Origin of the sequence: Mucilaginibacter sp. L3T2-6 (genome assembly GCF_030519355.1) — a bacterium.
Lineage (GTDB): Bacteria > Bacteroidota > Bacteroidia > Sphingobacteriales > Sphingobacteriaceae > Mucilaginibacter.
In genome coordinates this window covers 343,823-401,493 of sequence record NZ_JAUMKC010000001.1, presented here as the reverse complement: position 1 = coordinate 401,493, position 57,671 = coordinate 343,823, and the positions used below count along the sequence as shown (strand labels likewise).

Below are 57,671 nucleotides of genomic sequence, written 5' to 3'. Positions count from 1 at the left end.
TATGAAAAAGGTAAGCAACAGGAAAGCCACATCACACATGGCTGTCATATCTATCGCCGTACTTTTCCTGGCAACTTTTACTCTGGGCATAATTTTTTATTTTTAATGTAAGTGTATAAATGGATTATACTATCCCTGGTTATGTAAACTATGTCAATTTACATAACCAGGGCAAAAACTAAGCAACAGCGTATTGACTATTTATCTTTGTGTGATGCTGCAAACGATTGTACAATGCTGAAACCGGTTTCGTCAATTGCATAAGTTAATTTATCAATTTTCGAAGTGAATACGTTGTACATGATGATCGATAAAGCTGAAGTACTGATACCCAATGCAGTGTTTACAAGTGCCTCAGAGATTGATGCAGACAGTGCAGTCTGGTTAGTTGCACCTGCGGCAGCAAGCTCGCCGAACGCCTTGATCATACCGAATACTGTACCTAACAGACCGGTTAATGTACCGATAGATACCAGTGTAGCGATGATGGTCAGGTTTTGCTCGAGCATCGGCATTTCCAACGCAGTAGCTTCTTCAATATCTTTCTGGATAGCCAGTGATTTTTGGTCGATAGTCAGGTTATCATCAACCTCCATTTCGCGGTATTTTTTTAAACCTGATTTTACCACGTTTGCAACAGAACCTTTTTGTTTGTCGCATTCAACATTAGCAGCATCGATGTTATTGGCGTTAAGCGCTTTTTGAACCCTGGTAACAAATGCGTCAACGTTACCAGTTCCTGAAGCTTTTCCGATAACCACAAACCGCTCGATAGAGAACACAATTACCATTAACAGGTACGACATAATTACAGGTACCAGTTTACCGCCTCTGTGAAACTGACCGAATATGTCATTTGTTGTTCCTTTTTCAATGTCGCCATCAGCAAAGTGGCTTGGATCGCCCAGGATAAAGATGTAAATTAAAATTGCCACCACAATACAGATTGGGATGGTTAACGTTGCAAACAAGCCCGACGATGTAGAACTTTCTTTTTTTACTGGGCTAGCTGGTTTTGTTGGTGCGTTTGCCATTACTTTTAGTTTTTAGTTTTAGTTTTTAGTTTATGAATATAAGTTTGTTAAATGCAAAATCTGAAAGCGAATAACAAAAATAGAATTTCTACGAAATAAAAAAATATTTTGTGTTATTCTTTAACAAAATTTAATTTATGCTTTATCTGGTTGCAATACTTGGTTCGCGAGCAAGGATAATCTTAATAAATTGTATTTTGAACAAATAATATTCTGCAATAAAACCTATTTTTTTTAATAATAGCAAGCGATAATGTATAAAAATTATGTTACCGACTGTTATACCTTAAATATTCCGGTAAATATACAAGGCAAAATTTAAAGCATTTCATGATACTCTGGATGCTTTGAACTAAAATTTACGTTATAATAACGCGCGCTTCAAACCTTTAGTGTCTCGTCAGCAAAATAAATCACAGCCGGCGGTTTCACCTATCGGCCAGATCGTTAAGCCGTCCATCACAGGCCCATTAAGTAGTTACTACGATGCCTGGCGCAGCATTGATGACAAGCTGCCCGCAATATGGCGCGTATTGTTCAAAATTCCTGTTAAACAATAACGCCAGGTCGTTTGCCTTTTCATCGTAAGCATCAGCGTTGTCCCAGGTATCTCTCGGGTTCAGCAGTTTCTCCGGCACATTGGGGCAACTTGTTGGCATCCGGAGGTTAAATACCGGGTGTTCCCTGTATTCAACCTTGTCCAGGTCGCCATTTAAAGCGGCTGATATCATAGCCCGGGTATATCTGAGCTTCATCCTTGTCCCGGTGCCAAAAGCTCCGCCCGTCCAGCCTGTATTTATCAGCCATACTTTAACGTTATGCTCCTTAATTTTATTGCCGAGGAGCTCAGCATATTTTACAGGGTTCAGCGGGAGGAACGCTTCGCCAAAACAAGCCGAAAAAGTGGCCTTCGGCTCAGTCACCCCGGCCTCGGTACCAGCCACCTTAGCGGTATAACCAGATATAAAGTGATACATTGCCTGTTCGGGAGTTAATTTAGATACCGGCGGCAAAATACCGAAGGCGTCGGCAGTTAAAAAGAATATGTTTTTAGGCGCGTCGCCGACTGAGGGAATAACTGCGTTATTGATATTGCAAACGGGATAAGCAACGCGTGTGTTTTCTGTTTTCCTGATGTCTGCAAAATCTACAGTTCGTGTCCCGTCAATAAAATTGATGTTTTCCAGCAGTGCGCCAAACTTAATCGCGTTAAATATCTGCGGCTCATTTTCGGCGGTAAGATCAATACATTTGGCATAACAACCGCCTTCAAAGTTAAATACGGAGTCATCGGCCCAGCCGTGCTCGTCATCCCCGATCAGACGGCGCTCCGGGTCGGCGGAAAGGGTTGTTTTACCTGTGCCTGACAGTCCGAAGAATATTGCAGTATCGCCTTTATTGCCAATATTAGCTGAACAATGCATGGATAGCACCTTATTGTAATGCGGCAAAATAAAGTTCAGCACCGAAAATATTCCTTTTTTTATCTCGCCGGTATAGCCCGTCCCCCCTATCAGTATCATTTTCCTGGTGAAATTGATAATGGAAAAATTATGCTGCCGGGTGCCGTCCGTTGCCGGGTCGGCCCTAAAACCAGGAGCGGCAATTATAGTCCATTCAGGTTTTATCGCCGCATTTGCAACATCCGGCCGTAAAAACAGGTGATAAGCAAACAGGTTCTGGTAAGCTGTTTCGCTAATTACACGAATAGCTATGCTGTATTTTTCGCTGGCGCATGCGCTGCCGTCGCGTACGAAAATATCCTTATTCGCCAGGTAGCAAGTTACCTTATATAATAAAGCGTCAAACTTTTCAGCATCAAATTTCAGGTTTACCTTTCCCCACCAAACGTTATCGCGTGTAATATCGTCTTCAACAATAAAGCGGTCTTTAGGCGAGCGGCCGGTAAATTCGCCGGTATCCACGGCAAGCGCGCCCGTATGGGCTAAAACACCCTCATTTCTCAACAAGGCCGCCTCAATCAATTCGGCTGGTGTAAGCTGGTAAAAAACGTTCGCGGCGCCATCAAGCTGCAGATAGCTCAGATCAGGCAATGTGGCAGTACTTTTTATCATGAAAAATAGAAAAAATGGTTTGCTGCAAAATTACCGGTTTAACCAATGCAGGCGAAGCCACCAACTGCCCTATTTTACATAACGTAAATAGTACACATTATATAACGCGTTGATTATTAAATAATTATTTATGAATAAATTTTTTGATCTGATACACTAAGTGTAAGACTTACAATGGTACGAAGGGATATTTTCAGGTTAAATTTACAATCATCGCAGGGCGTAGTTATAACATATCCGATAACCTATTGAGATTAATGACAAATTAACATATAATATAAAGAATGTAGCATTCCCGGGCCGGAACAAATAAAGGTGAGTAAGAGCCAGGAACCATATACTTTGAGGGCGCCTCAATTAAACGGCGAACCCCTCATGATATCTTGAGCTGCGATAATAACCACACAGGCTTTTCAAGCCCCCTCTTCCCTTGGAGAAAGGTTTAGGGTGAGGCGAGACTCCAGCTTAGTGTGTCCTTTTTTTCCTTAGGTTAACAGACATTGTATCGCATACGCCCCCGCAATGATGCTAAAGAACATAAACCTCCAAAGGTTCAAATAACCACAGGCTTCGGGCGTGTTCGATACGCCCTGCATCAAATTACCCTTCCGCTTTCTTTGCTTTAAAGCCATCAGATACCAGCATTCCCAATACCTTATCTCTAAAATCGCCCTGGATGAGTATCTCGCCATCTTTTACAGAGCCACCTACCCCACATTTAGATTTGAGCTTTTTGCCTATAGCTTCCAGATCGGCATCCGGACCAACAAAGCCGGATACCCGGGTAACCATCTTTCCTCCTCCTTTACGGTCGAGGTAAATTTTAAGATTTTGTTGCTGGGGTGGTAAAGCTTGTGTCTCTCCCTGATCGTCCCGCTGAAATTGAAAATCAGGGTCGGTGGAGTACATTATACCGGTAAATTTATGTTTTGCCATTGTTTATCAGTCTTGAGTAGTGCGTCTGAAATCGTAAGTCAGGCGCGCAAATTCAAAGTTTCGCCGAAACCGGCTAAAGACCACCGGCTTCAGCCTTAGCGCTAAACGAAATCGTTACCCGCAATAATCTTCAGCGAGCCTGGCAGCAGTTCAATCTTTGCTTCTGTGCCGCCCATATGGGGTTCGCCATCCAGGTGATACGGGCCAGGTAAAGCGCGTTTTACGTGTACCTGCCTGCCTCTTATTATCTCAACGTATCGCGACTTATCAGCTGTTTTTGCCATCATTCTCATGGCCAATTCTAAAAAGCGCCAAAGCGGGAACGGTTTTATAATGCAAACATCCAGCAAACCATCCTGTACCGAGGCATGCGGAGATACGTGGGCATCGTTACCGTATTGCGACGAGTTCGCAAAACTTAGCATAAACGCCTCCCGTTCATAATGCTTGCCATCAATTTCCAGCTGGTAAACCTGAGGTTTGTAATTGATCACCTCTTTTAGCGACATTTTGATATAAGAGATGAATCCGCGTTTTTTATTATGCGAAAATACCTCGGCAATGTGCGCATCAAACCCCATACCGGCCATATTAAAAAAAGCTTTTCCGTTTAATGTAGCCGAATCGATAGAGATCGTTTTGCCCTTTGTAAGGTTCTCGATTGCCTTAACGGTATCCATCGGGATATGCAGAAAACGCGACAACCCATTACCAGAGCCGAAGGGTACTATGCCCAGTGCCGTATCGCTCCCCACAATTGCCGACGCAATTTCGTTTACCGTGCCATCGCCGCCTACAGCTACCACCGTGCCGAACTTGCCAGCCGCTTCCTTAGCTATTTGCGTGGCATGGGCAACGCCATCGCTGAAAACTATCACAGGCTTCAGCAATTTGGCGTCCAGGTGTTTTTCGATGAGCTCCGGAACGCCGTCCTTTTTCTTCCCGCCTGATATTGGGTTTATTATAAATAACGCTTTCCGTTCCAACTATATAAATGATTAATCGGCAAAAGTAAATCTATTTTCTGCTTTGTAAAAATTGTTTTAATTTCGCCCTGGAAAGTGGACTGATTTAATTGCTTGTCCCCCTCATATTCCGCCGGTTGTTCCGGCGTCGGATACCGACCGGGACCATCGGATTGCAACCACGTAAAAAAGTGCTAATACCGTGCTCATTTTTACCTCAATCCTTTAAATCTTCTAATCTATTTCTTGGAAACAGGGTGCGCAAAACATCGCGTATCAGCTTAATATTAATCGATTAATAAAAAAATCTATGTCGTATTTATTTACTTCCGAGTCTGTATCAGAAGGACATCCGGACAAAGTTGCAGACCAGATATCGGATGCATTGATTGACCATTTCCTGGCTTTCGACCCGGAATCAAAAGTTGCCTGCGAAACACTGGTTACTACAGGCCAGGTGATTTTAGCCGGCGAAGTAAAGTCAAAGGCCTATCTGGATGTTCAGAAAATCGCCCGCGAAGTGATCAACAAAATTGGCTACACCAAAGGCGAATACATGTTCGACGGCAGCTCATGCGGCGTTCTTTCGGCTATACATGAGCAATCGCCCGACATTAACCAGGGTGTTGACCGCAAAGCCAAGGAAGAACAAGGCGCAGGCGACCAGGGCATGATGTTTGGCTACGCAACCAAAGAGACTGACAACTATATGCCACTGGCTTTGGATATTGCCCACGCATTATTAATAGAGCTGGCAGCTATCCGCCGCGAAAATACTGACATCAAATACTTGCGCCCTGATGCAAAATCGCAGGTTACGCTTGAATATGATGACAATAACCAGCCTGTGCGTATAGATGCTATAGTAATCTCAACCCAGCATGACGACTTTGACGACGAAGCATCCATGTTGGTTAAGATCAGTGAAGACATCAAGAGCATCCTTATTCCGCGCGTTAAAGCGAAATATGAAAAATACGCTCATTTCTTTGGCGATGGTATCAAATATCACATTAACCCAACCGGCAAATTTGTTATCGGCGGCCCGCATGGCGATACCGGCTTAACCGGACGTAAGATCATTGTGGATACCTATGGTGGTAAAGGTGCTCACGGTGGCGGCGCCTTCTCTGGTAAAGATCCTTCGAAGGTAGACCGCTCAGCCGCTTATGCAACCCGCCACATCGCTAAAAACCTGGTAGCTGCGGGCGTTGCCGACGAAGTACTGGTGCAGGTGTCATACGCTATCGGTGTTGCCCAGCCAATGGGTATCTATATAAACACTTATGGCACCGGCAAAGTTGGACTACACGATGGCGAGATTGCCAAAAAGGTAGAGTCTATTTTCAACATGACCCCTTATGCTATCGAGACCCGTTTGAAGCTGCGTAACCCGATATATAGCGAAACCGCTGCTTACGGTCACTTTGGCCGCACAAATGAGACGGTTACCAAAATATTCACCGGCCATGATGGTAATGAGCTAAAACGCGAAGTCGAGCTGTTTACCTGGGAAAAGCTGGATTACGTGGATAAAGTGAAAGCTGCGTTTGGCTTGTAGATTCCGGATTGACCAATTTTAAGATATGCTGATTTGAAGATTTGAGTCTTTGGATCAGCATATTTTGTTTTTAGATATATCGAAAACGCTCCCGGACCGTTGCCTGATATCCGGGCATAAGCAAAGGTTTACAGGTACTTTACAGATTTTTACTAAAAAACAGGTGTAATTAGTTGACATTCAAACACCTATACGGTTGCATGTGCTTAAAACTGTAAAGGGTCGGTAACCGGTCTATTATTGCCTACTTATTTCGTCCTTTTCGTCCTCGCAGGTTCTCTCAAAGAGGAACCTGCGTTGCAAGCTATTATGCGAAATCAAAATGACCTCAGTTTTTAGCAAGTAGGACCTACTTCCATAACGTATCGTAATTCATATCTTTATCTATGATCAGAACCCGTCACAACCTGACTGAAAAACATGGTTTATTACCTTTACTTGCATAAACTGGATTCCACTGTTCGAAATAACCAATTCTTATCAACTCATTTATAACTGGCTAAAGCTGCTCGACGAGAAATATCAGATCAAAACTTTAGCATTCGTAATAATGCCTAATCATGTACATTTTATACTGCAGCTGCCGGATTCCGTTAAAAGCCTCAACACGATAGTAGCTAATGGAAAGCGATTTATGGCTTACAATTTAGTAAATGCATTGACAAACTTAGAGCGACCAGATCTATTAACCCAATTGTCTAAGGCGTGCACTGATAAAGAAAGGGCCAGAGGACAAAAGCACAAGTTATTCGAGCCGTCATTTGATGCCAAGCCTATTTATACGCTTGCCTTCCTTAATCAAAAGTTGGATTACATTCATCATAATCCTGTAAGCGGTAAATGGAATTTATGTGATGAATACACCGATTATACTCATAGCAGCGCCGGGTTTTATCATTTAGGAACGCAACATCAATTCGTTTCAATTACGAATTATCAGGATTTTTGGGTATAACTGACTTGTGCAGCGCAGGTTCCTCTTTGAGAGAACCTGCGGAGACGAATCTCGGAGACGAATCTTGCGGAGACGAATCTCAAAGAGGAACCTGCGGAGGCGAAAAGTGTTTACTCTCCCTCCTTCTTGTCTTTCACAATCACAAATACATCCTCGTTATCTTTCTTCATCAAATATTTTTCTCGGGCGAATTTTTCGAGCTGCTGAGGATTGGAGGTTAACTCGTCCAGGTCTTTAGCTACTTTGGCGGTTTCTTTCAGGTAAAAATCGCGCTCCTGTTTCAGCTTGTTCACTTCCTGGTGGTACTGGTATTGCGAGAATAAGTCATTCTTGTCGAAGAAGATCATCCACACTACGAACGCCGCTGAAACGAGAAAATATTTATTCCTGAACAGATTTATCAAACGAACGAAACCCATACCGCTAAAATTTGAGATAAAACTATTCATTCGGGAATTGTTTTGCAAATCCCGGTTGTTAACTTTTCAACATAAGATAATGAGCGGAGTTGATCGGGTGGTTAGTTAAAAATACACGAACGAAACTAACAACTCACTTAAACAACAGCTCACCATTCTCAATTAGTCTCTCCGCTTACCGCGGTTGCCGCCATGTTTTGCATTGCCGCTCATGGCGCTGCCGGTACTGCTTTTGCCGCTTGAGCCGCGGCCCCGGTCAGAACGGCCATAGCCCCGGCCGCGCTTTTTGCCACCACCCTGGCCGGGCTTTTTCTCCGGTGCCTCGGCAGCTTTTTTGGCGGCCGCACGCTCCACATTCATCGGATAAGGGTGCGCTTCCTCAACGGGTATTTGTTTGGCAATGAGCTTATGGATATCTTTTAAATATTCCAGCTCCTCGTGGTCGCAAAACGACAGGGCAATCCCGTCTGCTCCTGCACGACCCGTACGGCCGATACGGTGTACGTAAGTCTCAGGTACATTCGGTAATTCATAATTGATAACATGGGTAAGGTCATCTATATCTATACCCCGGGCAGCGATGTCTGTTGCGATCAGCACACGGGTGGTACGGCTTTTAAAGTTATTAAGCGCACGCTGCCGTGCATTCTGCGACTTATTGCCATGGATGGCTTCAGCAGTTATACCGGCGCGGGTTAAGTCTTTTACTACCTTATCGGCGCCATGCTTGGTACGGGTAAATACCAGCACAGTTTTTATTTCCTTATCCTTTAAAATATGCGCAAGCAACGCCTTTTTATCACTTTTCTCTACATAATAAACCGCCTGCTGTATGGTATCGGCGGTCGACGACACCGGAGTAACTTCAACTTTCTCGGGTTTATACAGTATGCTATCGGCCAGTTGCTGAATTTCTTTGGGCATAGTGGCAGAGAAAAATAGCGTCTGCCTTTTGGCGGGCACTTTAGCAATAACCTTTTTCACATCGTGAACGAAACCCATATCCAGCATGCGGTCGGCTTCGTCAAGCACCAGCATCCTGATGTGGTTAAGGTGCACATAGCCCTGGTTCATTAAGTCCAGCAAACGGCCGGGTGTGGCCACCAAAATATCTACCCCGCGTTTCAGCGCATCTACCTGCGGATTTTGCGACACACCGCCAAAAATTACTGTATGTTTTAACCCTGTATGTTTACCATAGGCGGCAAAGCTTTCGTCAATCTGTATCGCCAGCTCACGGGTGGGTGTCAATATCAGGGCTTTTATGGTCTTTTGCTCTTTATGCTGAAGTCTGTCCTGGTAAAGCAGCTGCAAAATGGGTATTGCAAATGCGGCCGTCTTTCCGGTGCCGGTTTGGGCACAACCAAGCAGGTCGCGTTGTTGCAGTACAATTGGTATAGCCTGTTGTTGTATAGGTGTGGGTGTAGTATATCCTTCGGTTTTTAAGGCCCTGAGGATGGGCTCAATTAATTTTAAATCTTGAAATAACATGTAAATATCTTAATATGTTGCTAACGCGATTGCATAAGCGGGTCTGAAGAGTCGTCTGAGAAATCAAAACCGTAAGCTAACGGGTAATGCCGCAAAGATACGTTATTTAAACAAGATTAGTTGAACCGGGAGATTATAAGGATTTTGGGGTGACGGAACAGTGATATTCAAACCAGTGGTTCTTCTGCCGGCGATTCTTCGATCTCTTCTTCGTCTGTCCTCTTAAAAAATGCATAAAACAGCAGCATGAGCATACCCGCCAATATCGTCACGTCAGCCACATTAAAGATCCCCGTCTGGAAAAAGCCAAAGTTGATATGCATAAAGTCGGTTACCGAACCGTATCGAATCCTGTCATAAATATTGCCGAAACCGCCACCTACGATCAGGATAATACTCGCCAGCGTTGTGCGGTTCAGCTGGCGCGTAAGCATGAATATCAGTCCGGCTATTACGGCCAGCAAGGGCAGCAGGTTCAATACGATAAAGCGGACCGGCCCCGCCAGGGTGTTGCCTACACTTAAAAAAGCGCCGGTATTTTCTACCCGCGTAAGCGTAAAACGATCATTAAAGTAATGCGTGTATTGGTAGTACATCACATTATGCCGTACCATGATCTTCGAAACCTGGTCCAGACCGATTACAACAGCTAACAATGCAAGAATGATTATAATTCGAACGAAGCCCCTGGCTTTCATGTTTACAATGGTTAATACGACATACTAACGCCGCAATGAAGATACTATTGTTAAATTTAGTAAACAGAAGGTATAAAAATGACAAAGCGGTCTATAAAAATAGCCTGCTTTTTTTAGAGTTCAAATTCAGTATGACGGACACAAACCGCTGCGTTCAAAAGTCATACTCCCGCAAATGCAGCATGACAAAATAAAAAGCCGCCCTTATTAAAAAGGCGGCCCTGGTATTTGAAGAGTTGAAATTCGGTCAACTATCTTTTCTTAAAATATTTAAAATCTTTACCGATAAACCTTGCGCTGTCGCCCAGTTCTTCTTCAATACGCAGCAATTGGTTGTATTTTGAAACCCTGTCTGAACGCGACAATGAGCCGGTTTTGATCTGCCCGCAGTTTAAAGCTACCGCCAGGTCGGCGATGGTTGAATCTTCGGTCTCGCCTGAACGGTGGCTCATTACAGAAGTATAGCCGTTGGTTTGCGCCAAAGTAACTGCGTTAATGGTTTCTGTTAAAGAACCGATCTGGTTTACTTTTACCAGGATAGAGTTTGCAATATCCTTATCAATGCCCTGCTGCAGGCGTTTTACGTTGGTAACAAACAGGTCATCGCCAACCAACTGCACCTTGCCGCCGATTTTCTCGGTTAAAAGCTTCCAGCCATCCCAATCGTCCTCGGCCATACCGTCTTCAATCGAGATTATCGGGTATTTTCCGGCCAATTCCGCCAGGTAATCAGCTTGCTCTGCGCTGGTACGCACAGCGCCTTTAGCGCCCTCAAATTTGGTATAATCGTATTTGCCGTCTTTGTAAAACTCAGATGAAGCACAGTCAAGCGCAAGGCAAACATCCACACCTGGTTTATATCCCGCTTTTTCAATGGCTTTCAGGATGGTTTCCGCAGCATCTTCGGTACCGTCGAAAGTTGGTGCGAAACCGCCTTCGTCGCCTACGGTAGTGGTCAGGCCACGGTCGTGCAAAATCTTTTTCAGGTTATGGAATACCTCGGTTCCCCAACGCAAAGCCTCAGAAAATGAAGATGCGCCAACCGGCATGATCATAAACTCCTGGAACGCAATAGGCGCATCAGAATGTGAGCCGCCATTAATGATGTTCATCATCGGTATTGGCAAAGTATTCGCATTAACGCCACCAACATACCGGTAAAGCGGCTGACGGCTTTCCTGCGCAGCGGCTTTGGCAACAGCCAGCGAAACACCAAGAATAGCATTTGCACCCAGCTTACCTTTATTTTCGGTGCCGTCCATTTCTATCATCAGTTGGTCAATAGAATTCTGCTCAAATACGTCTATGCCCTGCAGTTCCTTAGCAATAACGTCATTAACATTGGCAACCGCCTTTAAAACGCCTTTGCCCATATATACAGCTTTGTCGCCGTCGCGAAGCTCAACCGCCTCGTGTACACCTGTTGAGGCGCCAGACGGAACAGCAGCGCGGCCTAAAGCGCCATTTTCAGTTAAAACATCTACTTCAATTGTAGGATTACCGCGCGAGTCGAGGATCTGGCGGGCATGAACATCGATAATTAAGCTCATTTGATAGGTAATTAGTTAACAAACCACATAGTGTACATTGTACACAATTATGCATCAGCCTTCAAATATACACTTTCCAATAAATTTATTAAGGATTTCGCCGATTATTTAATGATTTCACCGATTGCTAATAATAATTTAACATGGATTGGAAATAAAAGTGTAGCGCTGATGGTGCAGGTGACGCTAATAATTAACGGCCGCCTTTACTAATAACCGCTGCACATCCGCCCTACTCCCATTTAAACGTCTTCACCGCAATAGCATAAATCACTATAAACCAAATCCCCAATATTAACAATTGATGACTTACATCAGCGATGCCCGCGCCTTCAAAAGCTACTTTACGCATAGCGTCATTCAGGTAGGTAAGCGGCAATATTTTACTGATGATCTGCAGCCAGGCCGGGAATGCCGTGGTTGAAAAAAATGTGCCCGATAACAGGAACTGGGGCAACGTAACAATATTAGACAACGGCGGTACGGTGCTCTCGTTTTTGGCTATACCCGAGATGGTAAAACCAAACCCCATAAAAATGATAAGCCCCAATGCCGACAGCACCAGCATATTAACTACCGTAGTCACCCCGTGAATCAGGGTAAAACCAAACACATAATGACCTATCAGTATCAGGATCAGTGCGCCCAGCAATGCAAAAGTTAAGCGGGCAAGCGCCTCGCCCAGCACAATGCTGTATTTTCTAACAGGTGTAGCAAAAAAGCGTTTAATAACCAATGTGAGCCTTAAGCTTAAAAAAACGAAGGCGGTACCAAACACCCCGCTGCCCATCAGCGAAAAGCCAAGCATGCCGGGCAATATAAAATCGATGTATTTGTATTCGCGGCCGGTAATGGTGGTTTCGCTTACCGTAACCAGGGACGGCTCGTTGCCATTCTTCATCACATTAATTTTATTGGTGATGTTATCAAGTACCGAGCGTAAAATTCCGCCTTTATTGGAGGCTTTGGTGTATTTCACATTAACGGTAGCCAGCGGTCCCTGCGAAGCGGCCGCCGGGTTAAACGTACCGTTGGCCTTTATATCGATAATCGCATCAACAGCGCCTTTTGACAGGTCTTTTTCCATATCCGCTGCCGATTTATCCTTAATCAGGTTAACCATCTTTATCGATTGCAACGCTTTATAGACAGGATTGATGGTATCGCAGCCCTTTGCAACTGCCACGTCTACCGTTACCGGGCTTCCGCCAAGGTTGGCAAACACAATAATAAATATCAGCGGAAAGGCCAATGTAAATACTACGGCCGAAGGGCTGCGTAATATCGAGCGAAAGCTGGCTTTAGCGATCGCCAGGGTTGCATTAAAATTGCTGTATTTCTTTTTGGGGTTCATTAGTTCAATAGTTCATTTGGTGCATTTTCCGTAAGGGCATTACTGTCAACTGCCTAACCGGCATTGCCAACTTTGTCTTAACCTTCCCGCCACTCCTTACCGGTCATGTCTATAAATACGTCTTCCAGGTTAGCCAGCTTTACTTGTTTTTTTCGTTCGAAGCCGGACGCTACCAGGTTATCAATAAAGTTATTGGGTGTATCTATGCCAATGATACGGCCGCCGTCCACAAAGGCTACGCGGTCGCACAATTCTTCGGCTTCGTCCATGTAATGTGTGGTAATCACTACGGTAGTGCCGCTGTCGCGTATCTCGCGGATTAAATCCCATAAATTGCGCCGGGCCTGCGGGTCGAGGCCGGTTGTCGGTTCGTCGAGAAATATAATGCGCGGGTTATTGATCAGGGTGGTAGCTATCGAAAAGCGTTGTTTTTGGCCGCCGGAAAGGTCCTTGTATTTGGCTTTGGCCTTTTCAGTAAGGGCTACTTTTTCCAGCATTTCAGCCGGCGACTTCTCTATCCCGTAAAGCCCTGAAAACAGGTTTATCAGTTCAGATAAATTCAAATTGGGGTAATAACCTGCAGCCTGCAGCTGAACACCGATGATCTGTTTAATACTGTCGGCATCGGTATCGATGTTAAAGCCGTCTACCGTTATTTCGCCGCTTGTTTTGTCGCGCAGGGTTTCTATTATTTCGAGAGTTGTAGTTTTACCGGCGCCGTTCGGACCAAGCAGTCCGAATATTTCGCCCTCGTAAACTTCAAAGCTTATGCCTTTTACCGCTTTAAAATCACCATAGTTCTTCACCAGGTTATTTACGGTAATGATGGGTTTTTCTGACATGGTTCAAAAATGCAACGGATTAATGAAATATCAATGAGTTTTTAAGTTTGTGGCTTAAATATTACAGCAAGCAACATAAATAATCAATTTCATCATTGAATTTCCAACCCGAACAGTAATGACGAGGTTGCTGTTTTAATTTACTTACCGCCCTTCTTCAGCTCACTTTCCGATTTCAGCACCTTATTGCCGTCCTTCTGTTCAATTTCAAAGGCTGGTTCTTCTTTGCTGGCATTGCGCTTAACTTTAGCGCGCTTTATGTTTTTGGCAACCGGCTCATCGTGCTTCTTAACGATTTTTCCTTCCGCCTTTGATGCGCCCCATTTCCAGTTTACCGTATCTCCCTTTTTCATAATGTTTTGTGCTGATGTGCTATAACAACAACAACACAAAACACTTATTGATTTTCAGAGATAATAATAACCGTTTGATGGTGTCCCTGACTTAGGTTGCAGGACTACCGGCTAACTTACCAGGTGCCCGATAGAATGAAGTACCGTACCGATGTGTTCGGCGGCTTTTACGGCCAGATGTAAAAGTTGAATTGCGAGAAGCGTTTTCATAAAAAGGATTGATTTGATGGACGCAAATTTGGTTACGGATTGAACTTTTGCCTACGGATATTAGGCGAATGGCATCAAAATGTCGGTGAATAGATTGCCCCCGTCGCCGAACAATATGGAAATTATCGGTGAGGTATTTCTGCGTTTCCGCACGGATTTATATCTTTAACTAATTGTCAACCCATAAAATTTAATCACAATTTAAAACCCGGATATGAAAGCTTTACTTATCCTTTCTGCAGCAGCGGTAATTTTATCGTCCTGCCATGTATCTGTTAAGAAAACAATCGGCGATGCCGGCTCGTCATCCACAAAAACTTATACCGTACCCGACGACAGCGCCATTACAAAAGCAGTTGCGGATGCTTATGCGGCCATCAGCTTTAAGGAAGGTGAAAAGCCGAGATATGACGGGATAAAAAATTATTTCATTCCCGAAACACAGTTTATAAACTTTCGTACAGATACGGCGCAGATCATCAGCCTGAACCAGTTTGCAGGGGTATTTAAGAACTTTATCGAAACCTCAAAAACGCACATGTTTTATGAGGAAGAATTATTCGGCCGCACGGAACAATTCGGTAAAATTGCGCACCGCATCAGTACCTATGTAACCTATTTAAATACCCGGGATAAACCCGCCGAGCGCGGCGTTAACAGTTTCCAGCTGATAAAAACACCTAAAGGCTGGCGGGTAACCAGTATTATATGGGATGTAGAAAAACCGTCGCTTAAAATACCGGATTACTATCTAAAGAAGTAAACCAGCGCCGCAGTGGCATGGCTGATCTTTCAACCTGGTAAACACCGGACGAAAATCAGCCGGATTTGACATGCCGTTTCAGCTTTCCGATTTCACTATTTTAGCTGATTCCTCAATTTGCAGATGGACAAAATCCTTTTAGCCCGTAACAAAAACATCCCTAAAAACGGGCATAATGCGTTTTGCCCGTAACATAAAAGTTGCTAAAAACGGGCAAAAGCCGTTTTGCCTGTCTACAAAAATATCCAAAAAACGGGCAAAACGCGTTTTGCCCGTTGCGTCATTTTTTGAGCTTTATCAGTTCAAAAACAGCCTTTACTTACTGTAAAAGCAATTTTTAAAATTGCAGATACGCAAACCATTAACCTTAGCATGTCAAAAAACACAAAATTGAGACTTAGTAAAAATTTGTGATGATAACCCGCCTGATCACTTATCGCAGAACACGGCCAAAAAGACGGGCTGAAACTATATACAAATATACGAAACATCGCTAATATTTTTAGCAACAGAATTAAAGATATTTAAAAGTCTTCTACCTGTGCTTGCCGGTGGCTATACCGTTAAACAAGGGAACAATGGCTCAAAAAAGATGCAAAAGGTTTACAGGGTGAGTAAGACAAATCCATGAAGGTATCAGCATACCATCGACATCATTTCAGCAACCCGCCGGATTATTAAAAACAAAGCCTGTTTGATTGAATAGATTTCAGTTTTGTTTTTGTGATTGCCAATATCGCAGCATAAAAAATTACAAACATGAAAATCAGGCTATTTATATGCGCAGCATTCTTGACATCAGTTGCAGTCAACCAGGCAGACTGTCAAACCCCAAAAACAAAACCGCTCAAAAAAAACACCGGTAAACAAATGTTCTTTACACCCAATCTTACCAAAGGCCAAAAACTGGCTAATATTTATTCCCGGGCTATTGCCTACAGTGGTGATGATTTTACAACCGTGGTGTTCAGGGTAAGCGGCTCAAGCACCTATGAGGTTATCGATAATAACCCCGCTAAACCCAGCTTTAAAGAAACTGACCTGTATGACGGCAGGCCGGCCAGCACAGGGGTCTCCATTATCGGCTTGGACGGTAAAGGCAGTTATGGCAAGCAGTCATTCACCAACACCAGTGCCAGCGGATTGTTATTCAGCAGCCTGATATGGGGTAATCCGCCGGCCAATTTGAAGGAGGGCGATACATGGCAAGCCGATATTGCTCAGCCATGGGAACTCGGCGGCGCGGGTAAACAAACAGTAAAGGTTATTGCTATCGATGCAAAACACAACACTATTACACTGCTTCGCGAAGGGATCAGCGAAAGCTTTTACGATGGCGACCGGAAACAGGTAGAGGTAATTACCAAAGACAATAAAAAGGTAAAGATGGACCTTACACCCGGTACTTCGCATTGGTCGGGATACACTACATTTAAAGATGGCGTAGTAATGGCAGATGAGTTGCTGGTAACACGCCCCATCAGCCTGGCGTCCGACAGCCTGCACTTCTCCGGCAATCAGCGGGAATATATCCTGTTGAATGCAATGCCGGCGGAGAAATAACAAATGTCCATCCGTCAGAATTTGAAATTTTTGAAATCAAAATCCCCCTAAGCCCTCAAAGGGTCCCACCCGGCAGCGATGGGCATCGCCCATCGCTATATAAAACGCTTCTTCCGTACAAAACCATTTTGTATTTTTCCCAACAAAATAACCTATTTTCAGTTCTTGAAACTGTAAATACCCCTTATGAAAATCAACATACCAAGAATTCGCTATAATTCACGCCGCAAGGTTGGAAACATTGGCGAAAGTCCCGGTTCGATCATCATCCCTGAAGGAGCGTTAAAACCGCTGATTTCCGTTTATTCTTATAATGAAAAAGAGCTGGTAGCCAGCGAAGGCACTAAAATTAAAGTTATACTTGACCAGTTTAAAAAATGCGACGAGCATACCCATTGGATACAGGTCCGGGGGTTGGACGATGTCCGTTTGATAGAAGAAATAGGCGAGATCCTGAAAATTAACGCCCTGGTGCTTGAAGACATTACCAACATACACCAGCGGCCCAAATTTGATGAGTACGACGATTATGTTTTCGCCGTGAGCCGCATGATCAATTTCACAAAAGCTTATGAACTGACCAACCAGCAATTTTCGGCCCTGGTAAAGGATAATATTATCATCACCTTCGAAGAAACCCACGAGGAGAATTTTATAGGGGTGAAACATCGCCTGGAGGCCGCAAAAGGCTCAATCCGCACCGGCGGACCAATGTACATGTGCTATGCCTTAACCGACACTATTCTTGATTGCTACTTTGCGCTGCTGGCAAAACTGGGCGACCAGCTTGATGAGGTGGAGGACCGGCTGTATGGCCACGCCGATAAAACCATCATGTTCCAGACCCAGCAACTAAAACGTACTCTTATTGTACTGCGCCGCGCCTGCTGGCCTGAACGTGATAAGATAAACGACATGCTGCGCAGCGAAAGTCCGCTGGTAACAGCCGAGGTAAAGATGTTCCTGAAGGACGCCTACGACCATTGTATCCAGATAATGGATCTTGTGGAAAGCTACAAGGAAATCACCTCAAGCATAATGGATATATACCTCTCCATGGTGAGCAACCGTATGAACGAGATCATGAAGGTACTGACCATTATTTCGGTTATCTTCATTCCATTAACATTTGTTGCGGGCATTTACGGCATGAATTTCTCGCGCGTCGACCCGGCAACCAATAAAGTAATGCCCGACAACATGCCTGAACTATACAGTCCGCACGGTTATTATTATGCCCTCGGCGGGATGTTCATTATCGGCATTATTCAGGTGGTGGTGTTCTGGAAAAAAGGCTGGTTTAGCAAGCTGTAACTGGTGTGCGGATTTTTGATGTGCGGATGTGCACATCAAAAATCATCCTTTCTGTCCCAGCGAAAACCAGTTACCCGAATCATCTTTAAAAAGGGCTTCGAACCCATAAAATTCCTGTGTAGGCGCCTTGGTGAATTCAACGCCTTTTGCTTTAAGCTCCTCGTAGGTTACCAGCAGGTTATCGCACTCAAATACACCGAAACCGAAGGTACCTTTGCTCACCAGGTCGCGCATGGCCTGTGCAGATTCTTTGGTAAACATCATGCCTTCATCTATTGACATCAGCGAGATTTCCAGGTCCGGCTGCTCTGGCGGACAAACTGTAAGCCAGCGCATCCCGGGCCCCATAGGCGCATCGGTATGTACTTTAAAGCCCAGCTTGTTCACATAAAAATCATAAGCGCTTTCCTGGTTCAGCACAAATACGCTCACGTGGTTCATTTTGGTAATCATATGCTTTGGTTTTGATGAAACAAAGATGAGTATTTAGGCGTGAGCTGGCTTCTTCAAAATTGCGGAGCTCATTTTAAGCAATGTTTGGCGACACTGCCGCATTTATCTTATCCTTTAACCCAACATGTAAGCCCGCCTGCCAACTGTCTACTTTAAACGGGTAACTGTAACCACCCCTTCTTTTCGGCAAAACAATTCGGAATAAACTTTAAAGGTGCTTTTGCAATCTCGGCTTGTCTTTGTCTTTGTGCAAGCTGGTAAGCCGCCGGTGTCTGGCCCGCTAACCGTTTAAACAAGCCGGTAAATGAGGTTACACTTTCAAAGCCGACAGCATAACATGCATTAGCTACGCTGATTTCAGTCCGCAATAACGCCTTTGCCTGTTCTATGCGAACGAATGATAAATACTGGTGGGGCGTTTTGTTATAAACAGAATGAAACAGCCTGATAAAATGATATTTGGAGAAAAACGCTTCATCGGCAATATTGTTCAAATCTATCCTTTCGGCAAAATGCGCATCGATGAATAGCTTAGCATAAACTATCCTGCGGTAAAGATAAATTTTGGGATATTGAGTACCAGACATTGTTATATAACTGTAAGGTATAAACTTTCGGCCTTATTTCAGTGTTTGAAACAAAAGAATGTTATTTCGTAAATCAGCATTATGGAAAATTGAAGAATTTATATTAGACCGGGACTATGAAAACTGAACATGTCATTTACTCATCTTAAGACGTTCTATAGCTTACCTAAGCACCACAACTATCCTTTCGACCGGTTGCTTATCTCCCAGGCCATCACTGAAGATATAACACTCCTATTAATAGATAAGCACTTTAAAGCCTACCTGTTAAGTTACTGTGGTAGTCTTAAAGTGCTTAATTTATAATCGGATTCCGGCTATTTTTTCGCTGGCGCCTTTTTTTCTTCTCTTTCTCTTTTCTTCCAACCGGTGTACGCCGCGCCGCCCAATGCCAGGATCAGCAACACCGAGCCTGCAAGCGATATCTTTTCGCCGGTATAGTACGATGCGGGGTGGAAGATAAACTCAACCTTGTGATTACCTACCGGTATCTGAGCGGCACGCAAAACGTAGTCAGCACGGAAGTAAGGTTTTTCAACGCCATCGATCAGCATCTTCCAGCCTTTTTCATAGTATATTTCAGAGAATACAGCAATCTCATTTGAGGTTGAGCCTGTCTGATATACCAGGTGGTCAGGATTATAACTGGTTAAGGTGATGGTACCGCTTGTATCCCTCGATATAGGCAATTTTTCATCGATAACCTTTTTATATCGCTGATCAACAATGGCTTCGTCTTTTGGCGAGAAGCTGCTGATAGCCTGCATTTCTTCATCGGCGTTTTTTGCATATTTAATGCTCTTCACAAACCAGGCGTGTCCGCAAGCCGTTGGATTCGCCATCATGGTGAGATTTTGCTCTTTATCCGTAGTAATAAAATACTTGGTGTTCAGCATGTCCAGCACATCGTGGTTTGGCGGATTTTGTGACAGTTGCCCGTCAATCAATTCATCGTAGCGCTTCAACCGCGCAGCCGAATAACCACTTATCGATTTATGAAAAAATCCGTTAAACTGGTCGAACTTAATATTAGCAGTCAGATCAAATACACGGAAGTCCGGATCAGTGTCACGCGCTATAAACGTATCTACCTCGCGAGGTTTAACCTGGTTATCCAGTTTATCAGCAAAGTTGGCGTCTTTCAGATAGCGTTTGTCAACCTGCCACACATCAATCATTGTTAACAGCAGCAATCCGATTGAAAACACAAGTACATTAACCTTCTGTTTTATAAATGCCCATACCAGTCCAAACGCAAGGACAACAAATATTAAAGAGCGTATGGCATCTGCGCGCTCCAGGCTTTCCCTGTCTTTCACCAGCGCATTGGCGAAGCTATTCGCCAGGGCATTATCGCCTTTTAATGCCTGCGCAAGGTAAGTGATCGCCTGCTGATGCCCTTCTGACTTAAAGCTAAGGAATACGCCCGGCACAGCGATTAATATTAATAATAAACCACCTGTAATATAAAAGGCAAGTTTTAGCTTTTTTATTATCACTGCTTTATCGGCTGCATCAATAATCTCCTGCACGGCTAAAAATCCTAGAATAGGGAAGCACAGCGCCGTAACCGCCAATATCGACTCAACGGTTCTAAACTTGTTATATAACGGAAAATACTTAAAGAATAAGTCGGAAACGTAAGGGAAGTTTCCGCCGAAAGAGAGCAGCATCGTTAGCACCACGGAAGCCAGAAGCCACCATTTTAAACGGTTCTTTACGATAAGCAGACCGAATAAAAACAGGAAGCACACAATCGCCCCGAAATAAAACGGCCCTGCAGTGCCTGGTTTGTTACCCCAGTAAAGCTGCAGACCGGGAATGCCGGATGTAATTTGCTGTACCGTTCCTACCGCTTGCTGCTCGCTTGCGCCTTTATCTAAAAAAACCTTAGCGCTTTCTGAATTCTGGTCTAATGATTCCGGCCCCGAGCCGAAGCTGTAGGCGTTCGGCACTAAAAAAGTAAAGCACTCGGCTACGCCCTGGCTCCACTCATAAGCATAGGTTTTATCAAGACCGCTTGTTGGTTCTTTTGTGTTTTTTGTAAGGTTTGATTGCCCCCTGTAGCTGTATTTAGCGTATTCTCCGGTGCTCCACAGTAGCGATGCATTGATTGCCAGCGCAAGAATCACTGCGCCGCCAAGGTAGGCCAGCGACTTAAAAAATGGCTTGGTTGCTTTTGCTTTTATGGCATGGTATAGCTCAATGCCTAATAAGATAAGCAAGGCCAGCATCAGGTAATAGGTCATTTGAACGTGATTAGCACGTATCTCCATCGCCAGGAACAGCGCAGTTAAAGCGCCGCCGGTAATATATTTACCCCGAAGTGTAAGAATAATGCTAGCAATTAAGGGGGCAAAAAAGGCAATGGCAAACACCTGGTTAGAGTGACCAGCCAACAATAAAATTATATTATACGAAGAAAAAGTGAAGGCAATGGCCCCCGCCGCCGCAAGCCACGGCTTTAATTTTAAGACGATGAACAGGAAATATCCGCCGAATAACAGCAAGAGCACGGTGTCGATCGGATTAGGAAATATGGCTTTTAAAGCCGAAACGATATGAGTAGTAATATTGTCGGAGTATGGCGCCCATATCTGGAAGGCGGGCATACCTCCAAAAATCTGGTTGGTCCAAAGTATAGTGATGCCTTTATCCCTGTAATCATTAATTTCCTTTTGGGTTGATTGCGCGCCCGTCACATCCATTTGTCCCAACGTTTTACCCTGGAACGCCGGGGCAAAATAAATAAAGCATATCACCAGGAAAATCGCACCTATCAAAAAGTGAATGCTGTTCCGCTTAAACCAATTGTTCATCTAAGTTTTATAAAAAGGGATAATATTAATTCCTCAAAAATAAAAATTAGAATGAGAAAGTAAATTATTGTTTAAGCGAATTGTTGAGGCTGTTATCCTTTACTGGAAAAAATAAACAAGCACTACCAAAGCTGCGATAACAATGGTACTAACGAGGTAAGTAATTTTATCGGTTTTACTGTAAACCTCCAGGTTTTTGCGGAGTGAAAAGAAATTATAAACAACCAGGCCGCCAACAATTACCCAGAAAAACCAGCTGATATGATGAGGATTAAAACACAAAGCCTCGCCCGCGGAGATAACTATAAAGTTAGCGATAATCAATTTTATCGCTTCAGGCGTGTTTTTGTGTCCCGGCCGTCGTTTAAAAACGTCCTGTTGTGTCAGCATTATTTTATTTCTTCGTAGTCAATAAATTCACCTTCAGTATCAGGCAGTATGGGCTTATTGTTTTCGGGGACATAATCAACCTTAACTTTGCCATCCGGCTTAGGCGGGCTCTGTCCCTGGTAATTGCGCTGCTGGCTTTGTTGCTGCTGGTTTTGGTATTGGTCCTGCGCCTTATTTACTACACTTTGAAAAAGCATGGGCAGCAAAAAACGCACAAGCGCCTTTATTACCCATAAGATAAATATAACGGTTAAAAGGAATTCTAATAGTATCCTGAACATCTTTACACAGTTAAGTCTGCAAATATAATATTATAACGGCAAAATTGTTTTTATCTGATTTTGCCTGGTTTTATGACGTTTAGGTGATAGGGGTTGTTACATCAGCAGAACGTATAATTAGCTAATTTATCTCTTCGAACACAGTTTGCAGGCTAAGCTCGAAGCCGGGAAGTATAGAGGTAGTTACTATATCACCTTCGGCTAATGGCCTTGACGCCTGATAATGACCATCAACCAACGTATATATTAAAAATGTTTTATCCTGTGGCGACACTAACCAATATTCCCTTATCCCCGATTCCTCGTAAACCTCATATTTATTCCGGACTTCTTTTTGATTATTACCAGGAGAGAGTATTTCAATAATTATGTCTGGCGCACCGGTACAGCCGCGTGCGTCAATCTTTGTAGGGTCACAAATAATACAAACATCCGGCTGAACTACAGTAAAAATCTTCTTATCATCATTGACACCTTTTCGTGGTAACCTTACATCAAAAGGGGCAGCATAGGCTTTGCAGGTTTTCCCTTTAAGATAATTGTAAAGTTCTCCTGATATTACCCACGACAAGCGCTGATGTACAGATGCCGGTGCAGGCGTCATCTTAAAGATTTTGCCTTTAATCAGCTCCAGCCTATCTTCAAAAGTCCATTGAAGGTAATCCGCGTAACTGTAGGTTTTCGTCAAATCAAGGTCTGATAACTGCATGGCTTACTCTTCTATTAGTTCAAATTTACAATTGAATTCAGAGATTTTACTTAGTCGCAAATAAAATTCATTCGCACAAACGTCAATTTTCAAACTTCTCTTCCATCATTTTTTCCAGCGCAAACATTTCGTCTCGTAGCTTGGCAGCAAGGAGGAAGTCCATGTTTTTCGCTGCGGCAAGCATTTCTTTTTTAGTGTTTTCTATCGATTTTTTCAAATCAGGTTTGGTCATATAGGCCACGATCGGATCGGCAGCAAGACTAACGGCCGTTTCCTCTACATAAGCTTTCTGCACTCCGCCCTTAAAGTCCATAACCGAAGTCTGTTCTATAATTTCCTCCCGCGATTTACCAACTGTCAGCGGTATTATGCCGTTTTTGGTATTATAGGCAATCTGTATATCGCGGCGGCGGTTGGTTTCATCAATAGTGATCTGCATACTGTCGGTAATAGTGTCAGCGTACATAATCACCCTTCCACGGTCGTTACGGGCGGCGCGCCCAATGGTTTGTATTAAAGAGCGTTCGCTGCGTAAAAAACCTTCTTTGTCGGCATCCAATATAGCCACCAGTGACACTTCCGGCAGGTCTAATCCCTCCCGTAACAGGTTAATACCGATGAGCACATCAAATACGCCAAGCCGCAATCCGCGAAGTATTTCCACCCTTTCCAGGGTTTTCACCTCGGAGTGTATGTAGCGGCATTTGATGCCCAGCCTGTCCATGTATTTGGCCAGTTCTTCGGCCATGCGTTTGGTTAGGGTGGTCACCAATACGCGGTCGCCCATCTTAACGGTCTTGTCAACCTCTTCTAACAGGTCGTCTACCTGGTTTATAACCGGGCGCACGTCAATCACGGGGTCGAGCAAACCGGTCGGACGTATCACCTGCTCAACTACCACACCACCTGATTTTTCCAGCTCAAAATCGCCGGGAGTGGCACTTACATAAATAGTCTGCGGGGCTAACCGTTCAAACTCCTGGAAATTCAGCGGACGGTTATCCAGCGCTGCAGGCAGGCGGAAGCCATAGTCTACCAGCGATATTTTCCTCGACCTGTCACCTCCATACATCGCCCTGATCTGCGGCACGGTAACATGGCTTTCGTCAATCACCATCAGGTAATCATCAGGAAAATAATCCAATAAACAGAATGGCCTTGCGCCGGGCTGACGGCCATCAAAAAATCTCGAATAGTTCTCGATACCCGAGCAATACCCCAGTTCACGTATCATTTCCAGGTCGTAATTAACGCGTTCTTCCAATCGTTTAGCTTCCAGGAAACGTCCATCATCTATAAACTGCTTTTTGCGGGTTTCCAGCTCGGCCTGTATCGCCCATATTGATTGCAAAAAACGCTCGCGCGGCGCCACGTACAGGTTGGCCGGGTAAAGCACCATATGGGTCATCTTTTCCAGCGTTTTGCCGGTACCGACGTCGAAAGTTGACAACTCTTCTATATCATCCCCAAAGAAAGAAATACGATAAGCATGATCCATATAAGCCGGAAAAATATCAACCGTATCGCCCTTAACCCTGAATGTCCCGCGTTTAAAGTCGGCAGTGGTCCTGGAATATAATATTTCTACTAACCGGTGCAGGAATGCATTACGGCTGATGCGTGTACCTACCGCAAACTTAAAAACCGAATCCTTAAAATCGTCCGGGTTACCCATACCGTAAATACAGGATATAGACGATACCACGATCACGTCCCTCCGGCCCGACATCAACGCCGAGGTTGTGCGCAAGCGGAGCTTTTCGATCTCATCATTTATCTGCAAATCCTTTTCGATGTAAGTATTGGTGGTTGGGATGAATGCTTCAGGCTGATAGTAGTCGTAGTAAGACACGAAGTAATTAACTGCGTTCTCCGGAAAAAACTGTTTAAACTCGCCATACAGCTGCGCAGCCAGCGTTTTGTTGTGGCTTAGTATCAATGTGGGCTTTTGCGTTTGCTCTATAACATTGGCGATCGTAAACGTTTTACCTGAACCTGTTACGCCAAGTAACGTTTGAAAGGGGTCGCCATTATTTACGCCTTCAACCAGCTGTCTTATGGCTTCAGGCTGGTCGCCGGTGGGCTTATATTGAGAGGTTAATTTAAAATCCATGTATATACAAAGTTAATGATTAGCGGCCAGAGGTTAGCGAATAGTTAATGTCCTTTGTGTCAAATTCCAGTCCATGTTTCAAAGCAAAGCAACAAGAATGACAACTGTATGTCAGCATCATTTTAAAATCTAAATTTTGTAGATTTATCCTCAAAACAAGCGTCATACAATAGCTGTTCTGTTTTCATAACTGATCTCTGATCAACTAGCCTCTAATCTTTAGCCTATGGTCTTCGTCCTCAATCAAACCAACACCATCGCCAATAAGTTTTTGGCCGAGCTCCGCGATGTTAGTATCCAGCAGGAAAAAGCCCGTTTTCGTGCCAATCTTACGCGGATTGGCGAGATACTGGCTTACGAGATGAGCAAGTCATTACATTACGACGAGTTTGAGGTACAAACGCCATTGGGAACAGCCAATGTCAATCTCCCCGTTGGCGAGTTGGTTTTGGGCACCATCCTGAGGGCCGGTCTGCCGTTTCACCAGGGTTTCCTGAATTATTTCGAAGATGCCGCGTCGCTGTTTGCCACTGCATACCGCAAGGTTAAAAAAACCGGCGCGTTCATAATTAATGTCGACCACATTTCTGCACCGGAGCTGGATGGAAAGATATTTATCATGTGCGACACCATGCTGGCTACCGGACAAAGCATCGTACAGGTCTGTAAAGAGCTGATAGCCCAATATAAAATCAAAGAGCTGCATATTGCTGCGGTAATAGCCAGCACTGAAGGTATTGCCCACGTGCGTGCCAATTTACCCAAAGCCAAATTGTGGCTTGGTGCGGTTGATGAGGAAATGACCAGCAAGGCCTATATTGTTCCTGGCCTGGGCGACGCGGGGGACTTAGCGTATGGTGAGAAGGTTTGATATGCGGATATGCGAATTAAAAAACAGGCATCAGCACATTTGCATATCCCTCACATTCGCACATCTTTTCTAAAGCAGCTCACATCCCGTCCACAAAATCTTCCAGTTCAGCATACCACTCTTCGCCATACTTGCGGATAAGCGGGGCCTTCAAAAATTCGTAAACACGTACTTTTAATTCATTACCAAAAGTGCAAGCCGGGCTGCAGATGCTCCACCGGTCGTAATTCAGCACATCAAATTCAGGGTATTTCGTTATGCGGATGGGGTAAAGATGGCATGAGATTGGTTTTTTCCAGTCGGTAACACCATGCTCATATGCTTTCTCGATGGCGCATTTTGTGATGCCATTCTCAAATATCACGTATGCGCATTCTTTATTTTTGTCTACGCAAGGCGTGGTGTAATCGCCTTCAAAATCCTGTACATAGGTACCCTCCCTTTCAACAGTGGCTATGCCTTTGGCAGTCATAAAGGGTTTCACTTTCGGGTAGATTTCGTTCAGTATGTCGAGTTCATTTGCATCCAATGGCGCACCAGAGTCGCCTTCCAGGCAGCAGGCTCCCTTGCACTTATTCAGGTTACAAACAAAATTTTCTTTTACTACATCCTCGTGCAGTAATACAGTGCCAACCTCTATCATTATTATTTTTTTAAGGGATTCAGCGGAAACTTCAAATTTTTAGCTCCCGTTAAATCCATCGTTATGCTGCCGACAATCAATTCAACGTGCGCTTTTACAGGTATGCGATTTTTATCATCAGTAATCCACAAATATAGCTTACTGCTTTTACGGAACACCCTGCCCGGGATAATTGTAGGGTTAAACTTTAAACAATTAAACGTGCCTACTGAGCAATCCATTTTTTCTTTGCCTGAATAGGTTATTTCCATTGAGTGTATCCCGTCTTCCAGGAAATAATACAGCTTAAACTTATCCCCGACTTTAATATTCGATATATCAATGCTTCGTGCAAAGTAATATGCTGATAAGAAGTCGAAAGTCGGGGCCTTAAACGGATAGACACCCTTTGCGGCGGTTATCTTTCCCGTGTTATGGTCAAAGGTTACGTTATCCGTATGCCGGTAGCTGGCCTCCTTACGGTTTTCGGTATAAAAGTATGGCTCCAGTGTCTTCTCATCCACATACGTTTCGTAGCGATTACGTACCTTATAAAAAAAATCAAAAGTACCGGCCGTTTTGGCATCGGCAACGATATGGTAAGCCGGCTTACCTTCAAATTTTTTATCGCTTTCGCCCACTCTTATCACAGCTTCGGCAGCAGTAAAAAATCCGTATTTCAATTTATAGCTTAACTCTTCTCCGGGTTTAAACGACGGTTCGCCCAGGTAGGTGATCTCTTTCTCCTGCCCTAATGATGTACCTGTAAAAAATATAAGGGAAAGTAAAGTCAGAATGTATTTATTCATCTGGTAGGATTATTAGCCTGTTTCTTAATTACAATCAATTGTATGTATTGTTATTTAAGGCTTTGACTATAAACTATGCGTTAGGTAAATTATTATAGATGAATATTACAATTTCAAGATAAATATCTGCTCATTAACGCTTACTTAGTTTTAAAACCCGGTAGCCTTCCGTGTTTTGTTTAATCTTTTCTCTTATAAATCGGCACGGTTGAGCACGGCTCTCCGAACATCAGGCTTTTTACAACAGGCGTAAGCTTTTTAGTTAACTCAACGTATGCAGATACCGGTACCGGGATATCGCCGCAGCCTTTGATCACTATGCGCTGGTCACGATATTGCTCAACATCCAGGCCGGCAACGCTTTTAACAAACAATACGGTTTCCAGTACCTCCGCATCACCAAATACGACTTCTTTGGCATAAGGCGCGAGCCGGTTCGCCAGCAGCATGTAAGCCCAGGCAGGCACAATAGCGTCAGCTGTGCAGGTTAACGCAACATATTTATCCTGGTATTGGGCCCAGTCATGACCCTTTACAAACTCCCTGAAATCCTTTTCTTTTAGAATAAGCTCCATAAAAAGATTATCCTTTATATCATACACAACTCTTTCGCCTTGCGGATAAAATGCAGCAGGGTCCAGCGTTACCAATCCGCTCTGTGCAACCTTATTTATGATATTTTCCTGTATTTCCATTGTTTTATTTCGTTTCTCTATACAGTATTATTTTTCGTAGTGGCCTTTTAAAGAGAGAATACTCAAAATAACGATATCGTTAATGGGCAATATTTCTAAACTAATCTATGCTCGCTATTGATACGTCTTGACCACTTTCCGGAAAGTGCATGTTTTAGAGGCTCCGGCTTGCCGATACCTTCAAAAGGATGTTCAATGATATCGGCTATCAGGTCGTAGATTTTCTTTTGAACCTTTTTGTTACCTGATTTTTTCCAAAAATCTAAATCACTTAGTGCACGGCTGGAATAAACTATTTCCATAAGTCTTCCAGCCGGATTTTCGTGCCCTTCCCGTCCGCCACCTCTTTACTACCCTCAAGTATTTTAGCAACAAATTCAGGGTCGTATGCATCTTGTTCCTTTCTTTCAAAAGGAACGTTTAACGCAATAGCCAACTGCTCAAAAAGGCTGGCTTGTTGTTCTGATTTTGGGTGTACCGTTATAGTTGCCATAATTACAAAGTTAGGACTCTTTTTATCAAAGCGTTTGTAGTAAAGGATTTTATCTTGCTGAGCGTCGCTAAAACAAAAAATCCGGGACAAGTATTAACTCATCCCGGATACAAAATTACTTCAAAAAGTTCTTATAAAAACTTAGCCCTGTAATCTTTTACATTCGCCTTATCTTTCAGTGCGTCAAACACCTGCGATTGCGAACGCTGCAGCAGGCCCTGCGCCAATGTTTCTTTCTCTTTTACGGTATTGGTAAGTGGCGCCGGATTAATAAAGCTGTCGACACTGAATACAAATACCCCTTGCTGACCGTCGATAACCTTGGAAAGCTTGTTTGGCTGCGAACCGAATACAGAACCAATAACCTTATATTCTGCTGTTCGGCCGGGAATAATAGGGTTTGCGAAAACTATGTTCTGAACCGGCACAACCTTAGCGCCTGATTTTTGAGCCACCTGGTCGATATTTCCTGAACCATTTAAGGCTGCTTGTAACTTTTCTGTCAGCTGCTTGCCTTTTACCATGTTCTTAACCATGGGCTCTATCTGCTTTTTAACAGCCTCAAGCGATAACTGGCCCTTGGGCTTAACGTTCAGCAGGTGTGCAACAATGTATTGGTCACCAGTGATGAATACTTTTTCAGAAAAGTCGCCTGGCTCGGCAGTGTATGCCCACTTTACAATATCCCGGGCGCTTTCAACACCCGGTATGGTAGCCGCAACACCGGTAACATCTGTGGCTGTTTTTACGGCCAGCTTTTCTTTTTTAGCTTCCGCATCAAAATTGTCTTTATTCAGATTTGCTAAAAACGTCTGCGCTTTGCTGTAAACAGCAGTTTGCGTAGCGCTGCTTGCTTTTAACGGAACATCAACTACCGCAACCTTAACCACCTTTGATGAACCTTTTTCATCTTCAATATCGACAATGTGTACGCCAAACTGGGTAGTAATAACTTTCAAATCGCCTTTTTTAGCGGTGAAGATCTGATCATCAAACTCTGGCACCATCAAACCACGGGCGAAAGTACCCAGGTCGCCGCCTTTGGCTGCTGCTGCTTTATCAGCTGAAAACTGGGTCGACATTTCAGCAAATGATTTGCCACCCTGTATCAGTTTCTTTATGGAATCTGCCTTGGCTTTGGCTTTTTCAAGCCCTATACCGGTAGGATCGATAAGGATGTGGCGCGCCTTTATAGAGTCGGGGCCTACCACTGCATCAACAAGTTTTGCTATTTTATAGCTGTTACCGCTCAGGTACGGGCCGTAGGTAAAACCTTTAGCAGCTGTAAACATTACCGAATCCAGTTTTGGCTCCAGCTGGCCTTTGTGCACAAACTTAAGCGGGGCTTTATCTTCGGAATTGATCTGTACGAACAATGAATCGTTTGTGGAGGCTTTGAAGTCGGCAGCCAGTTTATCAGCCTGCTTTTTTATGGCAGCCGTATCATCTTTTGACGGCGCAGCATTAAAGCTTACATAATCGAATGTTCTTAACTCCTGCGGAGTTTTAAACTCATTTTTGTGCTCATCATAATAAGCCTGGTAATCAGCGTCGGTTAAAGTAATTTTATTATCCGGAACTGATGCATAATCAAGCGTTACATATTTAAAGTTAACCAGCTTGTTTTTTGCCTGGTAGTTCTCTTTAGCTTCAAGCGAGTTAACATATAAGCCATTCGATACGATCGACAGGTATTTCTGACTCAGTTTATTGGTGCCCAGGGCTTCAATAAAATCGTTCCATTGCTGCCTGATCGGGTCATTCGCCTTTGAAGCGTTTAACTGTGCTTTAAAATTATTAAACCTGGTTACATCAATTTTTCCGGTTTGAGGGTTACCGAAAGCCTGTACAATCTGAGGGTCGGGATTATTGCCGTTAACCATGTTGTTAACTTCATCATCGCCCACCGCAAGGCCAAGCTTATCAACTTCCTTTTTTAATATCATCTGGCTTACCATGCTGTTCCAGGTCGACTCCTGCACATAAGCTGCGATCTGCGGTGTTAATGTAGCCTGTTGAGACTGCTGCCTGAACTGGTTGCTTTGCTGCTCGTATAATTTATTGAACTTATCGTATTCAAGCTTTTCGCCGCCAACCTCGCCCAGCATGTTACGGTCATCCCTGAAGAACGAGCTGCCCGACTTGCCAACCTCACCCACGATGAACGCAAACAATGCAATACCAATAGAAATTGCGAGAATCTTCCCCATCCGTTCCCGCAAAAAACCCATAATACCCATATAACCTTATAATTTTATTGTATGTTACTAAAAAGAGGGCGCAAGATACAATTTTTAGTAAAATTCTATAACACAAAATTTTGTATAAATTTTAGTTTAAAATCTTGGAAATCCGGAAGTCAGAAAGACTCTGATTTTATAAAAAAACATGTCAATTGATCCGGCATTGAAAATCCGGCAATCCAGAATTTTTATTCCTCCATATCCTTCTCATCTACGTGAAATGAGCCTGTAGTATTTCCCATGCGCCAGGGATACATACTCTCGCTGCTTTCAAAACCAAACCCTTCCGCAATATCACCATTCGGGCTGGTTATCTCAACTGCTTTGGACGATTTAAATGTCCGGGCTGTCATATCATAAATCAGTTCATCCGATTTAAAAACCTGCCCGTCAGCATTGGTTGCTACAACATTTTTCCTGAACTCAACAATATTTTCCTTTTCGCGCTGAATGGCGTAGTCCGAAACAACATTTCCTGATTCTTTCAACTCATCATTATAGAAAACCAGCTTAACGCCTTTCGGAAATTCTTTGTAAGGTTTCGGTGTGTTCTCCTCGTAATCAACCATCACTGGCGCCGTCAGATGGAACTTCACCTTTGCGGAGTCACTGTAGATCACGTCGACGCCGGTTGACCGTGATATAGGCTTATCCTCTTCTGGTGATGAGATTTTCTTGATATCATTCAACGAGTTTTCGCACGAGCTGAAAAGAAACATGCCGGCAAACAGTGCCGGCAGGTATATAAATATCTTTGTGAGAACAGCTTTCATGAGTAAAAATCGTCGGAAACCATTTATATAACGCAGCCGGCTTCAGTCAAGTATTTACTTCCCCTTCCCAACGTGCGTAATAGCTATTAATGGAACTGGTATTTCTGGAACCACTTATCGTTAAGCGTAAAGCCCAGGTGAATATTTACATAGTTTTCCTTAACCAAACCATTATCAAGGGTGCCGCGCTTTCCAATTTCCGCCGAAACATTTATTTTGTAAAAGGTTGATAACGTTTGTGATGGCGCCAGCGGCAGGCCCAGGCCCAGGGTGACTGCTGTACGGTTAACGTTGGTATTATTCAGGCTGAGGTAAGTTTGATCGTAGATGAAGCCTAAACGGTAATCGATTCTCTGAAAGTAATTTCTGAGCGCGTTGTTATTAGGCGTATACTGGCCGCCAATACTATACGTTTTGCTGTTCTGAAAACCCTGGTTAACACCATTTATGCTCAAATTGCTCCAGTTGCCCATGGTAAAATCGGCGCCAACCAAAAAATGGTTATCATACTGGTACGATACGCCAAAGTGGTTAATGTTTGGCAATCTGATCAGCGTTTTTGCATCCTGCCTGTTGGTAACCGAATCGATAGGGGTTTTCTGGTTGCCGCTGGCATCATAGATATAATGGTATACTACGTTTGACTCGTGGTTGCTGACATTGCCTGCCAGCGAAGTTGAATAACCAAAAGTGACATGTTTGGTACTATTGGCCCAATCGATAGAGTATTGCACACCCAGGTCATAGCTTAATCCGCCAACGCTCCTGCTTTGTTCTATTCTTGAATTCAATGTGCCGTAAAGCGGCGTGCCGTCTGGCTGTATAACCTCTGTCGAGCTGTTTTGTATTAAGTTACCGAAAATATACGATGCATTTGCGCCAATTCGGAAATGCGGTCCGAAGCCAAAACCGTAACCAAGATATGCCCTTGACAAACCGCCATCACCGGTATAGAGATAATTCACACGGCTGGTATCAATTGGTAGCCCGGTGCCAAAATTAGGCCTTGTCTGCTTAAAATTGTACCCCATTTCGCTGTAAGGCATTAAACCAAAACTTAAGGCCGACCGACGGCTTACCGGCACTGCAAAGTTTACATGGCTTAACCTAAAGTTGCCATTTCGCGTACTGGTTTGGCCTGTTTGGCTTAAGCCTATTGAGTTTCCGTAAACGCCGATATCAAATGTAGTATAGTTTATTTCGGAGTATGAAGCCGGGTTGAGTACGTTTATGGTGTTATAGTTGTTTATTTTGTTAATGGCAGCGCCTATATTACCCATGCCTCGTTGCTGGGGCATAACAGCCTGGTCTATATCACCCAAACCATACCTTGAATAAGGAGAGCTGGTGGTAGCATTTGTTTGCGCACTAGCCCTGAAGGCAGAAACAGCGAGTAATAGTAGTATAAAAACCTTGGTATATTTAATCATTATTAGTTTGTATGGCTGCGTTTAATCCTTTAAGAACCAGTTGAGGCTCAATTTTAATACAGGCGGCAAAGATGCTATTTTTTAACAGCGTATCAAAAAAATAGCTGTCTCCCCCTGTAAGCACAATATTCAACTCTTCCCCCTTTTTTTTATAGCTTTTAATAAAGCCTTCCAGTTCGTATTTTATCCCGTTCTGCACGCCTGATAAGATAGCCGATTTAGTGTCGTTTCCGCTTATAGCAGCAAATGTTTCATCGGCCTCAACCAGCGGCAACCCGGCGGTATAATTATTCAATGCCTTATAACGCATATTTAACCCCGGCGATATACTGCCGCCAAAATAATTTCCGGCTGCATCAACCCAATCGTACGTTATGCAGGTGCCGCCATCAATTACCATATTACTTTTACCAGGGTACAAGTGATACGCGCCGATTACAGCTGCCAGCCTGTCAAGGCCGAGTGTTTGAGGGGTCAGGTAGTGATTGGTTATGCCGCTTGTCATCCCGGTATTAAAATATATCAGCTTAATTTTTTTCGCCAATACATTTTGCCATTCCTCTATTTCTTTCTTTACCGACGATATAATGGCCTTTTTTACCGGATAACCGGACAGGATGTTGTTTATTATTCCTTCATCCGGCTGCTTATGTTGTTCTGTATGAAGTACTTTAGCCTGGGCAAATACAGCAATCTTTGTAAAAGTGTTGCCAATATCGATAACCAATGCTGCTTCCATGTTGTTGGTCTTGAGCCGGGCTTCAGTCTTTAGTTAGCGCCAAAAAAGCCATAACTAATCACCATCGGCTAATACACCAGCGATAGTATCGATTCAAAAATAGCCAATCCATCCTCGTTAGCTACAAGAGGATCTGATGCACGTTCAGGGTGTGGCATAAATCCGAATACGTTACGTTTAATATTGGTTATACCTGCAATATTATCCAGCGAACCATTAGGATTTGCCTCACTTGTGATCATACCTGATTCATCGCAATATTTAAACAGCACCTGGTCGTTATCATATAACGATTTCAGCACATCTGCATCGGCAAAGTAATTGCCTTCGCCGTGCGCGATAGGTATTTTTAACGCCCTTTCCGGATCTATTTGCGCAGTGATCAGTGAGTTTTGCGTCTGGGCTCTCATGTAAATGTTACGGCAGATGAACTTACGGTTTTCATTGTGCAATAAGGCTCCCTGAAGCAGCCCGGACTCTGTTAATACCTGGAAACCATTGCAGATGCCCAGCACGTATCCGCCCTTTGCAGCGAATTGAATAACTTCCGTCATAATAGGCGAAAAACGAGCAATAGCTCCTGAGCGCAGATAATCGCCAAAAGAAAAACCACCGGGTAAAACAATAAAGTCAGCGCCCTGCAGGTCATGGTCCTTATGCCATAAACGAACCACTTGCTGGCCCATTATTTTCTCCAATACGTAGATGATGTCCTCATCGCAATTGGAACCGGGAAATATAACTACTCCAAATTTCATTAAATTGATTTTTTGTGTAATACGTTACAAAACTAACATAACAGCCGTGATTTGAACGAATGTAAAAGTTAAAAAGTGTTAAACTGAAAATAGATGACGCTGATTAGCAGCAACAAATACAGCGATTCATAAAACCACCGGGTTTTTGCATACAGAAAATAATAAGCGAAAAATACAGCGCACGGTATGGTGCACAATAAAAAGTGATTGATATCGAATGGCTTTTTCACATAGAAAGAAAGGCCTGCGATCAGGAAAATAACAAATAAAAGCTGGAAAGATTTACGGACCTGCACATAGCTTTTGAAGAAATTTTGCTGCAGCTTAAAAAAACAAAGTACCAGTACAGCAACAACCGGGACCAGCACCAGGTAATTGTAATAGTGAATATCAATTTTATCCGGAAATTTCGTGCCCAGCGGCAGCCATATTTCCGAAAACCGGCTTAAACTATCGCTTAGAAAATAGTAAACCGCTAAAAAGAAAAATATGGTGACATAGCCGATTATGCTTGCCACTATCTCGCGCCAGTTAAGTGGCCTGAACAGGAACAATGCCACCCAAACCGCTAAAAAAAAGTAAATAAAAGGCAGGTAAATTACCGACCCGATCGCCACTATCATACCTAAATCAAACGCGGATGCCTTAGCATCGTTGCTTTTATATAGCCTGAACAGTTTAAACAGCATCCAAATCACCAGAAAATTGCAAAGCAACGGCGGACTCAGTACCAAAAAAGACTTAAATAATGCCGATGCGGTGATATACATCAAAGCCGGTAAAAAGGTAGGCTTACCCAATAAATTAAAGTGATTGACCAGGTGGTTCAATAAAAGGGCTTGTATAAATACAAATGCGGCTGCCAGCAGGATGTTCAGACTGGTTGATGCCGGATTGAGGTAAGTGCCGGGAGCAATTAATAACCTTGCGAAAGCCTCGGAAAATGCAAATTCTGTTTTATCCGGCGCGTTCAGCAAATACCCTATCCGTGATATGAACAATATTAATGCGAGCCATAAAATATTAAGCGGATTTAGCGCCTTAAAAAAACTGACCATTAAAGCCTTGTATTTGCGCTGCAAAATTAGCACAAAACTGCGTAGCATAAAAGCTTTATTGACAGCCTTTCAGACATAATCGGGTATCCGGATTACCGGCAGGCTGATCATTATCAGAAAAAGGAGCCTGGCCCAACCGCCTCAATATGCAAATTATTTCAACTTAAGTGAAATTTTGAAGTAGCAGGATACGGTGAAAAAATTTATCCCCGTGCGTATTTTTTAACCAATTCATCAACAATCTGTGCAGTTTCGTCGGGGAAGTTAACCAGCACTTGTTTATCATCGTTTATCCAATTGTTAAGGTGATAGATAAACCGCTCGTCTATTTCATGCACTACAGGTACACCGAGTCTCGAAGCGGCCAACGCATTACATTGCTGCTCATACTGGCCCTTCATAGGTATCATCATTACTTTCTTTTGTAAAAACAGGGCCTCGGCCGGGCCTTCAAAACCGCCGCCGGTTAACAAGCCTTCGCAGCTGGCCAGGCTGGAATTAAAGTCCAGATTATTTACCGGAAATACTTCTACATTGCCCTCAATATAGTGCGTTTTTTGCCGCTTGGAAAAAATCTGCCAGCGCTTGTTAGTTTTTTTCAGTTCTCTTACGAGCAATTTATCGTCATAAGCAGGCAGATAAACAGTGTAATGCCCAAGATTCGATGTTTTTAAATTACGTATCTCACTGCGGATAACCGGCGTATGGATAAAATCATCATACCGTTCAAAATGAAAACCGATATGATAAGTGGTTGGCGAATAGTATTTAAAAAGCCATTCGGCAAAGCTCCAGCTGGCCGGCCGAGGCGTTTTTTTTGAAATAAAAGAGCACTGATGGCTTAACGAAACGGATGGTATCTTCTGCAATTTACAAGCCCAGGCACTTACCGGCTCAAAATCGTTAATAATTAAATCATATTGCTTTAGCGGCAGGTGGCGGATATCTTTAATCAGCTGCGGAAGATTCATCAGCTTAAATGTGGCCCAATTGTCAACCCCGCCGTTTTTACCAAACACAAAGCTAAAGCCATGGAATTTATATTTAAGCGGTTGCGACAGGGTAACCTCTGCTTCAGTGCCGCTTACTAATAAATCAACCTCGCCATATTGCTGCAGCAACGGTACAACCTCGCGTGCCCGGCTTATATGTCCGTTGCCGGTACCTTGTATTGCGAAGAGTATTTTCATTTGATGACGTTGAATGGGTTGTAAAGGTTGTAGAAGTTGAAATGTTTTTGAATAAGCGCAAACTTGTTAAAATTTGAGGAAATTGTAATTGGTTGTAAGCACAAATTTAATTCTTTCAAATACAACAGTCACTTCTGCTCCAACCACTATGCTAAAATTAATCCTGCTCCTGCTTAAACCGCTCCAGTAACAGGTTAATGTCCAGCCGGGCATCAAGGTCTTCCACGTCGGTTTTATCGTCTTCATCAACATCGGCGTTAAAATTAGCGGGATCGTATTTAAATATCGTCCATTTTTTATCGTGATACTCCAGGGCGGTCAGGCTTTCAACCCAATCGCCGGAATTGAGGTAAGTAACGAACCCGGTTTTCTCTGTTGATTCAATCTCTCTTATCTCCGCATGGTGAATATGCCCGCAGATAACGTACTGATAATTTTTATCCACCGCCAGGTCTGCAGCAGTTTGCTCAAATTGATTGATAAATTTTACGGCTTCCTTAAAGCGTGCCTTTATTTTTTGCGAAAAACTCATTTTTTGCCTGCCCATAGCAGTAAGGAACCAATTTGCCATGCTATTGATCAGTATTAATGTATCATAACCCACAGCGCCCAGCTTGGCCAGCCATTTAGAATATTGCATAGTCACATCAAATACATCGCCATGGAAGATCCAGGCCTTTTTGCCATCAATATTTAAAACCACCTTATTCACCAATTGGAACGAGCCGAGATTAAAGTCAGTAAATTTGCGCAGCATTTCATCATGATTTCCGGTAAGGTAGTAAACGGGCACACCATCGGTAACAAATTTTAAAATGCGGCGCACCACTTTCATATGTGCTTCAGGCCAATACGATTTACTAAACTGCCATATATCGATAATATCGCCGTTTAAAATCAAAATTTTGGGTTTAATGCTCTTTAAATATTTGAGCAGTTCTTTGGCGTGGCATCCGTAGGTACCCAAATGCACGTCGGATATAACAACAATATCAACTTCGCGTTTTGCCATTAAAATTGGGGGATATTTGTCCGTCCGGTAAGTTATACCAGGAAATAAGATTAGAATTATTACACAAGCAACGATTAATCTTCTTCGTCGTCGTCATTAACTTTTAGTTCAAATGGGCTAACGTAGTATATGCAAACCAAGAATAGTAAGCTGCCTACAACCATATATCCTAATTCAAAATGCATTTCCTAAAATTTAAGCAAATATCGGGTCAATAGGTTATTTTATTGTTAAGACCACGTTAAATGTAAAAGGTTTCACATAGGCCGAAATTTTTTTTCGATCCGGCTTAGCTGCTTTAAATGATGATATAAGTGCGCGCGCATAAACCTGAGCCACTGTGCGGCGTTTAACATGCCCATACGGGGGTTTCCGCTCCGGGAGTGCGGGGGTGCATCTTTAATTAAGGGCATGATCGTCTCCACACGCTTACGGCATTTTACCAGGGAGTTCTTTGCCTCCTCTTTGCTGATTTCTTCTGCAGGCATTTTGGCAGCCACTTCGGCGGTTACTTTTAATTTAAGCGGCGGCAGTGAGCCTGTTAACAACATATACCGGCCCAAAAGAGTCGGGCCTTTGGTGGTTGGCGGCGTGTTGCCCTGGGCGCAGCGCTCTGCAACTATTGTAGAGCCAAGGGTGCCTTTAATGATATGCGAATAAACCTCGGCATACGACCATCCCCCACCCGGCGGCGTTTCAGTAAAAAGCTCATCGGGAATAGCATCCAGCCTGGCCCGGTATTCATCCAGTGCAGCGTCAATGGCTTTGCGCTCCTTTGCGAGGTTCATGAGTTAAAGATAAAGGTTTATATCGTTTTGTTACAATTTTGCCTCCATATTGCCGGGGCATATTATCTTACTTACAGCATCTCCATTAATTGTTTTAACCCATTAATCTGTAACGGCACGTCATGCGGTTTAGGCGCATTAAACGGGTTAAAGTAAATGGCGTCCATACCAAAATTCAATGCGCCATATACATCGGCTTCCAGGCTGTCGCCAATCATAATGCTTTCATTCTTTTCGGCGCCGGCAATATTCAGGGCATGCGCAAATATCGCCTTATCAGGTTTGTTTACACCAACAACTTCTGATATGATCACCTGCTCAAAATATTGCGCAATATTTGTATTGCCAATTTTTAAAGTTGACGCTTCTTTAAAACCGTTCGATATTAAATGCAGCTTGTATTTGCTTTGCAGGTATTGCAGCGTTTCATGCGCGTGCGGGAAAAGATTTGTTTTTGTCGGACAAAGCTTTACGTAATCGTCCTCAAAAGCCACCGGCAATACATCAGGCGGTACGCCAAGCTCAATAAAAGTCCGTTTAAAACGGGTTTCGCGCAATTCGGTCTTGGTTATTTTACCTGTATGATATTCTGCCCACAACTTGTGGTTATTGCGGGTGTAAGTCTCTATAAATATTGCAGCCGATGGTAAGCCGATTTCACTCAATCTATAAATTTCATACAGCTCGTGCAAGGTTTCTTCAGCGTTCTTATCAAAGTCCCAGATGGTATGGTCAAGATCGAAGAAAATGTGCTTGTATTTTCTGATTTCGGAATTCGGATTTTCCATTTCGGATTTTTAATCTGCTGTAATATTCGCAAAACTATCAAATTACATCAGAGGTTAGATTTGACAACCTTCAGAAAGTTGTCAGATTTTTCGGCTACCTGTGCGCGGCCATCTTAATATCCTTAACTTCTAAAATATTCTTTTCAAACCCATGAAGCGTAACGTTTATCATTGCCTGCCCAACTTCGGCAATGGTACAAACACTGTCTGGCGAAAAGAATTTAATCACCGGATAAAGCCAGCCCATATACTTATACAACGTCAGCACATTTTTGGCGCCGACAGCGGGCTTCATAAAACCCGGCCGAAAATTAAACTCCTGTTTAAACGGCAACTTGCCCAGGTCATTTTCGGTTTTGCCTTTTACACGTGCCCACATCGAACCGCCTTTTTCAGTACTATCCGTATGCGCGCCGGAGATATAACAAAAGGTCATTCCCGGGTTTAAGCGGCTCAACGTCCCGGCTGCATGCATGGTAAGCGTATAGGTTAGCCTGTAATATTCCGGCTCCTTCATACCCACCGAAGAAACGCCCAAACAAAAATAACAAGCATCATAATCGTTCAATTGTGCCTCTATCGTACTAAAGTCAAAAAAATCAGCATGGATAATTTCCTTTAATTTGTGATGGACTACACCACTGGGCCGCCTGTTAATAATTAAAACTTCCGATACCTGTGTACTTTCCAGGCATTGCTGCAACACACCATCGCCTACCATGCCGGTAGCGCCGGTAACTATCACTTTTATTTTTTGATCCATACTTTTCAGTCTAAATACAGATGACGAACAAAAAGCTGAAACATTTTATAGCGCAATCCGCATTCCCGTAGTAAAATCTTTATTGATAGTAACCGGCAAACGGCCCGAAGGAGTTATTTGCCGGGTAATAACCTTAACCGCCGAGCGCTGCAGATAGTCGGTCATTTGATAAGCAACCAGCAAACCGCTGCATTTTTCAATACCTGGCAAATCTGCGAGGGTATAAGCGTTAGCGAAAACACTGATCACGGTATTGCGGTGTCCTGCCAGGTCGCTGATAAATTGTTTAACAGCAGGGGTGTAATCCAGTTTACTTGCCGGGCGCAGGCGGCTATCATTTATACTTACATATACCTGCTCATAATCCTGCAATTCAGCAAGCAGTGTTTTCAGCTCTGCCGGCGGGGCATTTTTGGTTACATTAAACGTCTTGTTAAAGCTGTATAATTTTGATAGCTCCTGCTGAAAAACGGTAGGCTGTGTGACACCGATACTTAGTATGGCCGTTTTATAAACCGGCGTCATCTGCAAAGTTGCACCGTCACCTTTCAACAAGGTAATAGCCGCATCGCTCAACTGCTGGTTAAGTTCGGCAGCCGCCGGGCGGTTAATGTCAGCAACCAAATTAGCTGTGTTAGTTTCGTGATAGTTGCTTAACCCAGCCCAGTATTTGGCGGTTAGCACCTTTTTAACTTTAGCATTAAATTCCCCTTTTGATATACGCCCTTTACGGATGGCCTTGCGGATTTTTTTTATTGCCCGTTTCGAGTTTTCCGAAAGCTCAATAATATCCATTCCGGCCAAAAACGCCCTTACATCAGCTTCTCCATCAGGGAAATATTTGGTCACGCCTTTCATCTCCATTGCATCCGATACAACCAGACCCTTAAATCTTAAAGAATCTTTTAAAAGGCCGGTAACAATTGGCCGCGACAGGGTGGAAGGCAAATTTTTAGTTGTATCCAGCGCAGGTATATCCATATGGGCAATCATAACGCCGCTAATGCCTTCGTTTATGGCCTGTTTAAACGGGTATTCCTCCAGCGAATCCAGGCGTTCCTTTGTAAAAGGCAACAAGGGCAAATCCAGGTGCGAATCAACATTGGTATCCCCGTGTCCCGGAAAATGCTTGGCGGTAGTTAATAAACCGGCATCCTGCATCCCCTTAAAATAAGCAATGCCCTTGGCAGCTACATTGTATTTGTTGTCACCAAATGAGCGGTAATTAATAACCGGGTTATCCGGGTTATTGTTGATATCCATATCAGGCCCGAGGTTCATCTGCAAGCCCAGTCGCTTAAAATCATAGGCCACCATTTTCCCCATTTCGTAAATCAGGTTATTGTCCTGTATGGCCCCGAGCGTCATCTGGTATGGATATGATACGGCGGAATCTATCCGCATACCCAGGCCCCACTCGCCATCCATGGCCACCAGCAACGGTACCTTTACCAGCTTCTGGTAATTATTGATCAGCTGCGCGTGCCGCACGGGGCCACCCTGAAAGAGCACTACGCCCCCCAACTGCTCCTTTTTGATGACTTTTGCGACCGAGTCTTCGTAGGCTTTGCCCAGGTTGGTATGCGCCCGCACAAACAATAACTGGGCTATTTTACGCTTACGGCTAAGTTTTTTAAATACCGAATCGACCCAGTGGTTTTGGCTGTCAAGCATTTTCACATAGTTTTCACTTTGCGCAAATACATTTGCCGACAACAGGCAAGCAATAGAAAGAAGTAAAAATTTCAGGCGTTTTACGGTTAATAGCATCGTCAAATGTAGCTGAAATATGAAGTTTTAATGAACACCATTAATAAAAAACAATAATGAATAAACCTTTGTAATGTTTTATAATCTATTGAGATAAAATCAAACAACAAACGACATGAAAAAAATTCTCTTTGCAGCTATATGCCTGCTCATTGCAGGCTCGGTAAGTGCCCAGGGCTATTATTACGGCCACCGCAGGGCAGTAAGGCGGTCGGCCCCCCGCAGTTCATCAAACGATTTTTATAAGGTGCGGGTTGGTATAGCCGGTGGTTTTAATTTTGCTGATGCCGTTGATTCCTACGACGCAAATTATTCAACCGATGGCATTGTAGCCTACCACGTAGGTCTTACGTTGGATGTTCCTATTGCATACCCGGTGTCATTTGCTCCTGAAGTATTATTTTCGCAAAAAGGCTATTCTGCAATAACCAACGATGGTAACTTTACCCAGCGCAGTAACTTCATCGATGTGCCCTTGCTGGCAAAATTCCGCTTGTCTCCATTCTTTAATTTTGTGGTGGGCCCGCAGGTTTCTTTCCCTATCTCCACTACCAATACTTATGACAACGGGTTTGATGTTACAGCCCGCGAACATTACAGCACCACCAGCGACCGTACAGTACTGGATGGGGTAATCGGGGTTGGGTTTGATATCAACCCGAACGTTGAGATCCGCGCCAGGTACACGATAGATTTCCAGGAAACCGACGATAATGCCTACTATATACCGGGTTACCGCAACGAGGTTTTCCAATTAGGTTTAGGTTTCAGATTTCAATAATAATATTGTTAATAATGATAAGGCCGCGCGGAAGCATATCCGGGCGGCTTTTCTTTTTCTGCCTTATTGCAATTACACTACTTAGGCGCTTCTTTAATAAATTAATTTACAGGCAAATAAGAAATATTTTATAAATGCATGTAGCATATATTTCCAATATCGCGTATAATAGTAAAAATATTGTTACATGCTTAAAAACATCCACGTGTTCGAAACACGGCCTGTTAACTACCTGAAACCTTATGTCGATAAAGCAACTTCTTTGGGTTTTAATGTAACTTTGACGGACACCCCCCCCCTGGAAAATAACAAGCTATTTAAAGAGTTTTTGAGTGTTTACAAGCATTATAGTGTAAATCCCCCCGAATTCGAAATTGCGTGTTTTGCACGGTATTTTGCAATTGCTTCTATTTTAAAAGATGACCAACCCTTTTTAATGACCGATACTGATGTTTACATTACCAAAGCATTCAAAAATCTACACGGATTTAATTTGAAAGATACTTTTATAGGCAGCGAAGGCTTTGACAGTCGTGGTTCCGAAGGGCAGATTTCTCCGCATTGTACATTTTGGAACCGGGCACTGATGAACGATTTTATAGATTTTACGCTCGAAACCTATAAAAAAAATTATGAACAGGATTTTTTGAGCAAATATTATCAATCGCAAATAGCGAGACTGGGGAATACAGGAATATCTGATATGAACCTGCTTTATTTATGGAAAGAACAACGGAATATCAGCTATATCAACTCGAATTCAACCATGTTTGGATATGGCATCGATCATAACCTTTCCAGTGTAATTTGTGAGGACGATGAATTCAAGTCATTCGCCGGCCGCAAATATTTAAAAGTTCGCGGCGACCGTATTACCTGTTCTTTGAAATCAGGAAAAAAGATGGATATGGCGCTGCTGCATTTCCAGGGGGCATACAAGCCGGTATTAAAGCGGTTCTACTTAAAAAGATACGCGAAGTTTATCCATTTTTCATTAAGGAATAATTACAGGAATCACCGTTCCTTAAAAAAGCTAAGCCCTCAAATCACCAATGACTGACTCTATGTTAAGCACTTACTCCTAAAAGCCTCTTAATTTTTCGGCCTATTGATTTTTCTTTACGCCGCTTCTTCTCTAGTTGAAAGTCATTATCAAAAATAAAACAGTCGGCCTGTTTTTCGGGCACCATAAATACCGGGTCAATAATCTCATCTAACTCATGCAGCTCATTATCCGCATAAAAATCGTCTTCAACATGTGTATTTGTAGCTCCCTCGCCAAAACCAATATTCTTTATCAGGTTTTCGTTTGGAATAATTACAAGGCCGTTGTTAAAAAAGTTAATAAAATCAAGCGGGTATGCCCAGGAGTTAATTTTACCAGCCTTAACTTCGTTAAAGATATTCATCCAGCCTTCAACCACAAGGGGGTCTGGATAAATGTTTTGAATTTGGTTGGCTATTTCCTCGCCCTCATATCTAGTCAGGTTTTTATCATAATCGTTCCACACACGGCGCCAGCTGGCCCATCCCCAAACGTGCGTTCTATTTGAAAAGTAATAACTACCTGTACCCCATTTTTTTCCCTGCTGCAGGTTACAGCCGGTAATGTGCCTTACGCGTGTGTCGTCACGGTATTTTTCAAGCAAAACATCGCAAAATCTAAAAAAACTATTAGAAGGCAGGCAGTCATCCTCTAATATAATTCCCTCTTCCTCGTTATCGAAAAACCAGGTTACGGCTGCTGATACAGCATCTTTACAACCCCAATTTTTATTGTTAAATAAAGTCTTTACTTCGCACTCCCAGTCTACACGGTTTATAACCGATCTTGCCTCAGCGCATAAAACGTCTTCACCTGGTTTATGTGCCCGCGGGCCATCGCCTGATATATACAAACGGGCGGGCTTTGCTTTCCTTATTTCTTCAAATACTTCAAATGTGGTATCAGGCCTGTTAAATATTACAAATAATACCGGAGATTTTGTTTGATAGTATAATTCGTCAGTGTGCAGCATACCCTTCGCGTTTATATTTAAAAACCCAAACTTCCGCAGAATATTTCCTTACATGGGTAACAATCCGGTTATAATCCTGTTTGAAAAAGAATTGTTACAAACAACTAAAAAGTTAAGAATGCACTTATGCAGATAAAGGGGTGGTTATCACAACAAGAGAAAATCACTTATATAACCAGGCGAAATCAGGTACAGCGAAAAAGGGGCAAAACACCCATATTTGTATCCACTACGTTATGCAATAATGCCTTACCCCGCAAACGTCTGCATGTCGATCAGCCTGCGGTACAGTCCATTCTTCTCCAGCAGTTCGGTGTGAGTACCCTGCTCAACTATTTCGCCTGCTTCCAGCACTACAATAATGTCGGCATTTTGGATGGTACTTAAACGGTGGGCTATAATAAGTGAGGTCCGGTTCTTCATCAGGTTATTTAAAGCATCCTGAACCAGTTTTTCAGATTCGGTATCCAGTGCGGATGTAGCTTCATCAAGCAGCATCAGCGGCGGATTGTTTAACACTGCGCGGGCAATACAGATACGCTGGCGCTGACCGCCGGATAGTTTGGTGCCGCGGTCGCCGATATTGGTATCATAACCTTTGTCCGTTTCAATGATAAAATTATGCGCGTTGGCAATTTTTGCTGCAGCGATCACCTCCTCTTTGCTGACACCGGTTTTGCCGAAGGCGATATTGTTAAAAATAGAATCATTAAATAATATGGACTCCTGGTTTACTACGCCCAGCAGCGACCTTAATGATTGAGCGGTGTAATCATTTATATTATGCCCGTCGATCAGGATTTCGCCTGATTGCGGCTCCATAAAATGCGGCACTAAATCCATCAGGGTTGACTTACCGCCGCCTGAGGGACCGACAAGAGCAACCGTCTTACCTTTGGGAATGGTAAAGCTGATATTGTTTAATACCTGCCTTTCGCCGTAAGAGAACGATACGTTCTTAAACTCGATGCCCTCATGAAATTCTTTAATCTCTTTAGCATTGGGCCTGTCTTTTATCAATGGCTTTTCATCAATCAATGCCAGTACGCGTTCGCCGGCCGCAATACCCTGGTGAATGTTGCTGAAGGAATCGGATATGGCTTTGACCGGGCGCATTAGTTGCGAAAATATAGCGATATAAGCGATAAACTCAGCACCTTTCAGAGCTGAATGTTTATTTAATATCAAATAGCCTCCGTAAAGCACAATGCACGATATCATTATTATGGAAAGTGTTTCAGAAACAGGCGATGCCGACTGTTGCCGTTTAGCCATCGAGCGCAATATTTTCGAATATTTTGTATTTTCATCGTTAAAACGCTTCTTAATGAAATCGGTAGCGTTGAAGGCTTTGATGATACGAACGCCCTGTAATGATTCGTCAAGGTAACTGATCATATTACCATAAGTTTGCTGAGCCGACTGTGCCTGAGCCTTTAACTTTTTTACTATTTTAGAAATAATGAACCCCGATACTGGCACTATCAATAGCGAACCCAATGTTAAGGTTACCGATATCTTGAAAAGAAAAAATAAAAATACCAGTATCTGAAACGGTTCCTTAAATATAACCTGCAGGGTAGCCGTCACCGAAAACTGAACTACCTGAACATCTGATGCGATTTTTGAGATAATATCGCCTTTGCGCTGATTGTTAAAATATCCCAGATGCATATCCATCACATTAAAAAAAACAGAACGGCGCAGGTTTAGTAGTGTGTGCAGGCGCAGGTTTTCCATGGTGCGGGCACCCAAATAGCGAAATGTATTACCAAGCACCATTGTAACGACAATAACAGCACATATATACTTTAGCGCCCCCCATGGCCCGGCTATCTTTACAATCTCGTACATATAAAACTTAAACCAGCCTGTTATATCCACCAGCGTATCAGGTTGCTTTACAGCCTCGGTAGCGCCAGTGATAAACAGGGTATTTAGCAATGGTATCAGCAGCGGATAGATCAGTGAGCTGAAAACAACATAAAGCAGGGTGAATACTACGTATGGAATGGCAAACTTCTCGATTGGTTTAGCAAAAGACAGCAGCCGGAAATAAGTCTTCATTAAAACAATAAATAAAAATGCAAAGCTACAGTAATTAGTTAATATCGGTTACAGCAAAATGCAGCAGTTCTGACCGGTGTTCCGGAGGTGTGTGCTAATCCTACGCTTACAAATTGATACAGCTATTTATTCTGAATAAACCTCAATAACATCCTCCCGAAACCCAGCGTACGGTTCAGATACCGGTAATAGCTTTTGGGCTTCAAATATTTTTTAAAAAGCACGTCGCGGTCTTTTTCAAATTCAGGGTCTTTGGTGTAAAAGGAATAGCCGCCTTCCGGAAAGCTTGCTACCAGGTAATCCACGTGCTGAAACTTAAACTGCGGATCGTGCCAGCAGCGCAGGTTTAAATGATAGTCGGCGTACACATTATATTTCAGATCGTACTTATACTTTTCGAAAACTGCCCTCGGATAATAAATGGCCTGGTGACAGATGTTGAGCTTAGTAAGGTAATAATCATCGTATACCTTTGAAAATGGCTTGCCGTAAAAAATCACGTTACCATAATATATGGTATCAGTATCTTTAAGTGCCGTAAGCATTTTATCAAAGTCATTCATCAGCATATCGTCGGCTCCTAAAAAAACTATCCACTTTCCTTTAACATAAGCGATTGATTTATTCATCGCATCGTAAATGCCTTTATCAGGCTCACTGATCCAAAAGTCGACGATAGTTTCGTTTTGCCTTATAATATCGATGGTACTGTCAGTACTTTTACCATCGATGATAACCAATTCAACAGCATTACTTTTATGAGCGGCGATGCTGCCAAGCAGTTGCGGTAGTGTTTGAGCAGCATTATAGGTTACGCAAACTAACGACACCAATGGCTGCCTCTTATTGTTTATACGTGCCCCGCCCTGCTCCATTTTATATTATTCAATGTTCAAAAAGTGTCGTTTGGTTTTAACGCCCCATATCCGGCCAAAAATATAATTAAGCTTGCTTAGGGTGCTTTTTTTGCGGATGCAGAAGATAGGCTTGCGATATTTAAACAGTAACCGGCTCAAATCCGCCGATAAATAATTATTCAGGCGCTTTTCAAAAGCCTGGTAAATCGCGTTTACCACCTGAGGCCGTTTATTTTTTGTAAACGATGAGCAATATTGCAGCCATTTGTATTCACGCTCTATTTTCTGTATCGAATCAAAACGGTATTCGTTTTTGGTACGCTTAAGCTTTAAAATATTGGTATCGCTTCTATCATGCTGGCGGTACTTTACCAGGCACTGGTCTATAAAATCAATTTTGCCAATATTTGTCGCTACATAGGCCAGCCACCAATCATGAAAGAAGCCTTTTTTTAGTGGCAATGCATCATTCAGCAATTCACGCTTCATCAAAATGCTGTGGCCCGAAACGCAGTTGAAAAACAAAAATGCTTCCGGCTCATCGCCACGGTAAAGGTTCATAATATCCGACATTTTTTTTCCCATGCTGCTGCCATCCTCGTGTACAAACTCCGAATCGTGATAAACAAACATATTGCCGTTAATGGCATTTACCTGTAGTTCTATTTTTTGCGGCAGCCATATATCGTCCTGATCACATAAGGCAATCAGTTCGCCGGTACATAGTTTTACTGCCTTTTCAAAATTACCCGTGAAACCCAAATTCGCCTGGTTTTTGTATATTTTGAACTGGGGATGCCTTATCGCATAATTTGTAAGTATTTCAAAGGTTTCGTCGGCAGAACAGTCGTCCACTACAACGATCTCCAAATTAGCATAGGTTTGGGCAATGAGCGAGTCCAGTTGCTCTCTCAAAAACTTTGCCCCATTATAGGTACATAATGCTATGGAAACCAGTGGTTGTTTCATCACTATGCCCGTTTTCAAGCTTTAAACTTATACACTTTTTTATTTTTTACCGATGCCCTGATATGCCGCACTACATCAAAGATGCTTTTTTTGCTTTCATGCTCATCCATCAGTTTTGCAATTTTTGCACGGTATTCATTAATAAGCCGCCTGTTTTTAAATAAATCGGTATAACTTTTCAATATCCACGTTTGGCCAATAAGCAACTTCGGGATCAGGTCGATAAAGGTTATCTGCAGATACCACGCCACCAGGGGCGGGCCGTCGAAGTGGAGCGCGTGCATATAAAATCTGTTGCGGAAATAAACACTTTTAACCCAGCCTGGTGTTTTGTATTTTTTGGTTGTTGCCGATAGCAGGTGCCGGCAAACTGCTTTATGTTCATAATAGCACTTCCAGTTCAGCCTCCAGGCGCGAAGGCATAATTCGTTGTCCTCGCAATAAAACGGAGAGAATATCTCGTAAAAACCGCCGATCTGTTTCAGCTTTGCAGTGTCTATGAGCGCATTGGCCCCTGATAAATAAAATGTAAGCAGCCGGTCGCTGTCGTTTTCGGTGTAATAAAAGTAATCAGTCTTTAATTTCAGGCCGTTAAATTTCGGCACACGCGCAGCGTCCTGTATGTTGTCGCCGTCCATATCGATAATGCGCCCCATTACACCGAAGGTGTCCCAGCGGGTAAAATATTTCCATTGATGTTCAAAGTAATCCGGAGTAAGCTTCACGTCTGAATTTAACAGGAAGATCAGCTCAAATTGCGACGCCTCAATACCGCGGTTGCAGGTGTAGGAAAAACCTTTGTTTTCAGAATTTATAACAAGCGTGAGTTCAGGGTATTCAGCCTTTATAAAAGCAACTGAATCATCCGTTGAGCAATCATCCACAATAATAATCTCAAAAACGGTACCGGAAGTCTCAATGGCTGTGATGGTATAAGGCAGATATTCTTTCAGCAAATGTTTGCCGTTATAATTAGGAATAATGACAGAAACGCTTTTTTTTATATCCATCGGCATGCAAATATAGTTGATTGAGTTGATTAAGCCAGATTGGGCGATTAGGCTGATTTTCCGGTGTGATTAACTTTACCGACTATAAAACTCAATCAACTATATTTGACCCATAATGCAGCATCTGAATAACATTATTCCCGACAGTAACGACTTTCGCTCAGTTGCGCGTGCATTAACGATTGTTGAGAATGATTTGGATGGCGCCGACGAACTTTTAAAAAGCCTGTCATTTACTAAAAGGTGCCCGGTTATAGGCATTACCGGTCCGCCGGGCGCCGGCAAAAGCACCTTGGTAAATGCACTTATCACCCATTTAATAACCGGCGGGAAAAAAATAGCTGTTTTAGCCATCGACCCGACATCACCTTTTAATTTCGGCTCATTGCTGGGCGACCGTATCCGCATGGCGCCGCATTTTAATCATTCCGATGTGTTTATCCGGTCTTTGGCAACACGCGGCTCATTGGGCGGCTTATCGGCAAAAGCTATTGAGATGACGGACATTTTACGTGCCGCCGGTTTCGATTATATATTGGTTGAAACCGTTGGGGTAGGCCAATCCGAAGTGGAGATAGCAGGTTTGGCCGACATCACCCTGCTGGTTTTGGTGCCCGAAAGCGGCGACGAGATTCAAAACATCAAATCGGGCCTGATGGAAATTGCCGACGCCTTCATCGTAAATAAAGGTGACCGCGCGGATGCCGACCTGTTTGTTAACAACCTTAAAAAAATACAGAAGTCCGAAGCAGGGCTGCCTGTATTCAAAACCATTGCATCAAAAGATATCGGCATCAGCGACGTGATCGGTTTTATTCAGTCAAAATCATCAGTCACAAATACCCGTAAAGAATTGCTTTTGGCGGAGAAAGCCTATCAGATCATCCGGCAGAAACGCATGGCCGGTGTCGATAAAAAAAAGCTCCGGCAGGATATTGCCGAAGCTTTGAAAGATGAGAGCTTTAATCTATATGTTTTTTTAAGTGAATGGCTGATTGGATGAGCAGAGAGCGAGCTAATATTGCTCACCTAATTACCCATTCATTATTTCCTCAATCTCGTCCGCTTCAACCGGTATATCAGCCATCAGATCAATATTGCCGCTTTCGGTAATAAGTATATTATTTTCGATCCTGATACCCAAACCTTCGGCGGGTATATAGATACCCGGCTCACACGTTAATATATTGCCTGCCTCAAAGGCTTTGTAGCGGCTAGCAAAATCATGCACATCCAGCCCCAGATGGTGCGAAGTGCCATGCATAAAGTACTTTTTATATAAAGGCATCTTTGCGTCCTGTTTAGCTACGTCATGCTTGTCAAGCAGACCGAGCCCGATCAGCTCGTCAGTCATTAATTTCCCTACTTCCTCCTGGTATTCGTTTAAAACCGTACCGGAAACGATCATCTTTGTAGCTGCCCGCATTACACGCAGTACTGCATTATAAACATCACGCTGCCGTTTGGTGAAGCGGCCATTAACAGGAACAGAACGGCTCATGTCGGCATTGTAGTTAGCATACTCAGCACCGAAATCAAACAATATAACTTCACCATCTTTACAAACTGCGTTATTGTCCACATAGTGCAGAACTATCGCATTTTTGCCGGATGCTATTATCGGGCTGTATGCATTGCCGGTTGCACGCTGGCGTAAAAACTCGTGGCTTATCTCTGCTTCAATCTCATATTCCGCCACACCTGGTTTTACAAATTTCAGTACACGTAAAAAAGCGTCGCGGGTAATCTGGCAGGCCTTTTTGGTCAATTCAACTTCGATGGATGATTTTACTACCCGCAAGTCGCGCATAATTAAAGCAGCACGCTCATACTTGTGTAAAGGATATTTGGAACGAAGCGTTTCCAGCATGCGGATGTCACGATATGGAACCGTATGCGCATAGCGGTCATTTTCGTTTGTGTTTATATAGATGTTCTCTGCATAGTTAATAATACTATGCAAAATAGTGTCGAACTCGCTTAACCAGTATATGGTTTGGATGCCCGAAGCCGCTTTAGCTTCATCAATGGTATATTTATGACCCTCCCAAACAGCTATATGCTCGTTAGTCTGTCTTAAAAACAGTACTTCTTTGTATAGCGGATTAGGACACTCAGGAAACAAAAGCAATATGCTTTGTTCCTGGTCTATTCCTGTAAGGTAAAAGAAATCGGGGTTTTGTTTGAAGAGGAAAGCCTGGTCGCCGCTTCGGGGAAACTCATCATTAGAGTTGAAAATAGCTAAAGAACAGGGTTTTAATCGCGATACAAAATTCCTTCTATTAACGGTAAATACCTCATTATTAATAGGAAGATATTTCATGTTTTAACTTTTATTAATTTTTTTAAAACTTTTTTTTTCATTTATTTGTATAATAATTACAAAATTTGGAACGGTGTTTGGTTACAAATTCAAACATAATTACTATTTTTGAAAAAAATCACAATTAAAATTAAATCGTTTAATCTTAAAACTATGAACTATTCTACATTAAAGAAAACAGTCGTCTTATCATTTGTTTCCTTTATGGCAGTAGGCTTAGCGTCAGCTCAGGATACTACCAAAATGAAAACTTCTGATGCTGCTGGTACTGCCAAATTGTTTGGCGGAGCCGGACAGTACAACACCTGGAGCATAGGTGTTAACGTTGGCGTAACAGCTCCTTCAGTATTAACTGGTGGCGTAAACCGCTTCAACAAAAGCCAGCCAAACCTAGGTTATGGCCTTTCAATTAAAGATCAGCTTAGCCATGCATTCGGCATACAGTTAGACTTACATGGTGGTACCCTTAAAGGCAAGCAGGATCAAAATCCTGACTTAACCAGGGATCCTCATGCTATGACTACCGTAACAGACGTTTACACAGGTACCGCTTACGAAGGTTTCAAAACCAAATTCTGGTCTGGTAGCTTAAGCGGCGTTGTTAACTTCGGTAACATCAGCTTCTTACACCGCGCAAATTCAGTTAATTTCTTCGCTTCTGCAGGTTTCGGTTACATCATGTACAATCCTGCTCCGTCAACTGACCTGACTAACTACACTCCTACCTGGAAAGATCTTAGCGGTCACTGGACTAAAAACGTGTTCATCCCTGTTGGTGTTGGCGTTAAATTCCGCGCTTCTGATCACTTAGACTTTAACTTAGGTTACACTGAAAACTTCCTTGATGATTTCAACATGACCGGTGTTCATGCTAAATATCCATCGAACGACAAATGGTCTTATGGCTATGCTGGTTTAGAGTACACCCTTGGTTCATCTTCAAAACCAAGCTTAGAGTGGGCAAACCCAGTTGCTATGATGTATGACGAGTTGTACGATGCTGCATTACGCCAGGAAGTTGAAGCTTTAAAAGGCCGTGTTACTAACGTTGAAAACGCAGTTAACGACCTGAAGAAAGATTCTGACGGTGACGGTGTTGCTGACCAATTCGACAAATGCCCTAACACTCCTGCTGGTAGCGTTGTTGACGGTTCTGGTTGCCCAATCAAATTCCCAACTCCTGATACTACTGCTGCAAAAGCACCTGCTGCTGCTTACAGCAACATCCAGTTCGAATTTGATAGCTCAGTATTGAAAACATCTTCATACCCAGTATTGGATGCTACTTCAGCTGACATGAAATCAAACTCAAGCACTGTAACTTTAGCTGGTTATGCTTCATCTGAAGGTACTGCTGCTCACAACATGCGTCTTTCTAAAGACCGTGCTAACTCAGTAAAAACTTACTTAGTTAACTCTGGTGTTGATGCAAAACGCTTAAAAGTGAAAGCATTCGGTGAAACTCACCCAATTGCTGACAACTCAACCGAAGAAGGTCGTATTCAAAACCGTCGTGTTGAATTCCACAGATAATATTGAATAAGTATTATACCGAAAGGCTTCTTGATAACCGGGAAGCCTTTCTTGTTTATTTTAAAGCGCACCTTTCACCTTTCACCTTTCACCTTTCACCTTTCACCTTTCACCTTTCACCTTTCACCTTTCACCTCAACTCACTATATTTGTTCTATGTACTTTTTCAGGAAAAAAGACCCCAACAGGCCCACCAATTTTAACCTTAAGGTAATGCATACAATCAATGCCATTGCCATTATTATGTTTTTGGCCGGTATAATTTGGACCATTATCAAAATCTTTATCCTTAAAAAGAATTAATTCTATCACGCATTTATTCATGAAAACCATCATCAACACTACTAATGCACCGGCTCCTATCGGCCCGTACAGCCAGGCGGTGGCCGCAGGCAATCTTGTTTTTTTGTCAGGACAGATAGCGCTGAATCCTGCAACAGGCGAATTGATTACTGGAGATATAAAGACAGAAACCAGGCAGGTAATGGACAATATCAAAGCGATCCTTAAAGAAGCGGGCCTTGATTTTAACAATGTGGTTAAAACAAGCATCTTTTTGATGGATATGCAGAACTTTGCCCAGGTCAATGAGATCTATGGTACTTATTTTACAGATAATTTTCCTGCCCGGGAAACTGTGCAGGTCGCCGGTTTGCCTAAAGGTGTAAACGTAGAGATAACGGTTACGGCTGTAAAGTCATAGTTTAAAAACTTGGTGGTTTGAAAATTGAAGATCGCAAGTTTATACAGTTCTTTCTATCGGCTAATTTTCAAATCGATAATTCACCCGTTCACCCAATCATTAATTGAACCCCAAAGTATTTGAAACTCCGATAGAATATTTAAAGGGCGTTGGCCTAAGCCGGGCTAATGTCTTAAAAAAGGAGTTAGGTATAAATAATTTTGGCGATCTTTTAAACTCCTTCCCTTACAAATACATCGACCGTACGCGGTTCTATAAGATCAAAGATATCCAGCCTGACCTGCCCTATGTACAGGTACTTGCCCGCTTAACAAGGAAAGAGATTGCCGGCGAAAAGCGGACTACGCGATTGGTTGCCTATGCCCAGGATGATACAGGCGTAATAGAACTGGTGTGGTTCCAGGGTATAAAGTGGATAGAAAAGACACTTATTCCTGGAAAAGTATATGTGTTGTTCGGTAAGCCATCATTTTTTAATGGCAAGCCGCAAATGGCGCATCCCGAAATGGAACTCTACACTACCGGAATAAAAGAACGACAAGGAAACCTGACGCTGCAGCCAGCTTACAACTCCACCGAAAAACTAAAGCAATTCGCGCTCGACAGTAAGGGCATCCAGAGATTAACAGCTGTGCTGATTGAACAGCATGTTAAAGATATACACGAAAATCTGCCGCCATATATCACCGACCGGTTTAAACTAATGAGCCGTGCCGATGCTTATAAAAACATCCATTTCCCGGGTGATTCACACAAGCTGCATGCAGCACAGCATCGTTTAAAGTTCGATGAATTATTTTTTCTTCAGCTAAAGCTCCTTAAAAATAAGCTGCTGCACAGCCAAAAGTTTAAAGGCAATATTTTTAGCATTGTCGGAGATGCATTTAATGAGTTTTACCACCATAAGCTGCCGTTCCCTTTAACCAATGCACAAAAGCGTGTTTTAAAAGAGATAAGGCAGGATACCCAGCGCGGCGTACAAATGAACCGGCTGCTGCAGGGTGACGTGGGTAGCGGAAAAACCGTAGTTGCGCTGATGAGCATGCTTTTGGCCGTAGATAACGGCTTTCAATGCTGTATAATGGCGCCGACAGAAATTTTGGCCAGTCAGCATTATGCCACTATAAAGGAATTGGTTGGCGATGACTTTATAGAAGTTGGTTTGCTTACCGGATCGACCAAGCAAAAGGAAAGAAAAATTATCCACGAGCACCTCGAAAATGGCCGGCTTAAAATACTGATAGGTACGCACGCACTGATTGAAGACAAGGTGCAATACCAAAACCTGGGATTTGTAGTGATTGACGAGCAGCATCGCTTTGGTGTAGAACAACGGTCTAAGCTTTGGCGCAAAAACACCATTCCGCCGCATGTGCTGGTGATGACCGCTACACCGATTCCGCGTACACTCGCCATGACGCTTTATGGCGACCTGGACATATCGGTTATCGATGAATTGCCCGCTGGCCGAAAGCCGATCCAAACCGTGCATTATTATGAAAACCAGCGCCTGGCAATGTTTGGATTTATGAAACGCGAAATTGCCAAAGGCAGGCAGGTTTACGTAGTTTATCCACTGATACAGGAAAGCGAAAAGCTCGATCTTAAGAATCTTGAAGCCGGTATTGAAACAATGGCTCATGAGTTTCCGCTTCCGGATTACCGCATCAGCATTGTACATGGCAAAATGAAAGCGGTGGACAAACAGTTTGAGATGAACCGCTTTATAAAAGGTGAAACCCAGATAATGGTTGCTACTACGGTTATTGAAGTAGGGGTAAATATCCCCAATGCCTCCGTAATGATCATTGAGAATGCGGAGCGGTTCGGGCTGTCGCAGCTGCACCAATTGCGCGGCCGGGTTGGCCGTGGCGCCGAGCAATCTTATTGCATCCTGATGAGTACTCAAAAATTAAGCAATGATGGCCGCATCAGGCTCAACACGATGGTTCGCACCAACAACGGCTTTGAAATTGCAGAAACCGATCTTGAACTTCGCGGCCCCGGAAACCTGGAAGGCACTGAGCAGAGCGGTGTAATGGATTTAAAGGTGGCCAACCTTGTTACCGATCAGGAACTGCTCGTGAAAGTGCGGGAATTTGTTGAAAGTATTTTTGAAAAAGATCCGCAGCTCGCCCTGCCCGAAAATCAGATATTGCACCAGGCCTTCAAGTCCGCACAGGAGGGTTTGAGCTGGAATAAAATATCCTGAAAGCGTAATTGTTACTCTTAACATGGCTAAAGCGGTGTAATCTGCTCCCTTTCCTTTTGTGATTTCTGTATATTTACCGCATAACTGATCAACAATATGAAACTAAAACTTACACTTTTATCCGCCTTAATTTTCACGGGCGGCCTGGTAAAAGCCCAGGATTCCCTGATGATCCGTAAAATATACGATGAGGAACTTGTTAATGGCAAAAGCTATGAAAACCTGCGCTACCTCTGCAAAAGCATCGGGCAGCGCTTAAGCGGATCTGCCAATGCACAAAAGGCTGTTGACTGGAGCAAAAAGCTGATGGAGAGCTACGGCTTTGATAAGGTGTATCTGCAGCCTTGTATGGTGCCCCATTGGGTGCGCGGCGCTAAGGAAGAAGGCGCAATTATTAAAGGTAATAAGAAAATAAGCGTACATATTGCCGCATTGGGCATGTCGGTTGCTACGCCCAAAAATGGCCTTACTGCACCGGTTATCGAGCTGCACAGCCTGAAGGAATTAGCCACGTTGGGCAAAGATGCTATAAAAGGCAAAATTGTATTTTTTAATCGTCCGTTTGATGAACGCTTTATTGAAACCTTAAGGGCTTATGGCGCTGCCGGAGACCAGCGTTTTGCGGGGCCTGCAGCCGCAGCTAAATATGGCGCCGTGGGGGTTATTGTACGTTCACTAACAGGAAGACAAGATGACTATCCGCATACGGGCACTACAGCCTACTTAAAAGACAGCCTGAATATCCCGGCAGCCGCAATTTCGACCAACGACGCGAATAAATTAAGCGCCATGCTTAAGATGAGGTCCTTACCACATGTTAAATTTTATTTTAAACAAAACTGTATGCATTTGCCAGACGCACCGTCATTTAATGTTGTAGGTGAGCTAAGAGGCACGGAAAACCCCAATAAATACATCACAGTTGGCGGTCACCTGGATTCATGGGATCTGGCCGAAGGCG

56 protein-coding genes (2 of these 56 running past the window's edge) are annotated in these 57,671 nt (G+C 43.2%); 14 read left to right on the top strand and 42 right to left on the bottom strand.

Translation table 11 applies throughout. The features are described 5' to 3' along the window. From Q3W13_RS01835 to Q3W13_RS01815, 5 genes are all read right to left on the bottom strand, one after another. Positions 1 to 90 carry the 5' portion of a biopolymer transporter ExbD gene (locus Q3W13_RS01835; RefSeq protein ID WP_302860873.1) on the bottom strand. The gene continues 546 nt to the left of window position 1, outside the view, so only the first 90 of its 636 coding nucleotides appear in the window; the start codon lies at positions 88 to 90; its stop codon lies off the left edge, out of view. A gap of 107 nt (positions 91 to 197) precedes the next feature. Next, the gene (locus tag Q3W13_RS01830; RefSeq protein ID WP_302860872.1) at positions 198 to 1,034 is read right to left on the bottom strand and encodes a MotA/TolQ/ExbB proton channel family protein; all 837 of its coding nucleotides are present in this window, start codon (positions 1,032 to 1,034) and stop codon (positions 198 to 200) included. 470 nt (positions 1,035 to 1,504) lie between these two features. Beyond that, entirely contained in the window at positions 1,505 to 3,109 is a 1,605-nt protein-coding gene (gene pckA, locus Q3W13_RS01825; protein WP_302860871.1) for a phosphoenolpyruvate carboxykinase (ATP), read from the bottom strand. A 600-nt stretch (positions 3,110 to 3,709) separates the two neighbouring features. Then, positions 3,710 to 4,045 (bottom strand): translation initiation factor, encoded by a 336-nt coding sequence (locus Q3W13_RS01820; RefSeq protein ID WP_302860869.1) that lies wholly within the window; start codon positions 4,043 to 4,045, stop codon positions 3,710 to 3,712. A gap of 101 nt (positions 4,046 to 4,146) precedes the next feature. Continuing rightward, positions 4,147 to 5,031 carry a diacylglycerol kinase family protein gene (locus tag Q3W13_RS01815; RefSeq protein WP_302860867.1) on the bottom strand — a complete coding sequence of 295 codons (885 nt, stop codon included), beginning with the start codon at positions 5,029 to 5,031 and terminating at the stop codon, positions 4,147 to 4,149. Positions 5,032 to 5,320: 289 nt separating this feature from the next. Between Q3W13_RS01815 and metK the strand changes: the two genes are divergently transcribed. Next, entirely contained in the window at positions 5,321 to 6,571 is a 1,251-nt protein-coding gene (gene metK / locus Q3W13_RS01810) for a methionine adenosyltransferase (RefSeq protein ID WP_302860863.1), read from the top strand. 427 nt (positions 6,572 to 6,998) lie between these two features. Further along, the gene (locus Q3W13_RS01805; RefSeq protein ID WP_317567060.1) at positions 6,999 to 7,526 is read left to right on the top strand and encodes a transposase; all 528 of its coding nucleotides are present in this window, start codon (positions 6,999 to 7,001) and stop codon (positions 7,524 to 7,526) included. Between the two features lie 110 nt (positions 7,527 to 7,636). Here the strand turns inward: Q3W13_RS01805 and Q3W13_RS01800 are convergent, their stop codons facing one another. The 7 genes from Q3W13_RS01800 to Q3W13_RS01770 all read right to left on the bottom strand — a co-directional run bounded on the left by Q3W13_RS01800 (position 7,637) and on the right by Q3W13_RS01770 (position 14,233). Beyond that, on the bottom strand, positions 7,637 to 7,975 hold the full coding sequence (locus tag Q3W13_RS01800; protein WP_302860862.1) for a septum formation initiator family protein: 339 nt from the start codon (positions 7,973 to 7,975) through the stop codon (positions 7,637 to 7,639). Positions 7,976 to 8,107: 132 nt separating this feature from the next. Beyond that, on the bottom strand, positions 8,108 to 9,436 hold the full coding sequence (locus tag Q3W13_RS01795) for a DEAD/DEAH box helicase (protein ID WP_302860861.1): 1,329 nt from the start codon (positions 9,434 to 9,436) through the stop codon (positions 8,108 to 8,110). 167 nt (positions 9,437 to 9,603) lie between these two features. Then, positions 9,604 to 10,134, bottom strand: a complete 531-nt coding sequence (gene lspA / locus Q3W13_RS01790; protein ID WP_302860860.1) for a signal peptidase II — start codon at positions 10,132 to 10,134, stop codon at positions 9,604 to 9,606. 251 nt (positions 10,135 to 10,385) lie between these two features. Then, positions 10,386 to 11,684, bottom strand: coding sequence for a phosphopyruvate hydratase (gene eno / locus Q3W13_RS01785; protein WP_302860859.1), 1,299 nt, complete (start codon positions 11,682 to 11,684; stop codon positions 10,386 to 10,388). 232 nt (positions 11,685 to 11,916) lie between these two features. After that, positions 11,917 to 13,038 carry an ABC transporter permease gene (locus Q3W13_RS01780; protein ID WP_302860858.1) on the bottom strand — a complete coding sequence of 374 codons (1,122 nt, stop codon included), beginning with the start codon at positions 13,036 to 13,038 and terminating at the stop codon, positions 11,917 to 11,919. Positions 13,039 to 13,115: 77 nt separating this feature from the next. After that, entirely contained in the window at positions 13,116 to 13,880 is a 765-nt protein-coding gene (locus Q3W13_RS01775) for an ABC transporter ATP-binding protein (protein ID WP_302860857.1), read from the bottom strand. 140 nt (positions 13,881 to 14,020) lie between these two features. Next, entirely contained in the window at positions 14,021 to 14,233 is a 213-nt protein-coding gene (locus Q3W13_RS01770) for a DUF2945 domain-containing protein (protein ID WP_302860855.1), read from the bottom strand. Between the two features lie 424 nt (positions 14,234 to 14,657). Between Q3W13_RS01770 and Q3W13_RS01765 the strand changes: the two genes are divergently transcribed. From Q3W13_RS01765 to corA, 3 genes are all read left to right on the top strand, one after another. Then, on the top strand, positions 14,658 to 15,206 hold the full coding sequence (locus Q3W13_RS01765) for a hypothetical protein (RefSeq protein ID WP_302860854.1): 549 nt from the start codon (positions 14,658 to 14,660) through the stop codon (positions 15,204 to 15,206). A 759-nt stretch (positions 15,207 to 15,965) separates the two neighbouring features. Then, positions 15,966 to 16,769 carry a hypothetical protein gene (locus tag Q3W13_RS01760; protein ID WP_302860853.1) on the top strand — a complete coding sequence of 268 codons (804 nt, stop codon included), beginning with the start codon at positions 15,966 to 15,968 and terminating at the stop codon, positions 16,767 to 16,769. Positions 16,770 to 16,955: 186 nt separating this feature from the next. Beyond that, the gene (gene corA, locus Q3W13_RS01755) at positions 16,956 to 18,083 is read left to right on the top strand and encodes a magnesium/cobalt transporter CorA (RefSeq protein ID WP_302860852.1); all 1,128 of its coding nucleotides are present in this window, start codon (positions 16,956 to 16,958) and stop codon (positions 18,081 to 18,083) included. A gap of 42 nt (positions 18,084 to 18,125) precedes the next feature. Here the strand turns inward: corA and Q3W13_RS01750 are convergent, their stop codons facing one another. The 7 genes from Q3W13_RS01750 to uvrB all read right to left on the bottom strand — a co-directional run bounded on the left by Q3W13_RS01750 (position 18,126) and on the right by uvrB (position 25,435). Then, positions 18,126 to 18,536, bottom strand: a complete 411-nt coding sequence (locus Q3W13_RS01750; protein ID WP_302860849.1) for a VOC family protein — start codon at positions 18,534 to 18,536, stop codon at positions 18,126 to 18,128. 152 nt (positions 18,537 to 18,688) lie between these two features. Beyond that, entirely contained in the window at positions 18,689 to 19,123 is a 435-nt protein-coding gene (locus Q3W13_RS01745) for a helix-turn-helix transcriptional regulator (RefSeq protein WP_302860848.1), read from the bottom strand. Positions 19,124 to 19,440: 317 nt separating this feature from the next. Then, a complete protein-coding gene (locus tag Q3W13_RS01740; protein ID WP_302860846.1) occupies positions 19,441 to 21,942 on the bottom strand; it encodes a YfhO family protein in 2,502 nt (833 codons plus the stop codon). Between the two features lie 99 nt (positions 21,943 to 22,041). Next, on the bottom strand, positions 22,042 to 22,332 hold the full coding sequence (locus Q3W13_RS01735) for a hypothetical protein (RefSeq protein WP_302860844.1): 291 nt from the start codon (positions 22,330 to 22,332) through the stop codon (positions 22,042 to 22,044). Continuing rightward, on the bottom strand, positions 22,332 to 22,613 hold the full coding sequence (locus Q3W13_RS01730) for a DUF4834 family protein (RefSeq protein ID WP_302860843.1): 282 nt from the start codon (positions 22,611 to 22,613) through the stop codon (positions 22,332 to 22,334). Before Q3W13_RS01730 ends, Q3W13_RS01735 begins: the two co-directional genes overlap by 1 nt. 121 nt (positions 22,614 to 22,734) lie before the next feature. Next, the gene (locus Q3W13_RS01725; protein WP_302860842.1) at positions 22,735 to 23,322 is read right to left on the bottom strand and encodes a Uma2 family endonuclease; all 588 of its coding nucleotides are present in this window, start codon (positions 23,320 to 23,322) and stop codon (positions 22,735 to 22,737) included. 82 nt (positions 23,323 to 23,404) lie between these two features. Further along, entirely contained in the window at positions 23,405 to 25,435 is a 2,031-nt protein-coding gene (uvrB, locus tag Q3W13_RS01720; RefSeq protein WP_302860841.1) for an excinuclease ABC subunit UvrB, read from the bottom strand. Between the two features lie 226 nt (positions 25,436 to 25,661). Between uvrB and upp the strand changes: the two genes are divergently transcribed. Next, the gene (gene upp / locus Q3W13_RS01715) at positions 25,662 to 26,306 is read left to right on the top strand and encodes a uracil phosphoribosyltransferase (RefSeq protein ID WP_302860839.1); all 645 of its coding nucleotides are present in this window, start codon (positions 25,662 to 25,664) and stop codon (positions 26,304 to 26,306) included. Between the two features lie 79 nt (positions 26,307 to 26,385). Here the strand turns inward: upp and Q3W13_RS01710 are convergent, their stop codons facing one another. From Q3W13_RS01710 to Q3W13_RS01630, 17 genes are all read right to left on the bottom strand, one after another. Next, on the bottom strand, positions 26,386 to 26,949 hold the full coding sequence (locus tag Q3W13_RS01710; protein WP_302860837.1) for a DUF3109 family protein: 564 nt from the start codon (positions 26,947 to 26,949) through the stop codon (positions 26,386 to 26,388). Positions 26,950 to 26,951: 2 nt separating this feature from the next. Then, positions 26,952 to 27,737: a DUF3108 domain-containing protein gene (locus Q3W13_RS01705; RefSeq protein WP_302860835.1), complete on the bottom strand. Its 786-nt coding sequence runs from the start codon at positions 27,735 to 27,737 to the stop codon at positions 26,952 to 26,954. A gap of 179 nt (positions 27,738 to 27,916) precedes the next feature. Then, positions 27,917 to 28,432 carry a DUF2480 family protein gene (locus Q3W13_RS01700; protein ID WP_302860833.1) on the bottom strand — a complete coding sequence of 172 codons (516 nt, stop codon included), beginning with the start codon at positions 28,430 to 28,432 and terminating at the stop codon, positions 27,917 to 27,919. Positions 28,433 to 28,527: 95 nt separating this feature from the next. Continuing rightward, entirely contained in the window at positions 28,528 to 28,734 is a 207-nt protein-coding gene (locus Q3W13_RS01695; protein WP_317567056.1) for a Txe/YoeB family addiction module toxin, read from the bottom strand. Next, complete coding sequence (locus Q3W13_RS01690; protein WP_302860831.1) at positions 28,725 to 28,925, bottom strand: DUF2683 family protein; 201 nt, start codon at positions 28,923 to 28,925, stop codon at positions 28,725 to 28,727. The genes Q3W13_RS01695 and Q3W13_RS01690 overlap by 10 nt, the downstream gene beginning before the upstream one ends. Positions 28,926 to 29,056: 131 nt before the next feature. Further along, positions 29,057 to 31,156, bottom strand: coding sequence for a SurA N-terminal domain-containing protein (locus Q3W13_RS01685; RefSeq protein ID WP_302860830.1), 2,100 nt, complete (start codon positions 31,154 to 31,156; stop codon positions 29,057 to 29,059). Between the two features lie 200 nt (positions 31,157 to 31,356). After that, complete coding sequence (gene lptC, locus Q3W13_RS01680) at positions 31,357 to 31,941, bottom strand: LPS export ABC transporter periplasmic protein LptC (protein WP_302860829.1); 585 nt, start codon at positions 31,939 to 31,941, stop codon at positions 31,357 to 31,359. An 86-nt stretch (positions 31,942 to 32,027) separates the two neighbouring features. Then, positions 32,028 to 33,371, bottom strand: coding sequence for a hypothetical protein (locus Q3W13_RS01675; RefSeq protein ID WP_302860828.1), 1,344 nt, complete (start codon positions 33,369 to 33,371; stop codon positions 32,028 to 32,030). Next, entirely contained in the window at positions 33,364 to 34,110 is a 747-nt protein-coding gene (locus tag Q3W13_RS01670; RefSeq protein WP_302860827.1) for a type III pantothenate kinase, read from the bottom strand. The genes Q3W13_RS01675 and Q3W13_RS01670 overlap by 8 nt, the downstream gene beginning before the upstream one ends. 68 nt (positions 34,111 to 34,178) lie before the next feature. Continuing rightward, positions 34,179 to 34,868, bottom strand: coding sequence for a phosphoribosylformylglycinamidine synthase subunit PurQ (gene purQ / locus Q3W13_RS01665; RefSeq protein ID WP_302860824.1), 690 nt, complete (start codon positions 34,866 to 34,868; stop codon positions 34,179 to 34,181). 68 nt (positions 34,869 to 34,936) lie between these two features. Then, positions 34,937 to 35,926 (bottom strand): DUF6427 family protein, encoded by a 990-nt coding sequence (locus Q3W13_RS01660; RefSeq protein WP_302860822.1) that lies wholly within the window; start codon positions 35,924 to 35,926, stop codon positions 34,937 to 34,939. Between the two features lie 203 nt (positions 35,927 to 36,129). Further along, positions 36,130 to 37,116, bottom strand: coding sequence for a glycosyltransferase family protein (locus tag Q3W13_RS01655; protein ID WP_302860820.1), 987 nt, complete (start codon positions 37,114 to 37,116; stop codon positions 36,130 to 36,132). A 157-nt stretch (positions 37,117 to 37,273) separates the two neighbouring features. After that, a complete protein-coding gene (locus Q3W13_RS01650; protein ID WP_302860819.1) occupies positions 37,274 to 38,128 on the bottom strand; it encodes a UDP-2,3-diacylglucosamine diphosphatase in 855 nt (284 codons plus the stop codon). 257 nt (positions 38,129 to 38,385) lie between these two features. Beyond that, positions 38,386 to 38,916, bottom strand: a complete 531-nt coding sequence (locus tag Q3W13_RS01645) for a DinB family protein (RefSeq protein ID WP_302860818.1) — start codon at positions 38,914 to 38,916, stop codon at positions 38,386 to 38,388. Between the two features lie 71 nt (positions 38,917 to 38,987). Next, the gene (locus tag Q3W13_RS01640) at positions 38,988 to 39,704 is read right to left on the bottom strand and encodes a YjjG family noncanonical pyrimidine nucleotidase (RefSeq protein WP_302860817.1); all 717 of its coding nucleotides are present in this window, start codon (positions 39,702 to 39,704) and stop codon (positions 38,988 to 38,990) included. 94 nt (positions 39,705 to 39,798) lie between these two features. Beyond that, on the bottom strand, positions 39,799 to 40,467 hold the full coding sequence (locus Q3W13_RS01635; protein ID WP_302860815.1) for an NAD-dependent epimerase/dehydratase family protein: 669 nt from the start codon (positions 40,465 to 40,467) through the stop codon (positions 39,799 to 39,801). A gap of 45 nt (positions 40,468 to 40,512) precedes the next feature. Then, positions 40,513 to 42,237, bottom strand: coding sequence for a glycoside hydrolase family 3 protein (locus tag Q3W13_RS01630; protein ID WP_302860813.1), 1,725 nt, complete (start codon positions 42,235 to 42,237; stop codon positions 40,513 to 40,515). 115 nt (positions 42,238 to 42,352) lie between these two features. On the opposite strand from Q3W13_RS01630, the gene Q3W13_RS01625 reads away from it, so the two are divergent. Together Q3W13_RS01625 and Q3W13_RS01620 are read left to right on the top strand one after the other, a co-directional pair. Continuing rightward, positions 42,353 to 43,018, top strand: a complete 666-nt coding sequence (locus Q3W13_RS01625) for a porin family protein (protein WP_302860812.1) — start codon at positions 42,353 to 42,355, stop codon at positions 43,016 to 43,018. Between the two features lie 187 nt (positions 43,019 to 43,205). Then, positions 43,206 to 44,078 (top strand): hypothetical protein, encoded by an 873-nt coding sequence (locus Q3W13_RS01620; protein ID WP_302860810.1) that lies wholly within the window; start codon positions 43,206 to 43,208, stop codon positions 44,076 to 44,078. Between the two features lie 7 nt (positions 44,079 to 44,085). Here the strand turns inward: Q3W13_RS01620 and Q3W13_RS01615 are convergent, their stop codons facing one another. The 5 genes from Q3W13_RS01615 to Q3W13_RS01595 form a co-directional block, all read right to left on the bottom strand. Beyond that, positions 44,086 to 45,036 carry a nucleotide-diphospho-sugar transferase gene (locus Q3W13_RS01615; protein ID WP_302860808.1) on the bottom strand — a complete coding sequence of 317 codons (951 nt, stop codon included), beginning with the start codon at positions 45,034 to 45,036 and terminating at the stop codon, positions 44,086 to 44,088. A gap of 249 nt (positions 45,037 to 45,285) precedes the next feature. Continuing rightward, entirely contained in the window at positions 45,286 to 47,103 is a 1,818-nt protein-coding gene (locus Q3W13_RS01610; RefSeq protein ID WP_302860807.1) for an ABC transporter ATP-binding protein, read from the bottom strand. 122 nt (positions 47,104 to 47,225) lie between these two features. Next, entirely contained in the window at positions 47,226 to 47,978 is a 753-nt protein-coding gene (locus Q3W13_RS01605) for a glycosyltransferase family 2 protein (RefSeq protein WP_302860805.1), read from the bottom strand. A gap of 6 nt (positions 47,979 to 47,984) precedes the next feature. Beyond that, a complete protein-coding gene (locus Q3W13_RS01600; protein WP_302860804.1) occupies positions 47,985 to 48,929 on the bottom strand; it encodes a glycosyltransferase family 2 protein in 945 nt (314 codons plus the stop codon). A gap of 14 nt (positions 48,930 to 48,943) precedes the next feature. Continuing rightward, on the bottom strand, positions 48,944 to 49,939 hold the full coding sequence (locus Q3W13_RS01595; protein WP_302860803.1) for a glycosyltransferase family 2 protein: 996 nt from the start codon (positions 49,937 to 49,939) through the stop codon (positions 48,944 to 48,946). 115 nt (positions 49,940 to 50,054) lie between these two features. Between Q3W13_RS01595 and meaB the strand changes: the two genes are divergently transcribed. Then, complete coding sequence (gene meaB / locus Q3W13_RS01590; RefSeq protein ID WP_302860801.1) at positions 50,055 to 50,942, top strand: methylmalonyl Co-A mutase-associated GTPase MeaB; 888 nt, start codon at positions 50,055 to 50,057, stop codon at positions 50,940 to 50,942. A 30-nt stretch (positions 50,943 to 50,972) separates the two neighbouring features. On the opposite strand, the gene Q3W13_RS01585 is transcribed toward meaB, so the two are convergent. Then, positions 50,973 to 52,262: an aminopeptidase P N-terminal domain-containing protein gene (locus tag Q3W13_RS01585; protein ID WP_302860799.1), complete on the bottom strand. Its 1,290-nt coding sequence runs from the start codon at positions 52,260 to 52,262 to the stop codon at positions 50,973 to 50,975. Positions 52,263 to 52,415: 153 nt separating this feature from the next. Between Q3W13_RS01585 and Q3W13_RS01580 the strand changes: the two genes are divergently transcribed. The 5 genes from Q3W13_RS01580 to Q3W13_RS01565 all read left to right on the top strand — a co-directional run. After that, a complete protein-coding gene (locus Q3W13_RS01580) occupies positions 52,416 to 53,795 on the top strand; it encodes an OmpA family protein (protein WP_302860798.1) in 1,380 nt (459 codons plus the stop codon). Between the two features lie 156 nt (positions 53,796 to 53,951). Continuing rightward, positions 53,952 to 54,098 (top strand): DUF6728 family protein, encoded by a 147-nt coding sequence (locus Q3W13_RS25180; protein WP_317567058.1) that lies wholly within the window; start codon positions 53,952 to 53,954, stop codon positions 54,096 to 54,098. 19 nt (positions 54,099 to 54,117) lie between these two features. Continuing rightward, on the top strand, positions 54,118 to 54,498 hold the full coding sequence (locus Q3W13_RS01575; protein ID WP_302860797.1) for a RidA family protein: 381 nt from the start codon (positions 54,118 to 54,120) through the stop codon (positions 54,496 to 54,498). A 103-nt stretch (positions 54,499 to 54,601) separates the two neighbouring features. Further along, positions 54,602 to 56,710: an ATP-dependent DNA helicase RecG gene (gene recG / locus Q3W13_RS01570; RefSeq protein ID WP_302860795.1), complete on the top strand. Its 2,109-nt coding sequence runs from the start codon at positions 54,602 to 54,604 to the stop codon at positions 56,708 to 56,710. A gap of 96 nt (positions 56,711 to 56,806) precedes the next feature. Next, a protein-coding gene (locus tag Q3W13_RS01565; RefSeq protein WP_302860794.1) for a M20/M25/M40 family metallo-hydrolase crosses the window boundary here: on the top strand, positions 56,807 to 57,671 show its 5' portion. The gene runs 521 nt beyond the window's last position; the window shows 865 of its 1,386 coding nt (coding positions 1-865); the start codon lies at positions 56,807 to 56,809; its stop codon lies beyond the right edge, outside the window.

What these genes read in the sequence shown, in the direction of transcription:
- Q3W13_RS01800 (WP_302860862.1), bottom strand. Translation starts at nt 7,975, where the DNA reads ATGAATAGTTTTATCTCAAATTTTAGCGGTATGGGTTTCGTTCGTTTG.
- pckA (WP_302860871.1), bottom strand. Translation starts at nt 3,109, where the DNA reads ATGATAAAAAGTACTGCCACATTGCCTGATCTGAGCTATCTGCAGCTT.
- Q3W13_RS01705 (WP_302860835.1), bottom strand. Translation starts at nt 27,737, where the DNA reads ATGAATAAATACATTCTGACTTTACTTTCCCTTATATTTTTTACAGGT.
- Q3W13_RS01780 (WP_302860858.1), bottom strand. Translation starts at nt 13,038, where the DNA reads ATGAACCCCAAAAAGAAATACAGCAATTTTAATGCAACCCTGGCGATC.
- Q3W13_RS01655 (WP_302860820.1), bottom strand. Translation starts at nt 37,116, where the DNA reads ATGAAAATACTCTTCGCAATACAAGGTACCGGCAACGGACATATAAGC.
- Q3W13_RS01730 (WP_302860843.1), bottom strand. Translation starts at nt 22,613, where the DNA reads ATGTTCAGGATACTATTAGAATTCCTTTTAACCGTTATATTTATCTTA.
- Q3W13_RS01690 (WP_302860831.1), bottom strand. Translation starts at nt 28,925, where the DNA reads ATGGCAACTATAACGGTACACCCAAAATCAGAACAACAAGCCAGCCTT.
- corA (WP_302860852.1), top strand. Translation starts at nt 16,956, where the DNA reads ATGAAAATCAACATACCAAGAATTCGCTATAATTCACGCCGCAAGGTT.
- Q3W13_RS01605 (WP_302860805.1), bottom strand. Translation starts at nt 47,978, where the DNA reads ATGGAGCAGGGCGGGGCACGTATAAACAATAAGAGGCAGCCATTGGTG.
- Q3W13_RS01660 (WP_302860822.1), bottom strand. Translation starts at nt 35,926, where the DNA reads ATGGTCAGTTTTTTTAAGGCGCTAAATCCGCTTAATATTTTATGGCTC.
- eno (WP_302860859.1), bottom strand. Translation starts at nt 11,684, where the DNA reads ATGAGCTTAATTATCGATGTTCATGCCCGCCAGATCCTCGACTCGCGC.
- Q3W13_RS01675 (WP_302860828.1), bottom strand. Translation starts at nt 33,371, where the DNA reads ATGATTAAATATACCAAGGTTTTTATACTACTATTACTCGCTGTTTCT.
- Q3W13_RS01775 (WP_302860857.1), bottom strand. Translation starts at nt 13,880, where the DNA reads ATGTCAGAAAAACCCATCATTACCGTAAATAACCTGGTGAAGAACTAT.
- Q3W13_RS01740 (WP_302860846.1), bottom strand. Translation starts at nt 21,942, where the DNA reads ATGAACAATTGGTTTAAGCGGAACAGCATTCACTTTTTGATAGGTGCG.
- Q3W13_RS01585 (WP_302860799.1), bottom strand. Translation starts at nt 52,262, where the DNA reads ATGAAATATCTTCCTATTAATAATGAGGTATTTACCGTTAATAGAAGG.
- upp (WP_302860839.1), top strand. Translation starts at nt 25,662, where the DNA reads ATGGTCTTCGTCCTCAATCAAACCAACACCATCGCCAATAAGTTTTTG.
- Q3W13_RS01760 (WP_302860853.1), top strand. Translation starts at nt 15,966, where the DNA reads ATGAAAATCAGGCTATTTATATGCGCAGCATTCTTGACATCAGTTGCA.
- Q3W13_RS01640 (WP_302860817.1), bottom strand. Translation starts at nt 39,704, where the DNA reads ATGGAAAATCCGAATTCCGAAATCAGAAAATACAAGCACATTTTCTTC.
- Q3W13_RS01580 (WP_302860798.1), top strand. Translation starts at nt 52,416, where the DNA reads ATGAACTATTCTACATTAAAGAAAACAGTCGTCTTATCATTTGTTTCC.
- Q3W13_RS01670 (WP_302860827.1), bottom strand. Translation starts at nt 34,110, where the DNA reads ATGGAAGCAGCATTGGTTATCGATATTGGCAACACTTTTACAAAGATT.
- Q3W13_RS01630 (WP_302860813.1), bottom strand. Translation starts at nt 42,237, where the DNA reads ATGCTATTAACCGTAAAACGCCTGAAATTTTTACTTCTTTCTATTGCT.
- purQ (WP_302860824.1), bottom strand. Translation starts at nt 34,868, where the DNA reads ATGAAATTTGGAGTAGTTATATTTCCCGGTTCCAATTGCGATGAGGAC.
- Q3W13_RS01610 (WP_302860807.1), bottom strand. Translation starts at nt 47,103, where the DNA reads ATGAAGACTTATTTCCGGCTGCTGTCTTTTGCTAAACCAATCGAGAAG.
- Q3W13_RS01695 (WP_317567056.1), bottom strand. Translation starts at nt 28,734, where the DNA reads ATGGAAATAGTTTATTCCAGCCGTGCACTAAGTGATTTAGATTTTTGG.
- Q3W13_RS01830 (WP_302860872.1), bottom strand. Translation starts at nt 1,034, where the DNA reads ATGGCAAACGCACCAACAAAACCAGCTAGCCCAGTAAAAAAAGAAAGT.
- meaB (WP_302860801.1), top strand. Translation starts at nt 50,055, where the DNA reads ATGCAGCATCTGAATAACATTATTCCCGACAGTAACGACTTTCGCTCA.
- Q3W13_RS01725 (WP_302860842.1), bottom strand. Translation starts at nt 23,322, where the DNA reads ATGCAGTTATCAGACCTTGATTTGACGAAAACCTACAGTTACGCGGAT.
- Q3W13_RS01595 (WP_302860803.1), bottom strand. Translation starts at nt 49,939, where the DNA reads ATGGATATAAAAAAAAGCGTTTCTGTCATTATTCCTAATTATAACGGC.
- Q3W13_RS01750 (WP_302860849.1), bottom strand. Translation starts at nt 18,536, where the DNA reads ATGATTACCAAAATGAACCACGTGAGCGTATTTGTGCTGAACCAGGAA.
- Q3W13_RS01625 (WP_302860812.1), top strand. Translation starts at nt 42,353, where the DNA reads ATGAAAAAAATTCTCTTTGCAGCTATATGCCTGCTCATTGCAGGCTCG.
- Q3W13_RS01765 (WP_302860854.1), top strand. Translation starts at nt 14,658, where the DNA reads ATGAAAGCTTTACTTATCCTTTCTGCAGCAGCGGTAATTTTATCGTCC.
- Q3W13_RS01745 (WP_302860848.1), bottom strand. Translation starts at nt 19,123, where the DNA reads ATGTCTGGTACTCAATATCCCAAAATTTATCTTTACCGCAGGATAGTT.
- Q3W13_RS01645 (WP_302860818.1), bottom strand. Translation starts at nt 38,916, where the DNA reads ATGAACCTCGCAAAGGAGCGCAAAGCCATTGACGCTGCACTGGATGAA.
- Q3W13_RS01700 (WP_302860833.1), bottom strand. Translation starts at nt 28,432, where the DNA reads ATGGAAATACAGGAAAATATCATAAATAAGGTTGCACAGAGCGGATTG.
- uvrB (WP_302860841.1), bottom strand. Translation starts at nt 25,435, where the DNA reads ATGGATTTTAAATTAACCTCTCAATATAAGCCCACCGGCGACCAGCCT.
- metK (WP_302860863.1), top strand. Translation starts at nt 5,321, where the DNA reads ATGTCGTATTTATTTACTTCCGAGTCTGTATCAGAAGGACATCCGGAC.
- Q3W13_RS01685 (WP_302860830.1), bottom strand. Translation starts at nt 31,156, where the DNA reads ATGGGTTTTTTGCGGGAACGGATGGGGAAGATTCTCGCAATTTCTATT.
- Q3W13_RS01575 (WP_302860797.1), top strand. Translation starts at nt 54,118, where the DNA reads ATGAAAACCATCATCAACACTACTAATGCACCGGCTCCTATCGGCCCG.
- Q3W13_RS01615 (WP_302860808.1), bottom strand. Translation starts at nt 45,036, where the DNA reads ATGCTGCACACTGACGAATTATACTATCAAACAAAATCTCCGGTATTA.
- Q3W13_RS01650 (WP_302860819.1), bottom strand. Translation starts at nt 38,128, where the DNA reads ATGGCAAAACGCGAAGTTGATATTGTTGTTATATCCGACGTGCATTTG.
- Q3W13_RS01600 (WP_302860804.1), bottom strand. Translation starts at nt 48,929, where the DNA reads ATGAAACAACCACTGGTTTCCATAGCATTATGTACCTATAATGGGGCA.
- lptC (WP_302860829.1), bottom strand. Translation starts at nt 31,941, where the DNA reads ATGAAAGCTGTTCTCACAAAGATATTTATATACCTGCCGGCACTGTTT.
- Q3W13_RS25180 (WP_317567058.1), top strand. Translation starts at nt 53,952, where the DNA reads ATGTACTTTTTCAGGAAAAAAGACCCCAACAGGCCCACCAATTTTAAC.
- Q3W13_RS01820 (WP_302860869.1), bottom strand. Translation starts at nt 4,045, where the DNA reads ATGGCAAAACATAAATTTACCGGTATAATGTACTCCACCGACCCTGAT.
- Q3W13_RS01635 (WP_302860815.1), bottom strand. Translation starts at nt 40,467, where the DNA reads ATGGATCAAAAAATAAAAGTGATAGTTACCGGCGCTACCGGCATGGTA.
- Q3W13_RS01710 (WP_302860837.1), bottom strand. Translation starts at nt 26,949, where the DNA reads ATGATAGAGGTTGGCACTGTATTACTGCACGAGGATGTAGTAAAAGAA.
- Q3W13_RS01770 (WP_302860855.1), bottom strand. Translation starts at nt 14,233, where the DNA reads ATGAAAAAGGGAGATACGGTAAACTGGAAATGGGGCGCATCAAAGGCG.
- Q3W13_RS01795 (WP_302860861.1), bottom strand. Translation starts at nt 9,436, where the DNA reads ATGTTATTTCAAGATTTAAAATTAATTGAGCCCATCCTCAGGGCCTTA.
- lspA (WP_302860860.1), bottom strand. Translation starts at nt 10,134, where the DNA reads ATGAAAGCCAGGGGCTTCGTTCGAATTATAATCATTCTTGCATTGTTA.
- Q3W13_RS01735 (WP_302860844.1), bottom strand. Translation starts at nt 22,332, where the DNA reads ATGCTGACACAACAGGACGTTTTTAAACGACGGCCGGGACACAAAAAC.
- Q3W13_RS01620 (WP_302860810.1), top strand. Translation starts at nt 43,206, where the DNA reads ATGCTTAAAAACATCCACGTGTTCGAAACACGGCCTGTTAACTACCTG.